The sequence below is a fragment of the Mojavia sp. genome, from assembly GCF_059505145.1.
The window spans coordinates 1-48,797 of record NZ_JCACKA010000088.1; the positions used below are offsets into that span (position 1 = coordinate 1).

At 41.8% G+C, this 48,797-nt stretch carries 40 protein-coding genes, 3 pseudogenes and 1 riboswitch; of the genes and pseudogenes, 17 read left to right on the plus strand and 26 right to left on the minus strand.

All coding sequences use genetic code 11. From position 1 onward, the window contains the following. The coding region (locus AC5JL8_RS25770) for a hypothetical protein (RefSeq protein WP_495882525.1) at nt 1-228 on the plus strand (228 nt) is incomplete at its 5' end. Between the two features lie 50 nt (nt 229-278). Here AC5JL8_RS25770 and AC5JL8_RS25775 read toward each other — a convergent pair. The 7 genes and pseudogenes from AC5JL8_RS25775 to AC5JL8_RS25805 all read right to left on the minus strand — a co-directional run bounded on the left by AC5JL8_RS25775 (nt 279) and on the right by AC5JL8_RS25805 (nt 6,659). Further along, a complete protein-coding gene (locus tag AC5JL8_RS25775; protein WP_495882526.1) occupies nt 279-770 on the minus strand; it encodes a vitamin K epoxide reductase family protein in 492 nt (163 codons plus the stop codon). Between the two features lie 309 nt (nt 771-1,079). Continuing rightward, nucleotides 1,080-1,790, minus strand: a pseudogene (locus AC5JL8_RS25780) (Uma2 family endonuclease). 71 nt (nt 1,791-1,861) lie between these two features. Further along, nucleotides 1,862-2,605, minus strand: a complete 744-nt coding sequence (locus AC5JL8_RS25785) for a cobalt-precorrin-6A reductase (protein WP_495882563.1) — start codon at nt 2,603-2,605, stop codon at nt 1,862-1,864. 43 nt (nt 2,606-2,648) lie between these two features. After that, nucleotides 2,649-3,068, minus strand: coding sequence for a DUF1636 family protein (locus tag AC5JL8_RS25790; RefSeq protein ID WP_495882527.1), 420 nt, complete (start codon nt 3,066-3,068; stop codon nt 2,649-2,651). 23 nt (nt 3,069-3,091) lie between these two features. After that, a riboswitch (cobalamin riboswitch) is annotated at nt 3,092-3,270 on the minus strand. Nucleotides 3,271-3,416: 146 nt separating this feature from the next. After that, a complete protein-coding gene (locus tag AC5JL8_RS25795; RefSeq protein ID WP_495882528.1) occupies nt 3,417-3,911 on the minus strand; it encodes a hypothetical protein in 495 nt (164 codons plus the stop codon). A 188-nt stretch (nt 3,912-4,099) separates the two neighbouring features. After that, complete coding sequence (locus AC5JL8_RS25800; protein ID WP_495882529.1) at nt 4,100-6,259, minus strand: pentapeptide repeat-containing protein; 2,160 nt, start codon at nt 6,257-6,259, stop codon at nt 4,100-4,102. Nucleotides 6,260-6,314: 55 nt separating this feature from the next. Beyond that, nucleotides 6,315-6,659, minus strand: coding sequence for a hypothetical protein (locus tag AC5JL8_RS25805; RefSeq protein ID WP_495882530.1), 345 nt, complete (start codon nt 6,657-6,659; stop codon nt 6,315-6,317). A 487-nt stretch (nt 6,660-7,146) separates the two neighbouring features. Between AC5JL8_RS25805 and AC5JL8_RS25810 the strand changes: the two genes are divergently transcribed. Beyond that, complete coding sequence (locus tag AC5JL8_RS25810; protein WP_495882531.1) at nt 7,147-7,593, plus strand: hypothetical protein; 447 nt, start codon at nt 7,147-7,149, stop codon at nt 7,591-7,593. A 109-nt stretch (nt 7,594-7,702) separates the two neighbouring features. Here the strand turns inward: AC5JL8_RS25810 and AC5JL8_RS25815 are convergent, their stop codons facing one another. The 3 genes from AC5JL8_RS25815 to AC5JL8_RS25825 all read right to left on the minus strand — a co-directional run bounded on the left by AC5JL8_RS25815 (nt 7,703) and on the right by AC5JL8_RS25825 (nt 9,465). Next, complete coding sequence (locus tag AC5JL8_RS25815; protein WP_495882532.1) at nt 7,703-8,722, minus strand: aldo/keto reductase; 1,020 nt, start codon at nt 8,720-8,722, stop codon at nt 7,703-7,705. 32 nt (nt 8,723-8,754) lie between these two features. Then, entirely contained in the window at nt 8,755-9,090 is a 336-nt protein-coding gene (gene petJ / locus AC5JL8_RS25820; RefSeq protein WP_495882533.1) for a cytochrome c6 PetJ, read from the minus strand. A 150-nt stretch (nt 9,091-9,240) separates the two neighbouring features. Continuing rightward, entirely contained in the window at nt 9,241-9,465 is a 225-nt protein-coding gene (locus AC5JL8_RS25825) for a hypothetical protein (RefSeq protein WP_495882534.1), read from the minus strand. 223 nt (nt 9,466-9,688) lie between these two features. Between AC5JL8_RS25825 and AC5JL8_RS25830 the strand changes: the two genes are divergently transcribed. Beyond that, a complete protein-coding gene (locus AC5JL8_RS25830) occupies nt 9,689-10,489 on the plus strand; it encodes a histidine kinase (RefSeq protein WP_495882564.1) in 801 nt (266 codons plus the stop codon). A 290-nt stretch (nt 10,490-10,779) separates the two neighbouring features. Here AC5JL8_RS25830 and AC5JL8_RS25835 read toward each other — a convergent pair whose 3' ends face one another. From AC5JL8_RS25835 to AC5JL8_RS25850, 4 genes are all read right to left on the minus strand, one after another. Next, nucleotides 10,780-10,959: a YqaE/Pmp3 family membrane protein gene (locus tag AC5JL8_RS25835; RefSeq protein WP_495882535.1), complete on the minus strand. Its 180-nt coding sequence runs from the start codon at nt 10,957-10,959 to the stop codon at nt 10,780-10,782. 147 nt (nt 10,960-11,106) lie between these two features. Continuing rightward, complete coding sequence (locus AC5JL8_RS25840; RefSeq protein ID WP_495882536.1) at nt 11,107-11,505, minus strand: phage holin family protein; 399 nt, start codon at nt 11,503-11,505, stop codon at nt 11,107-11,109. Nucleotides 11,506-11,788: 283 nt separating this feature from the next. After that, nucleotides 11,789-12,112, minus strand: a complete 324-nt coding sequence (locus tag AC5JL8_RS25845; RefSeq protein ID WP_495882537.1) for a 2Fe-2S iron-sulfur cluster-binding protein — start codon at nt 12,110-12,112, stop codon at nt 11,789-11,791. 162 nt (nt 12,113-12,274) lie between these two features. Next, nucleotides 12,275-14,431: a Tex family protein gene (locus AC5JL8_RS25850; RefSeq protein WP_495882538.1), complete on the minus strand. Its 2,157-nt coding sequence runs from the start codon at nt 14,429-14,431 to the stop codon at nt 12,275-12,277. 1,068 nt (nt 14,432-15,499) lie between these two features. Between AC5JL8_RS25850 and AC5JL8_RS25855 the strand changes: the two genes are divergently transcribed. Both AC5JL8_RS25855 and AC5JL8_RS25860 read left to right on the plus strand, forming a co-directional pair. Then, on the plus strand, nt 15,500-16,972 hold the full coding sequence (locus AC5JL8_RS25855) for a TldD/PmbA family protein (protein WP_495882539.1): 1,473 nt from the start codon (nt 15,500-15,502) through the stop codon (nt 16,970-16,972). A gap of 251 nt (nt 16,973-17,223) precedes the next feature. After that, nucleotides 17,224-18,564 carry a TldD/PmbA family protein gene (locus AC5JL8_RS25860; RefSeq protein ID WP_495882540.1) on the plus strand — a complete coding sequence of 447 codons (1,341 nt, stop codon included), beginning with the start codon at nt 17,224-17,226 and terminating at the stop codon, nt 18,562-18,564. 68 nt (nt 18,565-18,632) lie between these two features. Here AC5JL8_RS25860 and AC5JL8_RS25865 read toward each other — a convergent pair whose 3' ends face one another. From AC5JL8_RS25865 to AC5JL8_RS25895, 7 genes and pseudogenes are all read right to left on the minus strand, one after another. Then, the gene (locus AC5JL8_RS25865) at nt 18,633-19,076 is read right to left on the minus strand and encodes a pentapeptide repeat-containing protein (RefSeq protein WP_495882541.1); all 444 of its coding nucleotides are present in this window, start codon (nt 19,074-19,076) and stop codon (nt 18,633-18,635) included. A gap of 529 nt (nt 19,077-19,605) precedes the next feature. Beyond that, nucleotides 19,606-20,037, minus strand: a pseudogene (locus AC5JL8_RS25870) (Clp protease N-terminal domain-containing protein); the annotation flags it as partial. A gap of 138 nt (nt 20,038-20,175) precedes the next feature. After that, a pseudogene (locus AC5JL8_RS25875) lies at nt 20,176-20,430 on the minus strand (ArsR/SmtB family transcription factor); the annotation flags it as partial. Nucleotides 20,431-20,496: 66 nt separating this feature from the next. Beyond that, the gene (locus tag AC5JL8_RS25880) at nt 20,497-22,512 is read right to left on the minus strand and encodes an ATP-binding protein (RefSeq protein ID WP_495882542.1); all 2,016 of its coding nucleotides are present in this window, start codon (nt 22,510-22,512) and stop codon (nt 20,497-20,499) included. Nucleotides 22,513-22,663: 151 nt separating this feature from the next. Continuing rightward, nucleotides 22,664-23,683, minus strand: coding sequence for an aspartate carbamoyltransferase catalytic subunit (locus AC5JL8_RS25885; protein ID WP_495882543.1), 1,020 nt, complete (start codon nt 23,681-23,683; stop codon nt 22,664-22,666). A gap of 185 nt (nt 23,684-23,868) precedes the next feature. Beyond that, nucleotides 23,869-25,221: a magnesium transporter gene (gene mgtE, locus AC5JL8_RS25890; protein ID WP_495882544.1), complete on the minus strand. Its 1,353-nt coding sequence runs from the start codon at nt 25,219-25,221 to the stop codon at nt 23,869-23,871. Between the two features lie 1,477 nt (nt 25,222-26,698). After that, complete coding sequence (locus AC5JL8_RS25895; RefSeq protein ID WP_495882545.1) at nt 26,699-26,833, minus strand: hypothetical protein; 135 nt, start codon at nt 26,831-26,833, stop codon at nt 26,699-26,701. 365 nt (nt 26,834-27,198) lie between these two features. Between AC5JL8_RS25895 and AC5JL8_RS25900 the strand changes: the two genes are divergently transcribed. Continuing rightward, nucleotides 27,199-30,399: a phosphorylase b kinase regulatory subunit alpha/beta gene (locus AC5JL8_RS25900; protein WP_495882546.1), complete on the plus strand. Its 3,201-nt coding sequence runs from the start codon at nt 27,199-27,201 to the stop codon at nt 30,397-30,399. Nucleotides 30,400-30,567: 168 nt separating this feature from the next. Here AC5JL8_RS25900 and AC5JL8_RS25905 read toward each other — a convergent pair whose 3' ends face one another. Both AC5JL8_RS25905 and AC5JL8_RS25910 read right to left on the minus strand, forming a co-directional pair. Then, entirely contained in the window at nt 30,568-32,307 is a 1,740-nt protein-coding gene (locus tag AC5JL8_RS25905; RefSeq protein WP_495882547.1) for a calcium-binding protein, read from the minus strand. 822 nt (nt 32,308-33,129) lie between these two features. Beyond that, complete coding sequence (locus AC5JL8_RS25910; RefSeq protein WP_495882548.1) at nt 33,130-33,444, minus strand: YkvA family protein; 315 nt, start codon at nt 33,442-33,444, stop codon at nt 33,130-33,132. A 215-nt stretch (nt 33,445-33,659) separates the two neighbouring features. Here AC5JL8_RS25910 and AC5JL8_RS25915 point away from each other — a divergent pair, with 215 nt between their 5' ends. Next, entirely contained in the window at nt 33,660-34,415 is a 756-nt protein-coding gene (locus AC5JL8_RS25915; RefSeq protein WP_495882549.1) for a MotA/TolQ/ExbB proton channel family protein, read from the plus strand. 49 nt (nt 34,416-34,464) lie between these two features. After that, complete coding sequence (locus AC5JL8_RS25920; protein WP_495882550.1) at nt 34,465-35,184, plus strand: ExbD/TolR family protein; 720 nt, start codon at nt 34,465-34,467, stop codon at nt 35,182-35,184. Between the two features lie 259 nt (nt 35,185-35,443). On the opposite strand, the gene psb29 is transcribed toward AC5JL8_RS25920, so the two are convergent. Continuing rightward, nucleotides 35,444-36,151, minus strand: coding sequence for a photosystem II biogenesis protein Psp29 (gene psb29 / locus AC5JL8_RS25925; protein WP_495882551.1), 708 nt, complete (start codon nt 36,149-36,151; stop codon nt 35,444-35,446). A gap of 178 nt (nt 36,152-36,329) precedes the next feature. On the opposite strand from psb29, the gene AC5JL8_RS25930 reads away from it, so the two are divergent. Then, complete coding sequence (locus AC5JL8_RS25930; RefSeq protein ID WP_495882552.1) at nt 36,330-36,926, plus strand: chromophore lyase CpcT/CpeT; 597 nt, start codon at nt 36,330-36,332, stop codon at nt 36,924-36,926. 101 nt (nt 36,927-37,027) lie between these two features. On the opposite strand, the gene AC5JL8_RS25935 is transcribed toward AC5JL8_RS25930, so the two are convergent. Next, entirely contained in the window at nt 37,028-37,396 is a 369-nt protein-coding gene (locus AC5JL8_RS25935) for an STAS domain-containing protein (protein WP_495882553.1), read from the minus strand. Nucleotides 37,397-37,785: 389 nt separating this feature from the next. Further along, complete coding sequence (gene hemF / locus AC5JL8_RS25940; protein WP_495882554.1) at nt 37,786-38,838, minus strand: oxygen-dependent coproporphyrinogen oxidase; 1,053 nt, start codon at nt 38,836-38,838, stop codon at nt 37,786-37,788. A 497-nt stretch (nt 38,839-39,335) separates the two neighbouring features. Between hemF and AC5JL8_RS25945 the strand changes: the two genes are divergently transcribed. From AC5JL8_RS25945 to AC5JL8_RS25980, 8 genes are all read left to right on the plus strand, one after another. After that, nucleotides 39,336-39,860 carry an SRPBCC family protein gene (locus AC5JL8_RS25945; RefSeq protein ID WP_495882555.1) on the plus strand — a complete coding sequence of 175 codons (525 nt, stop codon included), beginning with the start codon at nt 39,336-39,338 and terminating at the stop codon, nt 39,858-39,860. Nucleotides 39,861-40,016: 156 nt separating this feature from the next. After that, nucleotides 40,017-41,087: an Mrp/NBP35 family ATP-binding protein gene (locus AC5JL8_RS25950; protein ID WP_495882556.1), complete on the plus strand. Its 1,071-nt coding sequence runs from the start codon at nt 40,017-40,019 to the stop codon at nt 41,085-41,087. Between the two features lie 101 nt (nt 41,088-41,188). Continuing rightward, complete coding sequence (gene rodA, locus AC5JL8_RS25955; RefSeq protein ID WP_495882557.1) at nt 41,189-42,505, plus strand: rod shape-determining protein RodA; 1,317 nt, start codon at nt 41,189-41,191, stop codon at nt 42,503-42,505. Nucleotides 42,506-42,614: 109 nt separating this feature from the next. After that, entirely contained in the window at nt 42,615-42,809 is a 195-nt protein-coding gene (locus AC5JL8_RS25960; protein ID WP_495882558.1) for an NAD(P)H dehydrogenase subunit NdhS, read from the plus strand. 83 nt (nt 42,810-42,892) lie between these two features. Further along, entirely contained in the window at nt 42,893-43,549 is a 657-nt protein-coding gene (locus AC5JL8_RS25965) for an HAS-barrel domain-containing protein (RefSeq protein WP_495882559.1), read from the plus strand. Nucleotides 43,550-43,694: 145 nt separating this feature from the next. Continuing rightward, nucleotides 43,695-45,830 (plus strand): cation:proton antiporter domain-containing protein, encoded by a 2,136-nt coding sequence (locus tag AC5JL8_RS25970; protein WP_495882560.1) that lies wholly within the window; start codon nt 43,695-43,697, stop codon nt 45,828-45,830. A gap of 319 nt (nt 45,831-46,149) precedes the next feature. Then, nucleotides 46,150-47,100: a UDP-glucuronic acid decarboxylase family protein gene (locus tag AC5JL8_RS25975; protein WP_495882561.1), complete on the plus strand. Its 951-nt coding sequence runs from the start codon at nt 46,150-46,152 to the stop codon at nt 47,098-47,100. A gap of 153 nt (nt 47,101-47,253) precedes the next feature. Then, nucleotides 47,254-48,645, plus strand: a complete 1,392-nt coding sequence (locus AC5JL8_RS25980) for a UDP-glucose dehydrogenase family protein (RefSeq protein WP_495882562.1) — start codon at nt 47,254-47,256, stop codon at nt 48,643-48,645. The last annotated feature ends 152 nt before the right edge of the window (nt 48,646-48,797 follow it).

Genomic DNA, 48,797 nt, shown 5'->3' on the forward strand with positions numbered 1-48,797 from the left:
AAAAAATTTTCATGCATGATGATGAAAAAGACACAAAAAGACTTGAGGAATTGGGGAGAAAACCTTACTTTTTACTCAGAACTCAATAACGCCAGTTACTACAACGGGGACAACTCCCCTACTCTGCGAGAAGCCGCTAGCCTGCGGCAATGCTCCGCGAACGCGTCTACGGGTTCGCAGTTGCTTCAAGTCTGGCGACCGAACGCACTCCTCACCGCAACGCAGTAGCTCCTCAATACTGAGTTTAGAAACTGCCTTAAAACCTTGCCCATTTAGGTTTAAGTCCTACCGGTGCTGCCGCCTGTTGCGGTGTTCTTATCGCCACGTCCGAGCAGGGTGCGGATAGCGCTGGTCACCTCAGGTAACGCGAGTACCAATGACGCTAACGAGCAAACTGTCGCAACTTGGCAGTACTCGCAAAACGCTTTGTTCTCAGCCCACTCCTCACGAGCCAGTTCTGCGGCAACAGCTGAGTCGATCACGAGCTTGATGCCCATTGCAATTGGTATGAGCGGGTTGCGCCGTGCCCGATCCAGACCACCAGCTGAAGCCAGCCAAGCAGTAAGAGCGTAATTAGCTACCATTAACGGGCCATCGGGTGAGTTGAGTCGGCTGTAAGCGTAGTCAGATGCGTCAACGCGGTCTGCGTCAAAAAACGGTACTGGCGGATCGGGTAAGTGGCTAACAATCCCGGTTTGGTAGAGTGTGACGAGTTGTCCCATCGAGCCTCCCAGCATAGACAAGCCAATAATCCATCGCCGACGGGTCATGTCTGGGTTCTTTCCTTGACGCAGTTCGTGGCTCAGTTGCTTTGGATTCATAAAAAGGTAATCCTTTATAACGTATGCGTTGATAATCAAATCAGCCGTGCATGGGGCGTTCTACCGACAGAGGATAGAATTCCGATAGGTGCAATCGCTTTGCACAAAAAATCTCTAGTTGCGTTACAGCTAGAGATTTAATCATGAATTTTGGTTCTTACAAATGTTCCTCCGCCGCAGAAAATTATTCTTCTACCGGGGGTGTGCGTTAAGGTAAATTTTTTAAGTAATTAAGATTACACTGATAATCCCATACTTTTACTGGGAGAACCGCTTCACAAATTCTGTATGTTCTGGCGAATTCAGCCCTGCTTGCAACACAGCTAGAACTTCAGGCATATCACCTGCAAGCAACGCCGACACCGCTAACCATAATCCTGGCATTACCTGACTTTTCACAATGCCCTCTGCATCTGGTTCTAGAGGCACATATTCACTTTCACTTAATCGGAACCAATCCAGGCGATTTTCCAAAATCTGCCAAACAATATACTCTTGAATTCCATTGCGCCGATAAGCTTTTTTTTTGTCATGCAAATCGTAAGCTGCACTGCTGGCGGCAATTTCTGCAACTAACTCTGGTGCGCCTTCAATGTAGTCATCCTCTGTTAAACGCCATTTTCCCCCCAGCTTTTGATCAATTAACAAGACTCCATCCGGTTGTGGTTAATTGTCTTGATCTAGCCGTATTGTTGGTTCAATGCCTAACTTTATGCCTGGAGTAGCAATTTGATAATTTCCCAACCAAATAACTATTTTTCCATGTGGTTCTGCATGACGTTCAAAACGTAAAGGTGATGCCAAGTAGACCACTCCTTCAATTAATTCAGCTTTCTTGTGTTTGGGCATAGCTTGATAGCGACGCTCAAATTCGTGGCGAGACAATCTATCCCCACTTTCCAAAGATGGAATCAAAGCTGGAGGAGTTTCGTTTGTATACGGTTGCTGTGGTTGCTGTTGTGTCACCATGTAGCGTCCCTCCAGGTAGGGTTAACACTTTCATCTTATTTAGTTTGAATTACTATTGTGTAGTTCAGCAACTAACTGTGTAACTTCTTAAGCAACCAAGCTACAGCATCTTCAACGTTGGTCACTTGTTTCCCTGATGGTGTAGCTGGACGGTTCACCATTACAACCTGTAAATCCATTTCTCGCGCTGCAATAATCTTGGCATAAGTCGCGTCACCACCACTATTTTTGCTGACTATGGTATCAATATTATGTTGAAGGAGAATTTCTCTCTCGTTATTGAGGGCAAAAGGCCCACGATCGCACAATATCAAACCCGATGGTATCAAAGTATTAGGAGCAGGAGGATCAATCATCCGCATTAAAAACCAGATTCCTTCTAGGTGAGCAAAAGCAGCGAGTTCTTGCCTACCAACAGTTAAAAATACCCGCTGTGCCTTGTTTGGCAATGCTGCGGCTGCGGCTTCAATGCTGTCAACCTCGATCCAGCGATCGCTACTCACTTTTTGCCAAGGGGGGCGGCTCAACATTAAATAAGGTATACCGACTTCAGTGGCAGCAGCAAACGCATTGAAAGATATCTGAGTAGCAAAGGGATGAGTGGCATCAATGAGTAAGTTAATTTTCATTTGACGAAGATAGCTAGCTAGTCCAGCTACACCACCAAATCCGCCAATCCTGAACTCACCCAATGGGACTGATGGTTGGCGGGTACGCCCTGCTAAAGAAGTGATCGCCTCTATTCCTGCGATTGTTGCAACTCTGGCGGCTAGTTCTGCTGCATCTCCTGTCCCACCCAAAATCAAAACGCGCATCATAGCTAAGTACTCCACCACAAAATTCGCAGTCAGCTAGTGGTTAATTTAGAGGTATGGGTGGAATCTTTGCCAAAATACCTTTTTTCAGTGCTTCCGGCCGTTCTGACCAAGGCAGGAGACCATCAGGTTTGCTGTAATATTGACTAGCACATTCTAAAACAGCAGATGCACTGTCATCAACAGCTAAATCACCGAAGAGATACGTAATTTTACCTGATGCTGCAAAGGCGACTACACAAGAACGATTACAAGCACTCATGCATTCTACTTCTTGAATTGGGAATTCATCTCGCAAATGCCAATTTTGTGCAAGGCCTTGAAGCTGTTGTAGTAGTTTTTGACCGCCACTTTCACCTAAACGTTTTCCATCTTGCCAAACGCTAGCACAGGTTTTACAAACAAATAAAGTATGGCAAGAATCACTACTAGTACTGATTGTGGAAATATTGGCTGTAGTCATCTGTACCTCGCAGATGTGTAGAACAAATTAAGCCAACTTCGGTGGGCATCCTGACTTACTCAAGTTTGGATTTTGATTACTTAGTTCGCTAATCTAAAATCTTAAACTGGTTTACAGTTGCGGGACAGCGCCGGATTTGCACCGAACTTTCCCCGTTACCTCTGGTGGCTGATCCCCACCAGAACCGCATGACTTGTTTGATCATACACTAGCTCCATTCAGGAAACAGATATTATTATCCAGAACAATCTAAGACAGAGGCTGCTAGCATTCTGCAAAACCTATAAACAATAAAAAATCCCATGCCTAAAAGACTTGGGAATCTCAGTTTTACACTATATTTACTAATTAAAATCTCAAACCTACACCACCTTGTAAGGAAAGAGCAGTACCACTGCCATCACGGTAAGCATCAAAAGCAATAATGGCGTTGCCAAAAAGAACAGTGTTGCTATTGGGTACGACGTAATCAATTCCTGGTTGCAAGGCAAAACTGATTTTATTACCTACAGGCGAAGAGTTCTCACCACTAGCCAACGCCAAACCAGCGCCTAAGTAGATATCAGTTTGCCAATTTAGGGGAACATCGTAAGAAACTGTAGGTACAATTGCTGTACTGTCAGCTATTAAAGCTTGAGCGCGGAAAGAAATCGGTGATTCTAAAAGCTTATAGCGAAACGCAATAACCCCACCAAGCTGGGGGCCGTCACTAAGCCCAACCACTGGACCTATACCAACATAACTGCCATAGGCTACTTGAGCTTGTGCTGGTTGAGTGCTCATACCAACACTCAACATCGCACCAGCCCCCAGGAGTACAACCAAAGACGGAAGATACTTCATTACCCGTTTCCTCACACCATCGTGGTTTGTAAAGGTTTCTTTTAATACCTATACCTATGTTATCCCTGTTGTTGGTGATCGGTAATAGTCAAGCAATTTTAAATGTTGGAACTACTAAACTGCAACTGCGGTGAGTCCAGCGTTGCTAGTAAGCGACTGGCTCAAATTTCCGCAAAATCTCAAATTAGCTATGGGCAACGGGGATGAATCCCTCCTTGAGTACAAATGTAAGCCAGTTGTTTCGGATCTAAGTTTTTGGCTTGAGAGAAATCAACTCCTTGCACTACCGCAGATACTGAGCCTTGGGATGGTGTTTGGACAAATTGATCTGCTGGATCTTGTTTAGTAGGTGAGAGAACCGCACCCCGAAAATTAGCGCCTGCTACATTCGCCCCTCGTAAATCTACAAGGCTTAGATCAGCATTTTCCAAATTAACATTTTCCATCTGAGCAGAGCGTAAAACTGCACCAGTGAGCCGAGTCGCACTCAAGTTAGCATTGCTGAGATTGGCACGTTCTAAATCAGCACCGGATAAGTCTGCTCCTTGCCAATCTGTTTTGATTAAATTGGCATGAGGCATTTGTGTACCGATCGCTATTACACGACCTAAACGAGCAGCGTACAAATCGGCTTCGTGCAATTTTGCATCACCTAAATCTGCTCCTGTCAAACTGGCATTCTCCAAAACTGCACCACGCAGATCGGCTCCTACTAGCTGTGTGCTGCTAAGGTTAGCGCCAATTAGACGTGTATTGGATAAGTTAGCTCTGTTTAGAGTAGAGCGGCTCAAGTCGCTACGATTCATCAAAACTCGGCTGAGGTTGGCATCAGTCAGATTGGCTTGCTTCATCTGAACCTGGCTCAAATCAGCAATCACATCATCGTAGGTATCCCAACGTCCATCCTCACCCGCGCTCCGAAAGCGACTACCCCGAAAACTGGCTTGGTTAAGATTTGCAGACTTTAACTTAATTCCAGATAAATCAACATTATCTAATACCAAGTTGAAGAGGGAATTATCACCAGAACCACTTGGCCCCAATTGAGTGCGGCTTAGGTCAATGCGGTTGCTTTGACCACTGTAAACAGCCAGAATCTTATTAATGGCTTTTTGGTTGAGTTTTAGCTTTTGTTGTACTTCCTGTGCTTGAAGTGCATTATTGTTTACAGATTCTAATTCACCTGCGAGAAACTGATTCTTATTTTTTAGTTCAGGAAGGGCTTTAACACCAACATTGGCTAAAGCTTGTTGAGTCGTATCTACTAAGGCAGGATTGGTTTCCTTGACTAGAAAATCTACAAGAAATTGAATTGCTTGCGGATCATTGAGAGTACCCATAGCCATAATTGCACTCCGCCGCTCTTCATCAGTAGCACCGGAGCTGGCGTTGAGCTGTTTTACTAATTCAAGAAATTGTTGGCTGTTTATTTGCTGAGATTTACGCTGGGTTTCTTGAGTTTGGATGTAGACTTGAGTACCTACTAAAGTTGCTAATACAGCAGCCATGCTGACTAATGCCGCTCCTATGAGGGCTAGACTAGGATTACGCCGTATTAGTGTCAAGGGATTCAGCATCCGTTTAGTTTCTGGCGCGATCGCTACTTCCTGATTTCCTTCTGGTGATTGCTCAGTGCTACTGCTCTGACTTGACTGATTTTGCTTATTACCAGCTGAGAGGAACGATGGCAAAGGGCGAGTAGCATCTATTGTGTAAGTACCTGCTAAAATATCGTGAATTGCACGTCGCCCCTGCCGTGATGGTAAACCGATGCTTTCTCCCAACACCATCAATAGAGCTAAAGCTGTGAAAATTCCTAAGTTAGGAAAGGCTAAACTGTAGCGCCAAAGAAGATAAGCTACAGATAAGGGCACAGTCAAACGACCAATTCCTTCTCGGACTACAACTGCTCCCAAACCAGGCGGTTTACCTTGCTCGCTCACAACGCGCACACCAAACCGACGCTTGGGAATTGTACTACCTGTTTTAGCTAGTAAATATAATTGCCACGACGAGATTGTCATGGGTGCGAATAAAGCTATCGTCCATAAAATATTAGTCGGCCATGCTACGTTACGAATACCATAGCTGACAGGCAAAGCTAATGGTCGGGCGATCGCTCTTTCTGTTACTACCAGCATAGGGTTGAGCGGCACTCGATTGAGATCGCTTCTAGAATTGGCATACACGCCCAAACCGAAAGGAACTAACCCACTGGTAACCACTAATGTGATTTCCACTACCCAAGCGCTAAAGCGCCTAGTTACTAAGGGCGCTGATTTGGCTTTTTCCGGGCCTTTTGACTGACTAGATTGATTATCATTTCTCCTGACAAGTGGGGTCGCCATTGCATAATTTCCTTTAACTTTATTTCTACGCCGTTCCCGGCGTGGTTAAAATAGCTTATTTTTTATGTTGGAAGCTATTAGACACAAAAAATTTGTATCCAAGATACACTAACACTGCTAACAGTGCCAGACTGATGGCAGACGCAACGAGTTTCAAGACTGCTTGCAAAATTGCAAAACCTAATAGTACCGTTACGCCTAAAAATACAAGCTTTCGTGTTCCAGACAGTCCGTTAAACCAGGTTCGCAATCGTGTTAGCTGCGAGTTTAAGCTTACAAAACCAGACTGAGATGTCTGTCTTTTCTCTTCTGGCTGCGTAATTTCTCCTGACAGAGAATTAATCTCTGCCTCAAGCTTTTGGAGGCGACGCTGCAAGTCTTCTTCAGGTTGAGGATTCATTAATTTTTTCTGCCTCAGCTTTTAAGCGGTTTTGTCTGTGATTTTAGCTAATGTCTGTGTTGCAGGGCATTTTTATATGAGACAAAATCACGTTTGTTGCTGGTAAGCTTCCGTATCATTTTGATTATTTGATTAAAATATACACACATAAAATACACAGATAAATTTTTCACACAGCTTCATGGCAGGGATTTCATCATCAATAATTTCAAATCCGGACATTCCCTAATATATTGGCGTTGCCATTGCCTGCTACATTGACTTTAGAAACGTCAGACTGCAAATTTCTGTCTATAGTTTGCTAGCAAGTGGAGTCTGTTCTTAAGTTTCTAGCATCTGTGACTTCATGCTTATTTTATATTTAGCTATATAGTTATTTACAGATAAAATATAAATTTATACCTTACATATTGGAACAAAGACGTATGATTATCGTCTCAAAACTTAGATATATGGCTCTAAAATCAGCTGGAAGCATTAAGTTGAGATGAAAATGCGTACACTATTTACGGTTATTCCCACGGCTTTAGCGATGAGCTTGGCGATTACCAATGTTAATTTGGCGAAGACGCCTCCAAGCTTAATTAATCCGAATTTTAATCCAGATCCAATGGTTTTTAATGGTAATTCTGGAGGTTCGATCCAAAGCAACTGTGGTAATATTCCTGCTGCACCCAATCAAGTTATTCGAGTTACAGAGTCATTGCCTTACTTGCGAGTAACAGTAGAAAGCCAAGGACAGCCAACGCTACTGATTGAAGGGCCTGGAGGACGCTTCTGTGTCTTGGCAGATAGTTACTCTGGAGGCAAACCAGAACTTTCTGGTTATTGGCAAGCGGGAGAATACTCACTTTATGTAGGCGAACTATCAAAAGGGAAGTTTAGCTATACCCTCTCGATTTCGCAACAAAAAAAGCCGTCGAACTCACGTTAAATTTGGGAATTAAGATGAGTTCATACCAATTTTCTTTATGTTTAGGATGACAGAAAATATATTTGTTCAACTACTTTTAAATCCCGACACTGGCTAGGCGGTAGAGATTTTACCGCCGATATTCGTCGCCACAATCGCCGATTAACTGATACAAATCTCGTGACTGTTGAGATACTGCATCTATCTGATTTAAATCTTCAGCATCTAGGGTAAAACTAAATATTTTGGCGTTATCTTCTAAATGTTCAGATATGCCAAGCCTCGCACCAACAATCACACCCCCGACAGCAGGCTTATCTAAGATATAACGCATTGCTACGTTAGAAATGCTAACTCCATGCTTATCGGCAATAGATTTGAGGGTAGAAAGCAATTCTTGAAATAATTGCCAACCGCCCCAAGCATCGACCATATTTTTATATTTTTTCAAGCTGACTGTAGCTAGGTCAAATCCTCGCGGTTCTGGTTTACCCAAATACTTTTCTGATAGCAAACCGCCACAAACTGTACCGTAAGTCAAAAGTTTGATGTCCTGCTGTTGGCAGAACTGAATCATATTTACTTCAGGACGACGGTCAACGAGCGAAAATTGTACTTGGTTAGAAACTATTTTGATGCCTGCGTCAACAATAATTTTTAGGTGTTCAGTATCAAAGTTAGTCAAAGCCAAATGCTTAATTTTGCCCTCAGTTTGCAGTTCTGCCATATATTTAAGGGCATCAAGGTAGTTTTTATCTTGATATTCCCACCAGTGAAACTGCATCAAATCTAATGATTCGACATCCATTCTTCTCAGAGAAATATTAATATTCTCCTCAACGATTTTTTTAGTCATTCTGCCAGGACGTGGAACCCACTTTGTAAAGGCTTGCACATTAGCTAACGCTTCTTTGCCACGAGTAGCAATTACTTGACGGCGAAACTCACCAATTAAATCTTCCGCGGGGCCATAGTGGTCTGCTAAATCCCAAGTAGTAAAACCTGCATCCACATATTTGAACATAGCTTGAATGGCGGCTTTGGGATCAATACCTCCGTGTCCACCAGACACTTGCCACATTCCATTTAAGATGCGGCAAATGTTTAAATCAGGAGTAAATTGTAAACGGCTTACTGTGGGTAAATTCATTTTAAATGGGTGAATTTTGGATTTTGAATTATTTAACGCCAGTCTTTTTCAGCTTGGTCTAAAACATAAGCAGCGACATCTTGAATTTGCTGTGTAGTGAACCTGTCTTTATAAGCTGGCATATTACTTTTACCGTTGATAACAATGGATGCGATCGCCTCTAAAGAATCCATACCATATTTCTTGAGCGCTTTTTTCTTCAAAGTCTTGCCTCGTCTGACAATATTACCACCATTCACATGACAACCAGCACAATGAATCTCGAATATTTGTGCCCCGTTATCTATCTCTGCTGCACTAGCAGACGGGGTAAGAATATTTATAAATATTAAAAACAAAACTAATATTATTTGTATTAATTTATTCACTTTATGTCTCCTAACTTTAGTTCATTTATTTGTCAGTAAATTATCTTACATTCATATAAAAATAAGTTTGCACTTACAAATCAAACAAAACTTATTTAATAAACTTTCTTACCTTATGCCTCCTGCCATCTGCCTTTTGCCTTACTAATACTACAAAGATTCAAAGTCTGCTATAAAACCAGAAAATCTTTGACACTCTTCTTGAAATGACTCAGCATCGCTAACATCGTCAATTTTATATCCCATAATTCGCCTGCCATCTGGCATCTTTTTAGAAGTAATGCAATCACCTTGGTATTTATCTGCTAACGCTTTAAATTCAGCCCCAGAAAGTTTCCAAGCTTCTTCAGAACAACTAATATTTACCTGCCACATAAGAAACTCTCATTTTGTACCAATAAATATTAATCATCTCACAAAGTGTAAATAGATTACACATTAACAGCTATATCAGCGAAACAGAAGGATAAAGTAAGTCCAATTGCAGTGATTTTCTATCTAAAGGAAGTACCTTACCCAAAAAGGCTGGTACATAATAGCAATAGAGGAGCGAGTCTTGAAAATTATATCCAAATTAGTTAAATACCAAGAATTGAACATGGCTAACAATATCAAAGAGAAAATTCAAGCAGACTTGCAACAAGCTAAAGAAACTGGGCAATTAAGAACTGACAGGATTCGAGAAATTGTTAAAGCCGCAGTTTCTCAGGTAGCTTCTGAGTTTAAAGCAGGTTCTACCGAACTACGTAGCATTGTTAGAGATGCTGTTTCTGCGGTAATTGAAAACGTCCAAGAAAAAGGTAGCGAAATCAAAGAAGAAGTGACAGCTTCAATTGAAGGAGCGCTGGAAGGCGTTAATAGCAAAAGACATGAAAATATTATTAAAACCCAGACAGAACTTCAAAAGCTACAGGCTCAACTAGATAGCGAAGAGGAACAACTTCAACAAGATGTGGATGTAATTTTGGCAGAAATTGAAGAGACAGATCATCAAACGTCACCTAGTAATAAAACTGTCATTGACTCTGCTATCAATTCCATCAAAGATAGTGAAGAAGCAGCCTTGCTGAAGAAACGTTATGCTCAACTGCAAGCGCAACTAGCTATTGTGCGAGCTAACTTAGCTGCACGCTACGGTGGACGTTCTGAAGAGGTAAAAAATTACCTTGATGAAGCTAAAAACTGGTATGATAAAACTCGTCCCCAAGCAGAAAATCTGGCTATACAAGTAGAACAGAAGCGATCGCAACTCGATGAAAAACTGGGTGAAGCAGGAGGTGCGATCGCTAGAAGAGAACGCCAGCTAAAACAATCTTTACGAGAGTTACTGCTAACAGCATCTGACTGGTTTAAAGACAAAGACCACAGTGATAAGCAACCGATTAATCCTAGAAGATAGTTTCTAAAGTCTCTTTCTTTCTAGGTTCTTGATACCCACAGATAAATAATTCAACTAAATTAAGACCTCTCTTTTTTTATGAGAGGTCTTAATTTTTATTATGTATTGATACGGGAAGAAGAGCAGGTTATTTTCATTCTTTTTAACGTTGTTCTACTTACCACATCAACTCTTAATGATTAGTTGATCTTGAACTAAATCTGTCGTTATATTTTCATCAAACCTAATAAAAATAGGATGGTTATTACCACCCTATTAAGTCTTGCTTAAGAGGAGTTATGGAACTAAACTTAATAGCTTCTAAGTTGCTCTTCATGTTTGGCAATAACCCAAACTGCATGAATGCTGCCAGGAAGCCAACCTAACAGTGTGAGCAAAATATTGATGAACAGTGTTGGGCCAAAACCAACTTCTAGAAAAACTCCTACCGGAGGTAACAACAGGCCAAGAAGCAAACGGGTTAATTTCATGGTTTCGATTCTAATGTTTGATTGGTTTACTTACATTTGTATGAAGGTCACCGAATTATAAAATCCACCTAAAGAATTATATTTATTCGACGACTGATATTTAGCACAGATACATAATGGAACTAGTATCTATACCCTGAATGTTATTTAGCTGGAAGGTAATTCTCCCTTGTTATTAACATCTCCACTGCCTAAAGCCAGATTTTTTTCAACAAAGTAGTTGTTAATGAAGGTGTTAGCAAAAGATAGAATCACTGGCCCAAGAAGGAAAGCAATAATTCCCCTAGCTGAAAAGCCCGGAACTAGCGCTGCTGCTAATGCGAAACAAATACCGTTAACAACTAGCGAAAATGCTCCAAAGCTTAAGAAATTAAGTGGTAAAGATAAGGTAGAAAGAATTGGTTTTACTGAACCATTGATTAAACCAATAACTAACGCTGCGATCATAGCAGCGGGAAAATTAGCAATATTAACGCCTGGAACAACTAAATCAACTATTAGCAGGCTCAAAGCTGTAGCTATTGCTGTTAACAAGGGTCCCAACATTATTTTTACCTCAGAAACAGATTCTCGAACGAGTGAACTTATTTATACTATTTTTACCTATTCAATCTGTCTGAACCTCAATAGCAGGGTAGATTCTGCTTCTACCATTTGGCTGAGAAATGAGCAAGCTGAAAAATTAGTTTTTAATTTTACTATTTCATCTTTTATTGTGAGAGCTTGAGAAGTTCTTTATAAAGAAAATCTTAAATTTTTAGGCTGCTTGATATTGCCATTTCATCACCCTGATGGAATTTGATATTGAGAGATATCAAATTCCTAAAATTTATTGCTTGTAGTAAAGCGACGATTTATATAAGACTTGTTCTTGATGGGTTTCTAAGGTGCAATCAGATACCGGGTAAGTCACACAAGTGATAACATAACTAGCTTGAATTTCCTTGGGACTAAGAAACTTTTGCTCACTTTGATCAACTTCACCACTGATAAGTTTAGCAACACAAGCAGAACATTCGCCTTGTTTACACCCAGAGGGAAGGCGGATACCAAAGTCTTCTGCTATATCGAGGATATATTGATCATCTGGTACTTCAATGGTGCGATCTAACCCGATTGCAGGATTGATGAGTCGAACTTGATAAACTACCATCTGTGATTACGGATACAAGAGTTAACTGTTGTTATTTTCTACTTTTGGGGAAGTTTCACGCGAAGTATTAAATACTCTATAGGGTATCGCTATATGAGCAAAGCCTACCTACGCAGGCTTTGTTTCTATAGTCGCCTCTTTTGCAGAGTGAAGACATTATATTTACTGTCTAAGTGATTTCATCGACAAACTAATCCGCTTCAGCTTCTCATTAATTTCTAGTACCCGTACCTTCACGACTTGCCCAACTTTAACAATTTTCTTTGGATCATCTACAAATCTGTCAGCAAGTTGGGAGATATGTACTAAGCCATCCTGATGCACACCAATATCAACAAATGCACCGAAGTTGGCGACGTTCGTGATGATACCTTCTAATTCCATTCCTACCTGCAAATCCTTAATTTCTGTAATTCCCTCTTTGAAGGTGGCATATTTAAACTCAGCACGGGGATCTCTGCCTGGTTTTTCTAGTTCGCTGAGGATGTCGCGCAGTGTGGGTTCGCCTACGCTATCGGTGACATATTTTTTCAAGTTGGTCTTTTTAAGTTTTTCGGCAATTTGTGTCACCTGATTTAATGGCACACTTAAATCGGATGCGATCGCTTCTACTAAAGAGTAACTTTCTGGATGCACTGCGGTATTATCTAAAGGATTTTCACCGTTGCGAATCCGCAGAAAACCGGCTGCTTGTTCAAACGCTTTTGGCCCCAACTTCGGTACTTTTAAGAGTTGACGACGATTTTTAAAAGCTCCGTACTGGTTCCGATAGGCAACAATGTTATTGGCAACTGTTGGTGTAATTCCCGAAACAAAGGTCAAAAGTTCCTTAGAAGCGGTGTTCAAATCCACACCTACATAGTTGACGCAGCTTTCTACAGTTTCATCCAACTTTTTCTTCAGCAACTTTTGGTCAACGTCATGCTGGTATTGTCCCACGCCAATTGATTTGGGATCGATTTTCACCAGTTCCGCTAGGGGATCTTGCAAACGGCGACCAATACTAATCGCACCGCGCACGGTAATATCTAAATCGGGAAACTCTTCCAATGCAACTTTGCTGGCAGAATATATAGATGCACCAGACTCATTTACCATTACCTTTGTCGGTTTGCGTTCTATAGCTTGTAGTACTTGCGAGACAAACTCTTCAGTCTCGCGGGAAGCTGTACCGTTACCAATAGCAATTAACTCAATTTTGTACTTTTCAATCAGATTTTTGATTGTTTGTGCAGCTTTAGTGCGTTGTTCAGCCGCTTGGTGGGGAAATACCGCCTGGTATTCTAAAAATTTCCCTGTTTGGTCGATTACTGCTACTTTACACCCAGTTCTAAACCCAGGATCTATTGCCAAGGTTGGTTTCATACCTGCAGGTGCAGATAGTAGCAACTCCCGCAAATTAGTTTCAAAGGTTTTGATGGATTCAAAATCAGCGTAGGTTTTCTTCTCAGCAATTACCTCCCCCATCAGAGAAGTTTTCATCAAGCGGTTAAATGCATCCTTCAGCATTGCTTGATAAAAATCTCGAATAGCGCGGACTTTGGTTTTAATTTCTTGGGACTCTAAATAGGAAAGTACGACATCCTCATCAAAAGCAATTTCAAAGGTTAACACTCCCTCCGCTTCACCGCGACACAAGGCCAAAATATTATGGGGTGCAATGCTTTTCACCTTAGCTTGATAGTTGCGGTACATCTCAAATTTCGTCGTTCCTTCAGGATGTTCATCTTTAATCCGAGAGATGAATACCCCCGACTCTAAAAGATAATCGCGGATATATGCACGTAGCTCTGCTGTTTCTGCCACTTCCTCCGCTAAGATGTCAGCAGCACCTTTCAGCGCCTCTTCTGAAGACTTGACTCCTTGATCTGAAATATACTTGGCTGCTTCCGCCTCTAATGAAGCCGATCCAGGACTTTTGACATTTAGCGACTTGATAAACTCTGCCAGTGGTTCTAATCCTTTTTCTCTGGCGATTGTAGCGCGAGTACGCCGCTTTGGTCGATAGGGTAAGTATAAATCCTCAAGCTCAGTTTTTTGTAAACAGGATGTGATTTTCTCATTGAGTTCATCAGTGAGTTTACCTTGTGTAGCGATCGCCTTTATAATCGTTGCTTTTCGCTCTTCCAGTTCGCTTAAGTAGGTATACCTATCGGATAGGTCGCGTAGCTGGACTTCATCCATTTCGCCGGTGCGCTCTTTACGGTAACGTGCGATAAAAGGAATTGTCGCACCCTCAGCGAAAAGTTCCAGCGCATTTTGCACCTGATAAGGTTTGAGGTCTAATTCAGTTGCCAGTAGTTGAGCAATGTTCAGCATCGGGTGACTAAGTTGAAAACGTTACTCTCAAGGTAATATGCTAAATCCTTATCCCAATGCAAGCGTAAAGTGTTAAGCTAATTTACCAGATGATTATAAAATCTTGATTTTTACTACCGTTATTCTACATAGCCCGTTGTGAGTAGTTCCAACTGGGATGTAAAATTAACTACAATGCCCAAAACAGTTTGCATCTGTTTATAGCAACGTTATAACTCTGATTTCAGAGGTTAGTTAGAATGGCTTTGTTTTTTTTAGTTCCACTTTGTACAGCTTTAATAACTGGCTATTTAGTTAAACAAACTACTGACGAAATAGCATACATCGCTGGTGTTTTTGGATGTGTCTGCTTCATTTTGAGTTTAATTTTAGCACCGTGGCAGATCCAGTCATTACTGTTAATTGTTGTGCTTTTCACTACTAATAAACTGTTGGCAAAATAATCAATGCCAATTACTAATGCTGTCAGGAAACAACTATGAAAAACCAGATGAGATTCGCTGTGCCGAATTAATGTTTTTCTGAGCGCAACTTTGACGAACTAGCTATACGTAGGTATTGATGTGTCATCTACCAAACATAGGTTAAGTATTGTTGCCAAACCTACGTATTCAGGTCAAAGACATTTGGAAACAGTTTTATTAAAATTGTTAAGGTACATCTTTTAAGCAACAGCGATTGCGCGGAGCGCAGCGCCAAAGGCGATCGCTCCCTTCAAAATTTATAGCGATTAGAAAATATCTCCTAAATAATTACCCTTCTAGGTTTTGGCTGAGGATTAGCGATCATATTCGTAGCTACGAATCTCCTTAGAGTTTGCGATCGCGCAATTTTTGAATACAAACTAGTTCATTATATTAGTAACCTATATTTTATCTCTACTTGTGCATGATGGCGATCGCTATCTAAGTTTTGTTACCACTGTTACTTAGAGTCAGGGTTTAAAATTTCCAGGTGAGGAAACCCCTACAGCCCAACTGCGGACTGCGGCTTTCACCGATTTGTTAGACTAAACACACCAGGATTTTTCAGTCAAATCTCTGAATACGCCAGCAGACGAGGCTATCCATGCTTACAAGTACGCTACTTCTCTCAAATCAACTCCCCACCCTGCAATACTCCTCCACATCGGAACGATTCGATGATACTTGGGAAGCTCCTTTGGCTACCCTTCTAGGGCTAGGACGTGCCGCTGGAGCCGACTTCATCGAATTTTATTTAGAGCGTCGCAACTATATCAGTTGCCTTGCCGAGGATGACGCTATTACCAGTATTTCACCAAGCCTAGCTACAGGTGCGGGAGTTAGAGTATTTCGCGGCAAAGCCGATTGCTACGTCAGCACCAATAACCTTTCATTTTCCGGGTTGAAAGCAGCCTTAGAAAAAGGTCTTTCTATCTTAGGATTGCAATTACCTGCACCTAACGCTTTCATCCCAGAAATCAATCTAGAATTACTGAGAGACTACGCCACAAAAAGAGGTAAAGATGGTTGGTTACCTGTGTGTAGCTCCATCAGAGAAATGGGAGAAGTCCTACTTGATGGTACTGCCCAATTGCAGAGAAAAGCCAGCCATGTGCAATCCCGCCGTGCTACCTATTTCCGGGATTGGCAAGAAGTTTTAGTCGCCGCCAGCGATGGTACTTTTGCCCGTGACATTCGCCTCACTCAGTCAGTAGGATTTAACCTTCTCTGTGCAGATGGGGCTAATCGTGCATCCATCGGTGAACGTGCTGGCAATACTAGCGATGCCAACTTCCTCAGAACCTGGGATTATCAACAAGCTGCCGAACACATAGCCGAATCCGCTGGTAAGATGCTCTACGCAGATTATGTAGAGTCAGGTACTTATCCCATTATCATGGCCAATCACTTTGGCGGGGTAATCTTCCACGAAGCTTGCGGACACCTTTTAGAAACTACTCAAATTGAACGTAATACTTCTCCCTTTGCTGATAAAAAAGGCGAGAAAATTGCCCACGAAAGCCTCACAGCTTGGGATGAAGGACGAGCCGAGAATGCCTTCGGGACAATTGACATGGATGACGAAGGTATGCCTGCTCAAAGAACCCTATTGATTGAAAAAGGCGTTCTCAAGAACTTTTTAGCAGACAGAACTGGTTCTTGGCGCACCGGACACCCCAGAACAGGCAGTGGACGCCGCCAAAATTATACCTTTGCTGCTGCTAGCCGGATGCGTAATACTTATATCGATTCCGGTGAATACAGCATTGATGATTTATTTGCCTCCATTGATAAAGGTATTTACTGCAAAAAAATGGGCGGTGGTAGTGTTGGTGCTACAGGTCAATTTAACTTTGGTGTGGATGAAGCTTACTTGATTGAAAATGGCAAAATTACCAAGCCTTTAAAAGGAGCAATTCTAATTGGTGAAGCTAAGGAAATTATGAATAAAATTTCCATGTGTTCTCAAGATTTAGAACTTGCACCAGGATTCTGTGGTTCCGTCAGTGGCAGTATCTACACCACAGTAGGACAACCACATATCAAGGTTGATTCTATTACCGTAGGCGGACGCTAACAGCTACTCCTTTCTCGCTATAAAATTACTTATTTCTTCTCTTCTTCGTGTCCTTTGCACGCCAGTTGCTTCAAGTCGGCGGAGCCGCCCAACGCACTGGCTCGTCTTTGCGGTTCGTCAGAGAAAAATTGAGGTATTCTTGCAGTGAGACAGGAGTAATAACAATTTATTAGAGCCACAGATAAAGATATTATCCATCCGCATTCATCTGCACCCATCAGCAGTTTAAAATCCAAAATCCAAAATTAACTATGCCAAATATCCAAGAAATTGCCAGTTATGCCAAGGATAATGCTGACAAGCTTGGCATTAAGAAATTTGACATTTATGGCTCAACGGTAGATGAAACTAGCGTACAAGTAGATCAAGGTGAGCCAAAACAAGTTAAAGCCTCTAATCGCTCTGGTGTTACAGTTCGGGTCTGGAATGAAGACAATACAATGGGTGTGACCAGCACCACAGATGTAGACCCCAAGGGATTAGAATTAGCTTTGAAAACTGCTTACGAAGCTAGTTTTTTTGGTGTAAAAGAAAATGTTCCCGATTTTAGTCCGGAAGCGACTATTCCTATCCCTAATATCCCTCACGATAAAGCACCCCAAGCACCTGTTGCTGAACTCATAGAAAAGTTAATAGTAGCTGAAAAAGAACTACTATCAGCACACCCAGCGATTAAAGGAGTTCCTTACAACGGCTTGGCGCAACGAGATATTGATCGATTTTATCTTAATAGTGAGGGTGCAGTTAGAACAGAATCTCACTCTTTAGCATCGGTATATCTTTACAGCAAAACTGAAGAAGAAGGGAAAAAACCGCGTAGTGCTGGCGCTTTTAGAATTAACCGCAGTTTAGATAATCTAGATATTAACGCTTGTATCCAAGAAACTGCTGAGAAAACCATCAGCCACTTGAACTATGAAAAAGTCAAGACTGGCAAATATTTAGTTGTGTTCTCACCAGAAGCTTTCTTAAGTCTCTTGGGTGCTTTTTCTAATTTGTTCAATGCTCAAAGTATTCTGGATAACCAAAGCTTATCTACTCCTGGTGATTTAGGTAAGCAAATTGCTTCCCCTCTCCTTTCAGTAGTTGATGATGCACTACATCCAGCTAACGTAGGTGCAGAAACATTTGATGGTGAAGGAACTCCTACGCGTCAGGTTTCCTTAATTGAAAAAGGTGTGTTAAGCAGCTTTCTTCACAGTGCAGGAACTGCCAAACGAATGAATACCCAGCCAACAGGGAATGCAAGTATTGGCGCAAAAGTCAGTATTAGCCCTAACTTTTATCATGTCTTCAGAGCCGCAGATCCTGAACAAGAATTAAGTTTGGAAACTGCTGAAAATGTAATTTTGATTGATGATTTACAAGCTCTCCATGCCGGAGTTAAGGCTTTGCAAGGCTCGTTTTCTTTACCCTTTGATGGTTGGTTGATTAACAAAGGTGTCAAGACGAGTATTGAATCAGCAACAGTTGCTGGCGATTTCCTAGAACTCCTCAAGTCGATTATCTGTGTAGAAAAAGAAGTAGAGTTAACACCAGGAGGAGTTTGTCCGAGAATCTGGGTTAATGAACTATCGATTACTGGGGAATAAAACTTAAGAGTTAGGAGTTATAAATTAGAGTTTTCACTTATAAACTCCTAATTCATAACTCTTGACTCTCATTCTCCACCGCCAACACCAAGATTGATATCAAATCCATCAGCACCACTGAGATTGGTTCCAATCATCACGGCACCATCTACTTGAGCGTTATGTAAATTAGCATCGCTTAAATTAGCATTAGTAAGATTAGCATTATTGAAGGTAGTACCACTGGCTAAGACATCTGTTAAATTAGCAGCCTCCAAATTAGCACCTTCTAAATCAGCACCTTCTAAATTAGCGCCTTTTAAATTAGCACCTTTTAAATTAGCATTTCTCAAATCAGCACCAATTAAGTGAGCGCCGCTGAGATTTACACCTCTTAAATCACATCCAGAACATACTCTAGTTTCTAGTAAGCGCTTTACTTGCGCTTGGTTTTCAGCAGCTTGAGTGGGAATAGAAACAGCTAAAGATAGCGTACTGAGTAAAGCGGCTGCTGTCAAAAATATCGGTTTCATATTTATTCTCTCCCAAACTTTTAGAAGTTATTGACTAAGTAGGTTGACAAAAATCCAAGCAATGATTCACTAGCCGATAGTCAAACACTATTCAAATAGGGACTTTGGGTTGCAAATTCTTGACTTTGGATATTTATATTTATTTGCACCGATCTAATTTACTTCTACAATTCCATTGTCGCAAATTTCAGAATCCTGTCCTCATACAATCGGGGGAATTCACGAATTAAGTTAGTTCTAAGTACTCCTAACTGAGTTATAACAAGGGAATTCGATACTTTGTATAACAGAAATTTTTTGGTTAGAAAGCGAAAGTTGCTATTAAAACTTAAAAGTTAAAGATTAAATATCTATCTCAGTAAAAATTAAATATCTACCTTGAGATTTTTTTTGTAAAACCAAAAGTTATAAATTTTGGAGTAAAAAGCATATAGATAGGATGTATGGCAGAGATAAATACCTCTGCACGAAGCCAAAATAGCCCATCATTCTAAGTTAAAGCTGTTCGCAGTCGTTGTTCCAGTGAAATTATATCTACGCTAAGATTTTGCAAAACTTTAATTGCTACTCCCTGTTCTATAGCTCCCGCTCCTTCGCCGAGGATACCTAATAATAGATGCTCTGTACCAATTTCGTTATGTCCTAACTGCTGAGACTCTTCTACCGATAGTTCTAAGACCCGCTTGGCTCTTGATGTGAAGGGAATATCCACAGGCGTTAATCCTTTACCTCTACCGATAATTTTTTGCACTTCAATCTGAGCGGTTTCTAAGTTCACACCTACAGAGCCGAGAAATTGTGATGCAATACTATTACCTTCAGCTAACAGTCCCAGCAACAGTTGTTCTGTTCCAAGATATTTATGTCCTAGACGACGAGATTCTCCTTGAGCCAAAGTGATGACTGTAATGGCTTTTTGAGTGAATTTTTCATAACCTCTCAGATAAAATCTTTGAGGCATAAATCCCAATAGTCTATCTAAGATGGACTCAAAAAATCTTTCAAACATAAAGCCTTCCCCCGTATAAGTATTATTGATCGGATCAAGGGAGCGATCGCCTTTAGTTCTTCCTGTGTATAAAAAAGCCAGCAAATCTTCCATAGTCTCCGCATTCGCTGAGTACCACAAAAATTGCTTCTCTTTTCGGCTATTAACTAACCCCTCAATCCGTAGCTTTTCTAAATGGTGCGATAAGGTTGAGTTCGGAATCTTTAGCTTTTCCTGAATCTCCCCTACAATCATTCCCTCTGGATAAGCTGCAAACAGCAACCGCATAATTTCCAGCCGTGGCTCCGACCCTAGTGCAGCAAAGATATCTGCATAACGAGCCGTATCTTCATGATTTACTGCCATATTTCTAGAATAATCGAAATAAATATTTTGTCAATAAGAGAATGACAAACGGGCTTCTACTCAAGGTTACTCCTCGGACAAGCTGGCGTTTAACTCATCAATATCGACTGGCTTGACCAAATGCACATCGAAGCCAGCCTCACGGGAACGCTTGCGGTCTTCTTGCTGGCCGTACCCGCTGACCGCCAAAAGTCTGATCTCACTCAACCCTGGCAACTGTCGGATGCGGCGAGCGAGTTCATAGCCATCCATCGCGGGGAGTCCAATATCGAGGACTGCGATATCTGGGAGAAAAGACCGCGCAGCTTCAAGACCTTCCGGCCCGTCGTGGGCAACTCGGATTATATGACCATAAAAACTAAGTAAGGTCGCCAGCATCTCGGCTCCATCCACATTGTCATCAACGATTAATATACGGCGTTGATTGTGTTGGGTTGGATTACAGATTGTTTCAAGCTTTTCCTCGTTATGCAAAGCTTCAGCCGCTAAGGGCAGCCAGACCGTGAATTCGCTGCCACAGCCTCTGCCCGCACTTGCTGCCGATACTCGCCCTCCATGTAGCGCCACAAGATTTTTCACGATCGCCAGCCCCAGGCCGAGACCTCCCTGTGATCTATCAAAAGATTGCTGCTCCTGGTAAAACACATCGAATACTCTGGGCAGGAGATCGGGGGGAATACCCTTGCCAGTATCGCTCACGCGCAGCAATACTTCGTCTTTGACGGACGCGGCTGCGATCGCAATGTCCCCACCTGGCTCGGTATACTTGGCGGCATTATTAAGCAAGTTGGCAATGACTTGCGCCAATCGTCTAGGATCTGCTTCAACAATTAGACCCGTGCTAGCAACCTGGATATTGAGCTTGTGGTGCTGTTGTTCAAGCAAGGGGCTGCATTGCTCGACCGCTGCCGCAATTGCCTGGGCTAATTCAAAGCGTTCCTTCTTGAGCGTGAGTTTGCCCTGCGCTAGGCGCGATACATCAAGTAGATCGTCAACCAGACCGACAAGGTGGCGCACTTGCCGCTCAATAACTGTACGTTCCTTGTCCACCTCCAAGATACCCCGCCGTCGCATCAGGTTTAAGGCGGTCACTATCGGTGCAAGTGGATTTCTCAGTTCGTGTCCGAGCATCGCCAGGAATTCGTCTTTAGCTCGGTTTGCCAACTCAGCCTCACGCTTTGCATTGACGATTTCTGTGACCTCAAAGGCAATCACAACGATGCCGTCTATCTTTCCTTGCTCATCCGCAAGCGGCTGATAAACTACCTCGAAAGAACACTCCTGAAGCGTCGGTGGCTGTCCGCGATACAACATCATCTGCGGTCTGCCGACGTATGGTATACCCGTTGTGTATGCTTGCTCTAGCAGTTCATAGATGCCCTGACCAGCAAGTTCAGGTAAAGCTACGCGGAGTGGCTTACCCATAACGGGTCTATGATCGACCAATTCTAAATAACGGTCATTAGCAAACTCATAGACGAGCTCGAGTCCTCGCAATACGGTAATACCAACGGGTGCATTTTCAAAAATTCGCGCTAGCTGATCCGCATTAGCTTGCAACTGTTTCTGGGTGAGGACTGTTTGGGTAGTCTCAATAAACGTGACTAAAACTCCGGCGACGTTACCGACATCATCTGGAACAGGACTATAAGAAAAATTGAAGTAGCAATCCTCTCGATAGCCAAAGCGCTCAATAGTAAGCTTGAAATTATCAAACCCAAATGACTTGCCTTGCCACACTTCTGCCCACATAGGGCCTATCGTGTTCCAAATTTCTATCCAGGTTTCCTGGGCACTAATCCCCATAGCTGCCGGGTGCTTATTACCTAGAATCGGACGATAAGCATCGTTATAAAACTGTGTGAATTCTTTCCCCCAAGCAATGTACATGGGCAGCCGACATTCAAGCAGGATGCGGATGGCAGTCTTTAAACTCCCAGGCCAACTCTCAACAGGGCCAACAGGAGTTTTACCCCAGTCGATAGTACGCATGAGCGCACCCATTTCTCCACCGCTGGAAAAGGTACTATGCGCGGACAGCCAATTCGTTTCGTTTCCACCTGAATTCGGTTGAATAGGCATACAGTCAACGGATACTTGAAATAGCCCTTATAGTCTTGGAGGTTTCGCACCACTAAGTCGCTCAATATATGAAGTCTAACTAATTGTTGCAATGTGAATATGGTAGATGACCTCTGGCGACTGTAACTAAGGTAATTTTTTGTAGAATTCCTTAAACTTTGCCACTACCAATCAAATACAGCAATGCCATGCGTACAGCTACACCACTAGTAACTTGGGCTTGAATGAGGCTAAATTCTGGGTCATCCATCAAATCAGAGCTAATTTCGACACCACGGTTGACTGGGCCTGGATGCAAAACTTTGACGTTAGGCTTGCAAAGTTGCAGTTTAGCGCGTGTAATGCCAAATAATTGATGATATTCTCGTAAACTGGGCAGCAAATGAGCAGTCATGCGTTCCTTTTGCAGGCGCAAAGTCATCACAAAATCTGCATCACGCAATGCAGGTTCAAGCTGCCAATGTAAAAATAACTGACGCTTGGGGATTGAGGGCTGAAATTCTCCTGCTGTCTCTTCAGAGAAATACTCGGCAAATAATTTGGGTAAGAGAGTTGGTGGCGCTGCTAAATGCACTTCTGCACCACTTGCAGTTAAACTCCAAATATTCGATCGCGCTACACGAGAATGCAGAATATCCCCAACAATCGCAATCTTTTTACCTTTTAATAATTCTATGCGGGGGCGAGTTGGGTCAATGAGAGTACAGATGGTAAATAAGTCTAGCAGTGCTTGGGAAGGATGCTCATGTTGACCATCGCCAGCATTCAGAACACACACCCTTACACCCAGACGATCCATTTCCTGAGCGATCGCATTCGGTACTCCTGCTTCCCGATGGCGAATCACCATAATATCAGTTCCCATCGCTAAATAAGTCTTTGCCGTATCGAGAATTGTTTCTCCCTTCGTCATAGAAGAAGTTGCTGCGGCAAAGTTCAGCGTATCCGCACTTAGGCGTTTAGCAGCGAGTTCAAAACTGCTACGAGTGCGGGTAGACGATTCAAAAAATAAATTCGCCACCACCTGTCCCTGCAAGGTTGGTACTTTCTTTGTCCGCCGTGATAGTACTTCTTGAAAACTGGCAGCAGTTTGCAAAACAGCATCGTATTCAACAGCAGAAAAGTCTGCGAGGGAGAGAATGTGATGGCGATTCCAGGTAGCAGTAGGCATAAATAGCTATCAATGTTTTACGTAGAGACACGACTGAGTAATCTCTAGGCCTTTTAATTTACATATGCAGAGCTAATGATACCAGCTGCCTTCTATCAAAATAGCTGACTTAAAAAAGTGCTGAGTTCTGAGTCCTGAGTTTTGAGTAAAAAATACTAGTTTTTAGATTAACTTCAGGAAGAAACTTAAGTTGGTAAATGCAAGACTTTCAAAGCCAGAGAAATTAGAGATAGGAACGTTAAAAACCCAATCGTATCTAACATTGTCGTTACTAACGGCCCACTAACTAAGGCGGGATCTAGCTTCAACCGCTTCAAACCCATTGGCAGTAAAGTGCCAAGCGTAACAGCCACAATTGTATTGGTTGCCATTACAAGCCCTGCAACTAAAGCTACCCAGCGTTCTTGAGGTTGCGCCCAAATCAACGAAAGCATAATCATGGTAATGGATAAAGCTAACGCTGTGCCTAACCCTGCAAAAAGTTCTTTACGGAGTATTTTGAGAGTGTCTTTAGGTGTAACTTCACCAACACCCAAACCCCGGATTGTTACCGTTAATGCTTGAATCCCGACAGTACCACCAGTATTAGAGAAAATCGGCATGATCACAGCTAAAACTGGCACTGCGGCAATTACAGATTGGAAAGGAGCGATCGCGCTGGCTGCGCCAATATACAATGCCATAATTCCTAATAGCCAAGGCAAGCGTTTGCGAATAGTGATTTGCGGAGAAGATAAAGCTGCTTCATCGCCACTGACACCCGCTAATTTTTGAATATCTTCTGTTGCTTCTTCCTCCAAAATATCCATTACATCATCAATTGTGATGATGCCAACCAATCGGTCTTCCCGGTCAACCACAGGGATAGCGATTAAGTCATAGCGCTTCATAATTTGAGCAACTTCTTCTTGGGAAGTTTCAGTTCTGACTTTAATGACGCGATCGCTGGCAATATCTCTAATTAAGACATCGGGAAAGGTAAACAACAATTGGCGCAGTGAAACCACTCTCACCAAAGTGCGGTTATCATCTGTGACGTATGCATAGTAAATTGTCTCTTTATCTTCGTCCTGACGGCGGATTTTGCTCAAGGCTTCGCCTACAGTTAATCCTTCTCGCAACCGCACATATTCTGTTGTCATTACACGTCCAGCTGTGCCTTCGGGATAACCAAGAATTGTTGCTGTTGCTTGCCTTTGTTCTGGACTCAATTCCTGCAATAGCCTTTTGATTACCCCAGCAGGTAATTCGTCAAATAATACTGCTCGTTCATCAGGACTCATTGCTTCTACAAGTTGCACTACTTGCACATCATGCAGAGAGTTGATCAATTCTTCCTGTACATCAGTAGGTAGATATTCAAAAACATCAATTGCTTGAGGTTTGTTGAGCAGCCGAAATGCGATCGCGCGCTGATTTTTGGGTAATTCTGTTATGTACTCGCCAACATCAACGGGTTGTAAATTATTCAAATCCCATTTGAGTTGGTTTAAGTCAGCAACCTCACCAAGTGAATTGCGAACATCTTGCATGAGCATAATACCTCCCTCCTATGGTCTCCCCCGCGCTGGGAGACTGCCTCACCAGCTTAGAGGAGGTTAATACTGCCATCTTGTGGACTATGGTCCATAAAATTCAACAACTCAATATCGATATCCAATTAGGCATCGCTAAGTTATAATCCTAACCCGGAATGGTTTTATGCGGTAGATGCAGAGTACAGTGTGCTGCAACTATCACCTTCCACACAAGTAACTAAGTCATTCCCCTGATGTTTCGTTTAATAAGAGTAGATTCTACTACTGCCACCATCTGTGTCAAGCTAATAATAGAATTTCCTAGTAAACTTTACACAGTTAAAATATTTACAACTAAAGTAGTAGAATTTATCTTTTAACGCAACACAAGTTTGTGTAATCTCACCTAAAATTAATAACCTAATTCTGCATTACTAGTAGTTTCAGTCCCACTAATTCCATAAAAGACCAGCTTCAGCTTCATGAGATGGTTATTAAGCTGTTAGATTAATTGAATTTAGACTCGGATTATCTGTTGGGTGAGTTTATAGCAACTTCTCAATACACCTTGATTGAGTATGCTATTAACAAATTTAAGGCGATTTTTAATATTTTATCCTGACAAAATATTAAGTAGTATTTTACTAGCCCTTTGAGCAAAACAACTTTTTAATCTTAGAGACAACAAGCAACAAGTTTCTCTATACTTATGCTTTAGGGGGCAAAATCAGAAAAAGCTTAAAATTGACCTCCACTGAGATGAAGTTAGTTTTCCTGGCGTTTTGATCAAATTAGCAAAGTAAATATGAATACCTAGCTAAATTATCATAATTAGCAAATATATTGCTTACGTAACAAGATAGCAATTCTTTACGTTTATTAAAACTAATCTCCTACTTTATAGCTAATTGAAACAGAAATATTACGACTATTCACAACTAGTTATGACGTAATCTCAGCAATAAAGCAGATGTCAGACCGGGTTAAATCTTTAAGTTATGCTTCAAAACTAGGAAATATTGAAAAATCATATTTTAGGTTTGTTGGCAATATTTTATTCAAAAAAAACAATCTGAGCGCATATTTACATAAGCCCTAAAGGTAAAGTTGCGTCAAAAATATGTCATTGCTTGAGAGGATGTCTGAAAACTTTTTGATGTTGTATTTGAAACTTATAGATCCCCCTAAATCCTCCTTGTAAAGGGGGACTTTGATATATTTCCCCCCTTGTAAAGGGGGGCTAGGGGGGATCAAACGAAATATTTAATACTTCTCAGACATCCTCTGATGACAGCTTACGAAGATCGCTATATTAGTTGAACGAAATCTGAAATGATTCCACCAGTCTTATCTAAAATTAAGGCTATTCAAACAGGATAAATGCAGATTTATAATCTAAGTTTTTATAGCTTAAAAAATTTAATTGGCTTGGGAGCATGGGAGGTAAATTTTTGCTTATTCCCATGCCCATACTCAACCTTACTATTGATTTTGAATTTTAACTAATACATCGCTTGAGCGAACCATCAGCGTATAGCTCTAATGGTACCAGTTCAATTTTGCCATTCACTTTAATTTGAGAGTAAACCACTTTCACTAAAGGAGCATTATTTTGGTTATAACGCAGAGACATAATTAATCCCTCCCTTCATTAGTTAGTTGTGTTAAGAGGTTTCAATACCTTTAATTTACTCAATTTTTTATTGAGTATCATTGCGTCTTTTGAGTGATCAATGATCATACTTTAGAACTATTTAAAAAAATTAAAGATATCTATAAGTAGACCTATGTAAAAATAAAGATTTGAACAAGTTTTAAATTTAACCTATGGTTCACTAGCAATCCTCTAACCAGAGGACGACGAACAAGAGATAATAAGAAACCTACACTGCCCTAAGCTGTAATATCCTCGCCGATTACAGAACAAGTTCTGGCTTGGCTGACATCTTTCAGTTCACAGCTAAAGGGTCGAGTTCCGCAAGTTGCTGAAATAAAATCATGAAAACGGCCACTGAATTGCACCCTCGCCTGGAGAACTACTACCAGCAAATTAAGACAATCATCCTTACGCGTCAGAATCCAATTACTGGTTTGCTACCTGCGAGTACAGCTATAACCGCCCACGGCGATTATACAGATGCTTGGGTGCGAGACAACGTTTATAGCATTTTGGCAGTTTGGGGTTTAGCACTTGCATACCGCAAGATTGATGAAGATAAGGGACACACTTATGAACTAGAACACAGTGTGATCAAGCTGATGCGCGGTTTGCTGTTTGCAATGATGCGACAAGCAGCTAAAGTAGAGCGATTTAAAGATACTCAGTCACCATTAGATGGTTTACACGCTAAATACAATACTGCTACTGGTGATATTGTAGTAGGCGATGATGAATGGGGACATTTGCAACTTGATGCCACATCCATATTTTTACTGATGTTGGCGCAAATGACCGCTTCAGGATTACAAATAATTTATACAATTGATGAGGTGAATTTCGTCCAAAATTTGGTTTACTACATTGGGCGAGCTTATCGTACACCAGATTACGGCATTTGGGAACGCGGTAACAAAATTAATCGTGGTAATGCCGAGTTAAATGCTAGTTCTGTAGGCATGGCAAAAGCCGCCTTAGAAGCTATCAATGGGCTGGATTTGTTTGGTGTGCGTGGGAGTCAAACATCAGTTATTCATGTTTTGCCAGATGAAATCGCCCGTGCCCGAATTACTTTAGAATCCTTATTGCCAAGAGAATCTGGGTCAAAAGAAATTGATGCCGCCCTGTTGAGTATTATTAGTTATCCTGCCTTTGCAGTAGAAGATTTACAGTTACGCGATCGCACTCTTAACGATATTATTAACAAACTCCAAGGTAAATACGGCTGTAAGCGTTTCCTCAGAGATGGACATCAAACTGTTTTAGAAGATACCCAACGTTTACATTACGAACCTTGGGAACTGAAGCAGTTTGAGCATATTGAGTGCGAATGGCCTTTATTTTTTACTTATTTAGTTCTAGATGGGTTATTTTGTGGCGATCAAGAAAAAGTTAAAAACTACCAAGAACGTTTAGAACCATTACTTGTAGAACGTGATGGTTTGCGTCTATTACCAGAACTTTATTACGTTGCAGAAGAAAACATAGAGGCAGAAAAGTTAGCACCCCAGAGTCAGCCACGTTTACCTAATGAAAATGTTCCTTTAGTATGGGCCCAAAGTTTATATTTTCTTGGGCAAATGTTAAGTGAAGGACTGCTAGCAGTTGGCGATATTGACCCATTGGGAAGACACCTGTGTGTAGGAAAAAACCGAGAAGCAATAGTACAAATTGCCTTGCTAGCAGAAGATGAAGATTTACAACAGAAACTAGAAGTTCACGGTATTGAAACGCAAACACCAAAACAACTAGAACCAATTCAGGTGAGAAAAGCCGGGGAACTTTCAGCTATTTACACTCAAATTGGACGCAACGATAAACTCGGTTTAACCGGACGGCCCGTGCGACGGTTGCGGAGTTTAACAACATCCCGAATCTTTCGGATTCGTGACCAGACAATTGTATTTTTACCTTCATTTTTAGATTCTCAGCAATTTTATTTAACCCTTGATTATCATTTCTTGTTAGATCAAATTAGGAGCGAACTCGCCTACATTCAAAAATATTGGAGCGATTTGGGTCGTCCTACCCTAACTTTAATGTTAACGCATACCATGTTAGAAATCGGTTCGGAAGCATTATTAGAATTAATGCAAGAACTTAAAGATGGTATTTGTAATGGTGTACGAGTAAAATTAGGGCGATTAAATCAACTGATGCTAACAGCTGGTATCCAAAGAATTGATTTTCTTCAGGATGAAGAATTTTCGCAACCAGCAGTTAAAAATGCGGCGCTACATTGCTATTACTTGGCATATCATCCTGCGAAAAATTGGCCCTTAGAACATACCCAAGAATTTCAAATGGAGTGCGAAACGAACTTGGGGTTGTTGCTGTCTTATTTACGTGCATCAGAGAATATTTACGAGCAAATCGAGTTATTGCAGACTTTAACTCGCTTGCAGGGACTAGAGTTTGATACGGGTTTTGGCGGCCCAAGATATCCTGTAACAGTAGACTATCTGCTCAATGAAGTATATGCCAAAGCTGGAGATTTAGGTCTTTGGGCCATTGTGCGGCGTGCGGCTGGGTTGCGTCAGATGGTTGATATCGGCTTATCGGATGTAGTTACAAGTATTTTGGTACGGGGTAAGCAAATTTCTGTAGGTAAAGCTTATAGTGAAGCATCTTTGATTGCAGTACCGATGTCTCACAATGAAATTGCTGAGAAGATTAATCATTTCTGTCGTGAGGATATACGCGATCGCGTCTTGACTCAAGAGATTTTAATCTATCTTGGTATCCTCATCAAAACAGAACCCCAACTGTTTCAAGGACTGCTAACGCTGAAAGTTGGCTATCTCATCTTGTTAATTACCAGCAAATTAGCAACGGAATTACGTGTAACTCAAGATGAAGCCTACGAATATTTAATGCAACTTTCACCCTTTGAAGTGAAAACACGCTTGCAAAAAGTATTAACCGAATATGCTGGGATGAGTAACTTATTGCGTCAGCAAGAATCACTGCACGTCAAACAAAAAGAAAGTGATATTGATTGGGTATTAGCACCACCAATTGAAGCCGAAATCGAAGTACCAGTAGGCGGATGGCGACGTTACCGACAAGCTGAGGGAGCAACAGGACGCGTACCCAAAGACTTTTTTCAACAAGTTTGGCGATTGCTGAAACATTGCAAGGGTCTAGTGATTGGCGATAAGCTAGAGCGTCGCAATCGTTTAGATAGTGAATTGATGTTGTCAGAAATGACAGCAGGAGAAAGGAATTTTGCCTTGCTAGTCGAGCATCTGTTAAATAAAATTGAGGCTCCAGAATATCGTCAAGTTAATATTGAAGCTTTGATTGAACTAGGTGCGATCGCCACTAACAACCCTAACCTGCAAATTGAAGAATATATTGTATTGGATGTATTAATTGGTCATGCTGTCAGACTAGCATGGTTAGATGCACATCCAGAGAGAGGCGATCGCTATGATGAAGATAAAGCCAGTGCGTGGCGATCGTTTTACAATAGATCACCTAGAGATTGCGCTAGTTATATCCTCAAAGCCGTTCGATTCCTAACAGAATTTGTGAAATAGTAAATTTTCAAAAGGTCATAATTATCAAAGAAATTGACATCAAAAATTGAGAATTTTCTCAAGAAATCTTCAGTAATATAAAAACTCTGCCCTTAAAAACCCCGTACTCTTCCGTAAAAAAAGAGACCAGAGTAAGGGGTGAACAGAGTTTAAAGAAACTATGGGTAATTAACCTAAAGATAGTACAATATCAAAATTGCTTGCGCTTAATGACAGCCCACTACTTAATTGTGCGAATTGCACCTTGGTAAATCCACCAGCGCTGCCATCTTGATCAAAGTACAGTGCGCCTGTACGACTGCTGTAAATAAATCGCTGATCGCTCGTCGTTGCAGCTGTACCAATGGTAAATTGACTAGTCAACAGTGAACCTATTGATAACCCACCGCCGAAACCGGTAGATGATACTTGAATGCGGTCATCAGCCGGGTTGAAGTCCCCAATAGTATCAACGCCTTCATTGTAACTATCAAAGGCAAAGATATCATTGCCACTTTCACCAGTCAGACTATCATTACCACTTCCACCAATTAAGATATCATTGCCACTCCCACCTGTCAGACTATCAATGCCACTATCTCCAAGTAGGGAATCATTACCACTTCCACCAATCACGATATCATTGCCCCCAGCGCCAAAGAGGTAATCATCATCATTGCCACCATCAAGGGTATCATTGCTAGAACTTCCAGTGATGAAATCGTTACCATCGCCACCATTGAGGGTCTTATTACCAGAATTAAAGTAAGCAGATAGATAATCATTACCTGCCCCCCCAGAAAGAGTATCATTACCAGCATTATCTGCGTAGAGTCCATCGTCACCATTGCCCCCTACAAGATTGTCATCGTAGGGTGTACCAAAAATACTTAATTCTTCGATATTGCTGTAACTAACCTGATTTGTACCAGACACGATCAAGCCTTCATTAGTGATTGGATTAAAGGTCGAGGTGATTCCCTCGGTAGCATAGTTGCTGTAATTGACAGCCAAATAATCCTTACCTGTCCCTCCATCTACTGTCTGAGTTACCAAGTCAGAGGGGGCATTAGATGGGGTGCTGATATAGTAGTAGTCATCTCCATTCCCGCCATTAAGAGTGTTAGCACCCGTAACTCGATAGGCTAATATCCTATCGATACCATCGCCTCCATTCACAACGTTATTGCCAGACGAGTCGGAAATAACATAATAATCAATACCATCATCAGGACTGCCGCCACCGTTGAGGGTGTTATTGCCAGACGAGCCGGAAATATAAAAGCTATCACCTTCAGCTCCCCCTATGAGGATGTTGTTGCCAACGCTATGGGAAGCAGAAAGGCTATTAACTCCAGAGCCACCCTCTAAGAGGTTGTTCCCAAGCGAGAAGTCAACATTTAGGGAATCATTGCCTTCCTCACCATATAAACTGTTATTTCCTTCAGAGTCGGACAGGTAGTCATCATCCTCGCCACCATAAAGTTTGTCGTTTCCTGCACCTCCATTGAGAGTATCTGACCCCAGAAGACCTTTGAGGGTGTCGTGACCATCTCCGCCGCGGAGTTCGTTACCGATACTATTGCCTGTAATGATATTACTCAGCTTATTTCCATAGCCTTTAACTGCCGTTGTCCCGATTAGGATCAGGTTCTCAAAATGATTACCCAACGTCCAATCAACAGAGGATTTAACAGTATCAATGCCACCTGAGCAATTATCCTCGCTGGCTACATCCTTAGTGCTATCAACAATATAAGTATCATTGCCTTTACCACCCTTGAGTGTGTCGTTACCAGTACCGCCATCTAGGGTGTCGTTACCCGCGTTACCGTAGAGTGCATCATTGCCTGCGTTACCGTAGAGTACATCCTTGCTTGTTAAGCCATTAAGGGTATCGTTACCTTCAGTACCATTGAAAATTGCCATAACTTGTACCTGCTTTAATAAACCTTTTCGGAAATTTTTGAATGTCAACCTACGGGTATTGCTTTTAAGCACAAAAACTTGGCCGAAAGTTGGCGCTTTCGGCATATTGTCACCTTTGAGCAACGCTAGTTTTTCACTGCGATTCAATCTGTTGGTAAGCTTGCAAGTAGCGCTCAACTAATTCACTTACCACTATCGAAAATAAATAATATGAGTAATTATATAATCCAACTTTTTGAATTTTATAAACGTGTATATACGTAAATATAATTATTTACGTATCAATTTACTTGCTTATGTGCTTAGTCTAACTTAAGCTTTTAAGTACGTATATTTACACGACCGTAGTCAATCGTATTGGAGAAATTTATATTTTTTATATTAGTATCGCCTTTAACAATAATGTAGACCTTGAGAAAACTTCTGACCTTAGCAAATACAAACTTTGTGTATATAAGTACTAAAAAATTTTGGCGCAATGTTGGATATGCAGGTAATAATTATTACATTTATTGTAATATTGCTGAGGTAGATTGAATATAGAAACGATTTTTATATTTAATAATTGTTAATTTTTACTAAAAAATACAGTAGCGATCGCTGATTTATAAATAGATAAAAATTTAGATTATTCAGTAATTTTTAGAGCTAAATATTTAATTTCCTAGAACGGAAAATAGAAATTTACAGTAAAGAGAAAAATACTGAAATTAAACGCAGCTAATTTTGACACTTGACAAAAAATATCCCCTACTTCGGAACTGCGGCGATCGCCAGCAAGCAAAAGTAGGGGGTTTGTTAAATTTTATTCGGTTTAAAAAATTACTTGACAGAGACAGCATCAACTTCGATTGTCTTGTTGGTAGAAGTAGAATCCTCTGAGGTATTGGATGCTTTGGTGTCTGCAACACCCTTACGAGCTTTCCAACCTTCAATCACCAGCCCAGACACCTCACTAACTAGTAAGGACAAAAGTAAAACATCATCAATTTGTCCCACAATGGGTATAAAGTCTGGGGCAATATCAATTGGACTAAGCAAATAAACTAGCGTTCCTAAAATTACCCACCAACGGTACTTTGGGTTCCGAAGCGAATTGCGATACCAAGTATAAAGTGATTGGATTGAGAAATTCATGTTTTAATCCTCCAGTTATCTTTAATTTTGACAAATTATCCTTTAAACTTCCGGTGGGAATAACCGCCCAAGTTAGTCTGGAAGATGCTACTCATAATCTATCGCTAAATATCTAATCTGTGTTTTGCACTTGAGTATGGTAATTGTGCATTAATCTTTAAAATAAAAATGCTTTAGAAAAGTTGTTCTAGATGCGGAGGGAGGAGACTTAAACAGTGGATATTTTAGATTTGTTTCAAAAGGGCGGGCCAGCAATGTGGCCTTTGCTGGCTCTGTCGATCTTATCTTTTAGTGTGATTTTTGAACGTCTGTGGTTCTGGCTGCGAATTTTAACTCAAGAAAAGCAAATAGTTGATCGCGTTTTAGATGCTGCTATTGATAATTGGCAAGAAGCTGCGGTAATTGCCAAACGAGCAACTAATCAGCCTATTGGACGGTTTCTCTATGCCCCGTTACGCCTGCAAAAAAACGATGCGGAAACCTTTCGATTAGCGTTGGAGGCAACAGCAGAAGACGAGTTGGCTGGAATGCGGCGAGGCGAAAAACTTTTGGAATCTGTAATTGCTCTTGCGCCACTATTAGGATTGTTGGGTACGGTTTTAGGTTTGATCCAGTCTCTGCGATCAATTCGCATCGGTGACTTGGGAACCGAATCTACAGCTGGGGTGACTACTGGTATTGGGGAATCCTTAATTAGTACTGCAACTGGATTAATAGTTGCGATCGTTAGTTTGGTATTCTACCGCTTGTTTCAAAGTTTTGTAGTCAACCAAGTCAAAGTTTTTCGCAAGGCAGGAAATGATTTAGAACTACTCTATCGCCAGTCGCCACCTGACTTTAGCAATACATCGATAATTGTGCGCGAATCAGTGAGGGAAAATTTTACTCCTCCACGTAAGCGAGGCATAAATAAGTTTTCTGGTTCACCTGAACTTCCAGATGAGCCTGATTCTTTGGAGCCTGAGCAATAGTTAAGAATTCAATCCCTGAACCAGGCATACATAAATCAAGAGTACGATAATGAAAGTTAATTTGCATACTCCAGTTGAAGAAGTCCAAATTCAACTCATTCCCTTAATAGATGTCGTTTTTTGTATCCTGACATTTTTTCTATTGGCAGCTTTGCAATTTACTCGGCAACAAGCAATTAATATTGATTTGCCCAAAGCCAGTACAGGCACAGCACCTACGTCTTCATTACAGGCTAATAGTAATATATTGCCTGTTACTATTGATGCTGTTGGTCAGACCTATGTTGAAAAACAGATCGTTAGACGAGATCAGTTGGCAGCAATTTTAAAAAGGTATATCCAAGAAAATCCTAATGGCATTTTAGTACTGAATGCATCGCGGACTGCAACTTACAACGATGTCATCGAAACATTAGACTTACTACGGCAAGTAGGAGGCGATCGCGTATCTTTAGGAATTATACCAGGCCCATCTCAAATACCCATTAACTCAAACCTGCCTGGTATACCAACTTTCCCCATTAATCCTGGTGCTAATCCTGTACCGAACACCGCACCATTGCCTGGTATCAATCCTCAAGATAATCTCAATCCAAATTTGCCTTTAAACCCTAATCCAGTTCTCCCTACAGCACCTGCTCCTGCTCAACCTCCAACAGAGCAAGGTCTTTATCCTGCCAATCCTGAGACTTCTCCTGTTGTTCCCAACGCAACAGCGCCTAAAAAACCTGTAGCGCCAGGAAAAGCTAATCCTGCTCCCAAAAGGTAATACAAAATTGCTTTTTAATGGAAGTAATTAAAGCACAGGGATTTGAAGAGGTGGGGTGAGATGAAGAAACTTTCACCCCATCAATCCGGTGAAGCCTTTAAAAATTAACGCAACTCTGTATGAGAAGGCATGGGACTACCTTCTGCCTTCTTGTACTAGACAATCCGGTAGACATAAACATAAAACCCTTCAATCAGCAGTCGATAGTCTAAGCCGATAGTATAAGCATTATCAACTATTGACTATTGACTACTTTTGACTATTCATTGGAACTGGGTGGTGCAACTGAAGTAGTTGATTGTTGTTTGCGCTGTTCGCGTTTTTTGCGATCGGCGGAGAGCATATCTGCCATAACTACTAGTGCTTGTGCTATTTTGTCCAGGTTAGATCGGTATAAATCCAAATCCTTGCTGAGTTTTTCATCAGATAGGTGCAGGCCTTTAGCAATAGTTTTCAGAGCTTCGTTGCGTTGCTTTTCGTCTTTGACTAATTCTGGATCTGACTGTTCCAATAAAGAAAATAAACCAATTGCAAACAAGCGGCTGTATTTAAAGTTAGGATTATTGGCGATCGCTTGCAGTTGTGTTTGCAAATCAGCATCCCGATCTAATTGACTGGTTTGACTGAGCCATGCAATTAAATCATTGACTGGCAAACTTTTAGCTAACGCTTGCAATCGTTCTGCATCCTGCCTGTAGCGTCGCGCTTCTTGCTCTACAGCTTGGCATAGAGCGCTAAAAATCGATTCTTTATCGCGTTCTGGTTGGTAGCCTTGCATAAAGCGGTCAAAAGTCGTGACGACGCCCAAGGCATAAATTGGATTGTAGCTAAAATCAACATTTACTGATAGCAGATGCATTTCCACCATCAACTCCTCCACTACCCGACGATAAATCGTATTTATCGGACGGGTGTGAGCAGCGTAGAAAGTTCGCTTTGTATCAGAGACAGTACGGACGTTATTCACAAAGAAAATGTTAAGGGCGACGTATCTTTATTCTCGCGCTTAAAGGCTACTTTGCCAAGTTCAGGTTTCAAGTTGTAGATAGGTGATTTACAATATTTTTGCATTTGTAAAAATTAGGAAGGCTATTTTCCTCAAGCATTAGCCCAAAATCGCTGTTTCATGAGGTACATCACAATTTATGAGCTTCTCCCCACAATTAATCGCTCTAGGTGAGTACCTGGCTGGTGAATTCGACAATCAAGAACAAGCTATGGCTGATCCTGTTTGGTATGTTCACCTGCGTTTATGGCAAAGGCCAGTGAATCTGTTTTCCGAAGACAGTATTACTCTGTTTGCGGAACAAGCAAATATCATCAATCTCAATAATCCTTACCGCCAGCGAATTATGCGGTTACAGACAGGCTTAGATTTTGATGCACACCTGCAAGTGCAATACTATATGCCTAAAGATCCCAGTGCTTTAAAAGGGGCAGGCCGCGATCCAGCTTTACTGAATAACCTAACACCCGATCAATTAGATTTACTCCCTGGCTGCTTTCTCACCGTCACTCAGCAAACATTAATTTCTAACAGCTATAAGTTTGTCGCTACCCCATTACCAAATACTAGTTGCCGATTCACTTATCTAGGCAATAGCATACAAGTTTCTTTGGGCTTTGAAGCTACTACGGCTGAATTTCATAGTTATGACAAAGGAATTGATTCAGCCACTGGAAAAGCCACTTGGGGAGCGATTTTAGGCCCTTATCGCTACACCAAGCGAGAACAATATTGAGTGCTGAGTATGGCTAAGAAAATGAAGACGTTTCAAATCCTCTTTTTCTGTTGTTTGCCGGCACTCAGGACTCCTAACTTATGACTCAACATTTTTGATTACTAGCTAGCAATGCTACGAGGCACACCCTCTAAAGCTTCCTCCTCAGTTTCAAATATTTCAAAGACTGTATCCATCATTGTGACTTCAAACACAAGCTTTGCTTCTGTATGTACATTACAGATGCGGAAACTGCCTTTGAGTTTATCAGCGTCGCGCATCCCAGCAACCAAAGAAGTCAGACCAGAACTATCAATAAAATTTACTTGACCAAGATTTACCACTACATGACGACTGAGTTTGGAAACACATTCTTGTAACTTCAGGCGAAATTGCCAAGCGGTGGTGATGTCCAGGCGTCCTGTAGGTGCCAAGATAATAACGGTATTATTATCCTGAGTTGTATAGGTTTTTTGCTCTATCTGAATCACTAAGCCTCCCTATGGCGCTCCTCTCAAGATTAACTGCTACTGTATTTAGGCTGTTAGTGGTGAGCCAAAAGACTTGCTTTTCTAGGGATACTAATCCCATCGCTAGGGTGATATCCACTGAGTTAGTAAATTAATTGACTCACCACTAACAGAATGATCCAGTGCTGATAATTGAGATTAACAAGCTACAGCTAAAAATGTCACCTTTTTTTGCTAAGTGGTTACTTTTAGTAATTTAACTCACCAAAATAGTGCTTAGTGCTTAGGTATAAATGTTGAATAAAGAAAACGAAAAAATCATGCATGGGAATGCCAAGCACCCAAGACAAAAATTTCGTGTTTTCTTCTTCCAGATTGAGTTTTAGGAGTTTACTCAACACTTACACACATTACTCTGCATTATTACTCAGTTTCCAGTTGATCCAATCTTGAGGCTTGAGGAAAGTTTCATATAAATCGGCTTCAGGAGTATTTGGTGCTGGCTGATACCCATACTCCCAACGCACCAAGGGTGGTAAGGACATGAGAATTGATTCTGTGCGTCCGTTGGTTTGCAGCCCAAAAATTGTCCCTCGGTCGTAAACCAAGTTAAATTCTACATACCTTCCCCGACGGTAGAGTTGGAAATCCCGTTGGCGATCGCCATATTCTGTATCTTTACGCCGTTCTACTATTGGCAAGTAGGCTGGCAAAAAGGCATGACCACAGTCGTTCACCAAAGCGAACAACTCTTCCCAAGTCCGTTGTGGTAGGTTTCCAACTTGGTTACTATAACTAGCTGCTTCCCCATTTGGGTCGGGGCCACGATATAAACTACCTTGCCCATCTTGATAATCTAAAAACAGGCCACCAACTCCTCTGGTTTCGCCACGATGCTTGAGGTAGAAATATTCATCACACCAACGCTTAAAGACTGGATAATATTCTGGATGGTGTTGGTCACAAGCTTCTTTTAGTGTTTGATGAAAATGAATTGCATCTTCGGCAAAGGGGTAATAAGGTGTTAAATCAGCACCACCACCAAACCACCACACTGGTCCAGCCTCAAAATAACGGTAATTCAAGTGTACGGTTGGAACGTAGGGATTCCGAGGATGTAATACTAATGAAGTACCTGTAGCATAAAATTTATGTCCTGCTGCTTCCGGGCGTTGGGCCAAAATTGAAGGTGGTAAATGGGAACCCCAAACTTCAGAAAAATTTACACCCGCTTGTTCAAATATTTTGCCATCGCGCAGAACACGCGATCGCCCTCCGCCCCCTTCTGGGCGTTCCCAACTATCTTCGTGAAACTTAGCGACACCATCCAGATCCGCTAAGGCTTGGGTAATTTCGTCTTGTAAATTTTGCATAAACTGACTGACTCTCACCTTAGCGTCAGTTGGTGGTAGAAACTTCGATGATTCTACTGCTAGAGTTGGGGTTTGCGAGTTGATCAACATAGATTCCCGAACCTAAATTACAATTTCCCAAAAGCCAGAAATTTTTGATTAAAAAATTTCTGAGCAACACGAGCCAACAATTAGGCTCAACTTGCCCAAAGTTGCTTTTTTCTTAACTTGTCAAGCATTTATATAATTGATGGGCATGACTAGAGTTATTTTCCCTCAAATGCGTATAGGCTTGTATATTGACTAAGTTTTTTTTTGAATTTCTTGATAAAAAGATTTTGGTGCCAACACCAGACTCTGGCAAATTAGTTACAAGCACTCTCAGTGTTGAGGTATCAGGGTCATGAATGGACTACTCAATAATTTGGTGTTGTATTGATGATGGTGTTCCACGAGCCGGAGGGATAAACTTCCAATCGTACTAGCATCTGCGCCGAATCGGGATTACTATATTTAGGGCAATTTTGAGAAGTTTTATTCAGACGCTAACCACAGTTGCCCATTATGCCAGAGTTACCAGCAAGTGTGTAGCTAGGAGGATTAGGCAAATGCAAGGTTGGTTATCCAAATTTATCCAACGCAAACGTCGTCGATTTTGCGCTTCTCTGGTACGGACGTATCGGGAAATTAGTTCGGCTTCTGTAGATGAACTTTGGCAACAGGTAGTTGACTTCACAGATGTTTCCTGGCATCCACTACTTAAGAGTACTAATGTCCCTTACGGATTAGTGCCTAAACCTGGATTGATTTTCCAGGCTGTAACACGCTTTTCGCCAATCCCCATCCGGATTTTTGTGGAGCGCGTCAATCCCAGAGAAATGATCAGTATCCGAGTGTTGGCAATTCCTGGCATTGAAGAACGAGTAACCTACCGAGTTGAATCAACAGTTTGTGGCACTTGTTTATCATATTCTGTGACACTACGCGGTTGGTTATCACCTCTAATATGGTCTTTGTCTCGTCCTTATGCCGATCGCGTGGCTCGTTCCTTAGTCGAGGCGGTAGAAAAAGCAGGATTGCAAGCTGTATCAAGGAAGAAAAAATCTCTCAACGACAGTTGTTTTGATTTTTAGGCAATAGATGATAGGCGATCGGCAATTAGGTAATAGTTTTTTCTATTACTTAATACAAACTTAATGGTTAATTAGCATTTAGCAAAAGTTAAGATTCTATGTAGGTAATCATGAAAATTTTTAAAATTTTATTACGGCCGCAACGGTAAAAACACTATGTACGATATAATCGACTCCCGCTCTATCCTAGAAGTGTTGCGACCAGTGCAAGACCCAGAACTCCAGAAAAGCCTGGTAGAACTGAATATGATCCGCAACGTCAAAATTGACGGTGGTAAGGTTAGTTTCACTTTAGTGTTGACCACACCCGCCTGTCCTCTGCGTGAGTTTATCGTCGAAGACTGTCAAAAGGCTGTCAAAAAGCTCCCTGGTGTTACTGATGTCAGCGTAGAGGTGACAGCAGAAACACCCCAGCAAAAAAGTTTGCCCGATCGCACTGGTGTAATTGGGGTGAAAAATATTATTGCTGTTTCCAGTGGCAAAGGTGGCGTCGGTAAAAGTACGGTAGCAGTTAATATAGCAGTTGCTCTAGCACAAACAGGAGCAAAAGTTGGTTTACTAGATGCCGATATTTATGGCCCCAACGATCCCACCATGCTGGGGCTGGCTGACGCTCAGATTAATGTCCGCTCTGGCGAAAAAGGTGAAATATTAGAACCTGCTTTTAATCACGGCGTGAAATTAGTCTCAATGGGCTTTTTGATTGACCGAGATCAGCCAGTGATTTGGCGTGGCCCAATGCTCAACGGTGTGATTCGACAGTTCCTCTATCAAGTGCAGTGGGGAGACTTGGATTATTTAATTGTAGATATGCCACCAGGGACGGGAGATGCTCAATTAACCTTAACTCAAGCAGTACCGATGGCAGGAGCAGTAATCGTGACTACACCGCAAACCGTAGCATTACTAGACTCTCGTAAGGGATTGCGGATGTTCCAGCAAATGAACGTACCAGTCTTGGGAATAGTAGAAAATATGAGCTATTTTATTCCACCAGATATGCCAGATAAGCAGTATGACATCTTTGGTTCTGGTGGTGGCGAGAAAACAGCAGCGGAGTTGGGAGTGCCATTATTAGGGCGAGTGCCTCTAGAAATTTCCACAAGAGTAGGTGGTGATAGCGGTGTGCCCATAGTTGTTGCCGAGCCAGATTCAGCTTCTGCCATAGCATTAACTGCGATCGCTCTCAATATTGCTGGTAAAGTATCAGTTGCTGCCTTGACATAAGTAATTTTCTTGTTCGTCTGGTTCCTAGGTCATCGCCTGGGAATACAGATTTATAGTAGTCAGTGAATTGAAATTTCACAGTTCAAGTCTAAACTCACACAATGTTATTAAAACGTTCGCTCCCCAAAATCCGCTGGAAGTCTTGGGTTAAACCTTGGCAGCAAGTAGACTGGTTACTGTTTTTTTTGGCTTTTGGTGTCAGTATCTTTGGCGGCGTCATGATTTTAAGCACGGAGCTGAAGCAGCCACTAACTGACTGGTGGTGGCATTGGCTCGTAGCTAGTATTGGTGCATTGATCACATTAATTTTAGCTCGCTGCCGTTACGAAAACCTGATTCAGTGGCACTGGGTCACATATGCTCTAACAAACTTCAGCCTAATCGCTGTGATGATAGCTGGTACGAGTGCCAAAGGAGCGCAGAGGTGGATTAATATTGCAGGCTTTAACGTACAACCTTCGGAATTTGCCAAAGTAGGCATGATTATCACTCTAGCAGCTTTATTACACAAGCGCACAGCTTCCACCCTGGATAGTTTTTTCAAAGCTTTGGCAATCACTGCCATTCCTTGGATTTTGGTATTTTTGCAACCAGATTTAGCAACATCAATGGTATTTGGTGCTATTTTCGTTGGGATGCTTTACTGGGCAAATGCTAACCCAGGCTGGTTGATACTACTGATTTCTCCTATAATTGCCGCTATTCTTTTTAGTATATCTTGGCCCTTATCCGAGCCGATAGTTTTATTTAAAGAAATAACTTTTGGGCCTTTAGGATTATTGTGGGCAGTCGCCATGGGTGTTGTTGGTTGGCAGACTCTCCCCTGGCGCAGATTTGGTCTTGGTGCTATAGGTGCATGGGCACTGAATATGCTGGGTGGTGAATTAGGAGTATTCGCCTGGAATCATGTGCTGAAACCGTATCAAAAAGACCGATTGAGTGTATTTATGAACCCTGAGCATGACCCCCTTGGCGCAGGATATCACCTCATTCAATCTCGCATTGCGATCGGTGCTGGCGAAATTTGGGGATGGGGTCTGTTCAAAGGGCCCATGACTCAACTGAATTTTGTGCCCGAACAGCACACAGACTTTATTTTCTCGGCAGTAGGTGAAGAATTCGGTTTTGTTGGTTGTTTGGTAGTGTTGTTTGCCTTCTGCTTAATTTGTTTCCGCCTCTTGCACGTAGCTCAAACCGCCAAAGACAATTTTGGTTCGTTGTTGGCTATTGGTGTTTTGTCTATGATTGTGTTCCAGCTAATTGTTAATGTGGGTATGACCGTTGGTTTAGCACCTGTGGCAGGAATTCCTTTACCTTGGATGAGTTACGGACGTTCTGCGATGCTGACAAACTTCATTTCTTTGGGAATAGTAGAATCGGTAGCAAATTTTCGACAGCGGCAGAAGTATTATTCATAAGTCAACAGTCAAATCTACTCTGGGCTTTGAAATAGCTCAAATCATGAGACACCCGACTACATCTGACAAGTATTAAGCTATTAACAGGAAATAAGCGAGGATAAAAATCATGATCCTGCCTGGAGCAACTGTTCGCGTCAAGAATCCTACAGATATCTATTATCGCTATGAAGGACTCGTGCAACGAGTAAGCGATGGCAAAATAGCCGTCTTGTTTGAAGGTGGGAATTGGGATAAATTAATTACCTTCCGCCTGAGCGAATTGGAACTCGTAGAAACCACAGCCAAGAAAAAAGGGAAATAGATTCTTTTCGGAGTAAAAAGTTAAGGGTGAGGAGTTTAGACAACCTGTAAACTCTTCACCATTACTCATCACTCAGCACTACTATGCGCCTTCCTCTGCCACAGTTTGCCACAGGCGATCGCCACCCCAACCATATTGCGGAGGTGATCGAAACTACTACCACCGAATTTTTGGCACAATGTTTGGAACCGGAAGACTTGAGTTTTCCGCCAATGCCACCTTTTGGTAGTTGGGTTTGTTCTAGAGATGAAGAATCGGGCAACCAAATTTATGCAGTGGTGTATCATGCCACCACTATGCCTATAGATTCTGTACACCGTGCAGTAGCCTTGGGGTTGTCCTTACAAGACTTACGAGAGGAACAACCCCAGATATTTGCCATGCTCAAAACTGAATTTCGGGCCGCGATCGTCGGATTTGAATACTCATCCCATACCAGAGAAAATAATCAAAGGGTGTATCAGTATTTACCACCACGCCCGCCACAAATTCATCAAGCTGTTTATCGCTGTGAGGCAGAAACGATCATTAAATTTACCGAAGAACTGGATTTTCTGCAGACACTACTTTCTGTCAAAGGTGCGCCAATAGAGTCTTTAGCTGCTGCTGCCATTCGAGAAGTTTACCAGTTACGTAAAGCTGACCGCAAATGGCTAATCAAAGCCGGGCGAACCCTGAGCTTGCTGCTCAAAGATGACTACGATCGCTTGCGGTTTATTTTGAGTCAGGTTCACCCATAGGTAGTTAGTTCCTAGACAATTGCCTAGATAGTATAAGTAAAGATTTTTTTAATTTTTTCTCAAGCTGGTTTTTACAGTTATATTGATCGGGCGGTTGCCCTCTAAGGTAATCGCAGCTTCACTATTGCCCTTTCAAGTCCTATCTATGGAACTCCTATCACAAGTTCTTGCAATGGAACCAACCTCCCAAGTTCTGGGCAAGGAGCCAATTGTTTCCTTTGCTATTTTGCTAGTGGTTATCTTAGTGGTTCCCATTCTGTTTGAGCGGCTCAGACTACCAGGACTAGTTGGTTTGGTTTTCTCTGGGGTAGTACTTGGCCCGTCAGGCTGGAATTTATTTCAGACAGAATCAGCAGTAATTAACCTATTAGCAGATATTGGGTTAGTTTACTTAATATTTGTAGCAGGGCTAGAAGTTGACATAGAGAAATTTCGCCGTAAAAAAAATCGCTCTTTAGGGTTTGGCAGCTTCACCTTCAGTCTGCCCTTAGTGATGGGAATTTTAATAGGGCAAATTTTGGGCTTTGGTTGGATTACATCAATATTAATTGGCTCTCTATTAGCTTCCCATACTCTTTTGGCTTATCCGATTATTAGTCGTCTAGGAGTTGTCAACAATGAAGCCGTCACTATCACAATTGGAGCCAAGCTTTTTACTGATATTGGTACTCTGCTATTATTAGCTCTTTGTATAGGTTCTACTGAAGCAGGAGTATTCAGCCTAACAAAGCTACTAACTTTGTTGGTTTGGTTAACTATTTACTCTATCGTCGTTTTAGTGGGCTTTGATTGGGTAGGTAAAGAATTTTTTCGCCGTTCTGGAGGTAATGAAGGAAACCAGTTTTTATTTGTGCTGCTGACTGTGTTTCTCGTTGCTGTAGGTGCTCAATTGATCGGGGTAGAAAAAATTATCGGAGCCTTTTTAGCTGGTTTAGCAGTCAATGAAGTTGTAGGTGAAGGGCCAGTTAAAGAAAAAGTAGTATTTGTTGGCAGTGTGCTATTTATTCCGATTTTCTTTGTTAACCTTGGCTTGCTGATAAATTTGCCCGCTTTTTTCAACAGCATTCTCAGTCTCAAGTTAACACTCTTTGTTGTATGCGGTTTGATTGCCAGCAAATTTATAGCAGCTTTATTGGCTAAACTAGTGTACCGCTATAACTGGCAGGAAATGCTAACGATGTGGTCGCTGTCAGTACCCCAGGTAGGGGTAACATTAGCAGCAACGTTAATCGGGTATCGGGCTGGGTTGCTGCCATCTGAAGTATTAAACAGCGTCGTTGTTTTAATGCTCGTGACATCAACCTTTGGGCCATTAATTACCGAACGGGTAGCAGTTGGATTAGCTGCATCAAATGCTACGGAGCCAGCCTCAACAAGCATATCTGAGCAGAAAATAGAAGAAACTAACACCGCTTTGACTATAGTTGTACCTATTTATAATCCCCATACTCAGCAGTATCTAATTGAATTGTCGGCATTGTTAGCAGGTCAGGCAAATGGCAAAATTGTACCGTTAGCGATCGCAACTGCTGCTGCTCACATGGATGCACCACAGCTAGAAGCGTCTTTGCAGCGAAGTGAGCGCTTACTGGCAAAAGCCACAACACACAGCCAAGGCTTGGGCGTAGTAGCAGAACCACTGCTCAGAATCGATGATGATTTTGCTCAGGGAATCAGCCGTTCAGCTCGTGAACAAAAAGCTAGTTTGATTGTCATGGGTTGGGGAAAACGTACAGGGTTGAGAGCGCGTTTATTTGGTAATGTCATCGATAACGTTCTTTGGGCATCTCATTGTCCTGTAGCGGTAACCCGTTTAGTAGAATCACCGAAGAAAATTCAGCGGATTTTAGTGCCAGTAGAAAATTTAATGGCACCAATATTGCAGCCTGTGCAATTTGCTCAGATGTTGGCAGAGTCCAATCAAGCCCAAGTTACTGTACTCAATGTGTGCGATCGCCGTACCAGTTCCAGCAAAATTGCTGCCAGGCGATCGCATCTCTCCTTACTAGTATCTAAATTGGCTCTGCCAAATCCACCAGAAATTCAAATCATTGCCCATGAAAATGTTGCCCAAGCAGTTTTACAGGCAGCGCGATTATATGATTTAGTCGTATTACCTTTTATACGTAATCGTACTAGTCCCGGTGGGTTAGCCATTAGTGATGTTACTACTCAGTTAGCTAAACAACTCACCTGCTCTATTGTCATGCTCGGTGAACCGCAACGCACTCAAACCGTAATTATGCCAACAGGAGTTCCCAGCACTACATCTGTTATATGAAAATACGGTTAATTAAAATCTTTAAGACCTGAAGCGTTTTTGTTTATCTTCCTCTAGAGGCATTGCTTTATATCTTTTTTTATGAATTAAGAATTTTGAAATATTTTGTGATAAAAACATTTAATATTGTTGAAGATTTGATGAATTGTAGAATTACAATCTACAATCTCCAGGCGATGTTTGTTATTTTGCTAATGGAATTGTAGAAAAATCTAGACGCAATCTAACAAATTACACCCGTAGGATTTTTTACCTAGACAGGGTAATCCCAAACACGCACAATAGCTGCTGACAATATTCTGTAAACAACCGGGAAACTATGAGAATTTTAGTGACGGGCGGTGCCGGGTTTATTGGTTCCCATCTCATCGACCGACTAATAGGTGATGGGCATGAGATCATTTGTTTGGATAATTTTTATACAGGTCACAAGCGCAATGTACTAAAATGGCTAAATCATCCATCGTTTGAACTCATCCGCCACGATATCACCGAACCTATTCGCCTAGAAGTTGATCAAATTTATCATTTAGCTTGTCCTGCTTCTCCAGTACATTACCAGTACAACCCCGTCAAAACTGTCAAAACTAATGTGATGGGGACACTGAATATGTTGGGATTGGCTAAACGTGTGAAAGCGAGATTTTTCTTAGCCTCCACCAGCGAAGTATACGGCGATCCAGAAGTTCATCCCCAAACAGAAGAGTATAGGGGTAGTGTCAATCCTATTGGGCTGCGTTCATGCTACGACGAAGGCAAACGAATTGCTGAGACTCTAGCATTTGACTATTACAGACAAAATAAAGTTGATATTCGGGTTGTGCGTATTTTCAATACTTATGGCCCACGGATGTTAGAAAACGATGGTCGGGTAGTTAGCAACTTTATAGTTCAATCCCTGCGAGGTAAGCCTTTAACAGTCTACGGTGATGGTTCGCAAACCCGTAGTTTCTGCTATGTCTCCGACTTAGTAGAAGGATTTATCAGGCTAATGAATAGCGATTATGTTGGCCCTGTGAATATAGGAAATCCTGATGAATACACTATTTTAGAATTGGCTCAGGCAGTGCAAAACCTGATCAACCCAGATGCAGAAATTCAGTTTGAACCACTGCCCTCTGATGATCCTCGCCGTCGCCGTCCCGATATTACAAAGGCAAAAACTTTATTAAATTGGGAACCTACCGTTCCTCTGCAACAGGGGTTAAAACTGACAATAGAAGATTTCCGCAATCGTATTCAAAGTGAAGTCAAGGAGTTAGTCTCCTAAGAAGTGCTAACAGTGCTTTAAACTTTGGTGCAGGCTTACCTTATTTGTAGCCCGTACTTTTGTGGCGGATTTTCCACCCATATATAAATAAATTTCGTTCTGAAAACTTCTTACCTAAAGAAGTACCCGGAAAAAAGCGAGGAGTTAAACAAAATGCGTGTTTGTGTAATTGGTACTGGCTACGTCGGTTTGGTTACAGGTGCTTGCTTGGCTCACATCGGGCATGATGTCATTTGCGTAGATAACAACGAAGAAAAAGTCAAGTTAATGAAGTCTGGGCAGTCGCCTATTTTCGAGCCAGGACTCTCGGAAATTATGCAGTCTGCCATTCATACTGGAAAAATCGAGTTTTCTACGGATATCGCTGCCGGAGTTGCTCACGGGGAAATTCTATTTATTGCTGTAGGAACACCACCTTTACCAACTGGTGAAAGTGATACACGTTACGTTGAAGCTGTAGCCCGTGGTATCGGAGCTAATCTCAATGGTGGCTATAAGGTAATCGTCAATAAATCTACAGTACCAATTGGTTCTGGTGATTGGGTACGGATGCTTGTTTTGGATGGCATCGCTGAACGTCAAAAAGCACTAGTACCGGCTGGTGGTGGAGCTATTCCTGAAAAACTACCTGAGATTACAGCTCAGTTTGATATTGTCAGCAATCCAGAATTTTTGCGCGAAGGTTCGGCGGTTTACGACACCTTTAACCCTGACCGGATTGTGCTAGGAGGTAACAGTCAAAGAGCGATCGCTTTAATGCAAGAACTGTATACTCCAATTATCGAACGCCAGTACGCTGCTGACAAATCTTTACCACCTGTGCCAGTGCTGGTAACAGACCTTAGTTCAGCAGAAATGATCAAATACGCTGCTAATGCCTTCTTAGCAACCAAAATTAGTTTTATTAACGAAGTTGCCAATATTTGCGATCGCGTTGGTGCTGATGTCACTCAGGTAGCAAAAGGTATCGGTTTAGACTCCCGTATAGGTAAGAAGTTCTTACAGGCTGGCATTGGTTGGGGTGGTTCCTGCTTCCCCAAAGATGTCGCAGCCCTCATTCACACTGCTGATGACTATGGCTATGAAGCCCAGCTTATGAAAGCTGCTGTTAGTGTTAACGAACGCCAGCGCCTGATTGCTCTAGAAAAACTTCAACAAGCACTGAAAATCCTCAAAGGCAAAACCGTGGGGCTACTCGGACTGACCTTCAAACCCGATACCGACGATTTGCGCGACGCACCAGCACTCAACCTAATTGAGCAACTCAACCGACTCGGCGCTAAAGTTAAAGCTTACGACCCGATTATTTCTCAAACAGGTATGCGTCATGGTCTTTCGGGCGTGCTAGTCGAAACCGATGCCGAACGGCTTGCCGACGCTTGTGATGCTTTGGTACTCGTGACTGAATGGCAGCAGTTTAGCCATTTGGACTACGCGAAGATGGCAAAATTGATGAATAACCCGGTGATTATCGATGGTCGCAACTTCCTTGACCCTGAAACTTTGGTAAGAGCTGGATTCCAATATGTAGGTGTTGGACGATAAAGACTGAAAAATTAAAAAAGTCAGCAGAATCTTTTTTCTTTCCAAACCTAACTAACAATAGTGCCGCCTATATCTTTCTAGGCGGCACTGTAATTTTGTTCAAGGGGCGACAATCGCCTGTAAACCAAGCCAGCTAAAGGTTTTGGGCTTAC

Bases quoted from the DNA above. Each gene is read 5' to 3' on its own strand.
- AC5JL8_RS25775 (WP_495882526.1), bottom strand. From the start codon at position 770: ATGACCCGTCGGCGATGGATTATTGGCTTGTCTATGCTGGGAGGCTCG.
- AC5JL8_RS25785 (WP_495882563.1), bottom strand. From the start codon at position 2,605: ATGCGCGTTTTGATTTTGGGTGGGACAGGAGATGCAGCAGAACTAGCC.
- AC5JL8_RS25790 (WP_495882527.1), bottom strand. From the start codon at position 3,068: ATGACTACAGCCAATATTTCCACAATCAGTACTAGTAGTGATTCTTGC.
- AC5JL8_RS25795 (WP_495882528.1), bottom strand. From the start codon at position 3,911: ATGAAGTATCTTCCGTCTTTGGTTGTACTCCTGGGGGCTGGTGCGATG.
- AC5JL8_RS25800 (WP_495882529.1), bottom strand. From the start codon at position 6,259: ATGGCGACCCCACTTGTCAGGAGAAATGATAATCAATCTAGTCAGTCA.
- AC5JL8_RS25805 (WP_495882530.1), bottom strand. From the start codon at position 6,659: ATGAATCCTCAACCTGAAGAAGACTTGCAGCGTCGCCTCCAAAAGCTT.
- AC5JL8_RS25810 (WP_495882531.1), top strand. From the start codon at position 7,147: ATGAAAATGCGTACACTATTTACGGTTATTCCCACGGCTTTAGCGATG.
- AC5JL8_RS25815 (WP_495882532.1), bottom strand. From the start codon at position 8,722: ATGAATTTACCCACAGTAAGCCGTTTACAATTTACTCCTGATTTAAAC.
- AC5JL8_RS25825 (WP_495882534.1), bottom strand. From the start codon at position 9,465: ATGTGGCAGGTAAATATTAGTTGTTCTGAAGAAGCTTGGAAACTTTCT.
- AC5JL8_RS25830 (WP_495882564.1), top strand. From the start codon at position 9,689: ATGGCTAACAATATCAAAGAGAAAATTCAAGCAGACTTGCAACAAGCT.
- AC5JL8_RS25835 (WP_495882535.1), bottom strand. From the start codon at position 10,959: ATGAAATTAACCCGTTTGCTTCTTGGCCTGTTGTTACCTCCGGTAGGA.
- AC5JL8_RS25840 (WP_495882536.1), bottom strand. From the start codon at position 11,505: ATGTTGGGACCCTTGTTAACAGCAATAGCTACAGCTTTGAGCCTGCTA.
- AC5JL8_RS25845 (WP_495882537.1), bottom strand. From the start codon at position 12,112: ATGGTAGTTTATCAAGTTCGACTCATCAATCCTGCAATCGGGTTAGAT.
- AC5JL8_RS25850 (WP_495882538.1), bottom strand. From the start codon at position 14,431: ATGCTGAACATTGCTCAACTACTGGCAACTGAATTAGACCTCAAACCT.
- AC5JL8_RS25855 (WP_495882539.1), top strand. From the start codon at position 15,500: ATGCTTACAAGTACGCTACTTCTCTCAAATCAACTCCCCACCCTGCAA.
- AC5JL8_RS25860 (WP_495882540.1), top strand. From the start codon at position 17,224: ATGCCAAATATCCAAGAAATTGCCAGTTATGCCAAGGATAATGCTGAC.
- AC5JL8_RS25865 (WP_495882541.1), bottom strand. From the start codon at position 19,076: ATGAAACCGATATTTTTGACAGCAGCCGCTTTACTCAGTACGCTATCT.
- AC5JL8_RS25880 (WP_495882542.1), bottom strand. From the start codon at position 22,512: ATGCCTATTCAACCGAATTCAGGTGGAAACGAAACGAATTGGCTGTCC.
- AC5JL8_RS25885 (WP_495882543.1), bottom strand. From the start codon at position 23,683: ATGCCTACTGCTACCTGGAATCGCCATCACATTCTCTCCCTCGCAGAC.
- mgtE (WP_495882544.1), bottom strand. From the start codon at position 25,221: ATGCTCATGCAAGATGTTCGCAATTCACTTGGTGAGGTTGCTGACTTA.
- AC5JL8_RS25895 (WP_495882545.1), bottom strand. From the start codon at position 26,833: ATGTCTCTGCGTTATAACCAAAATAATGCTCCTTTAGTGAAAGTGGTT.
- AC5JL8_RS25900 (WP_495882546.1), top strand. From the start codon at position 27,199: ATGAAAACGGCCACTGAATTGCACCCTCGCCTGGAGAACTACTACCAG.
- AC5JL8_RS25905 (WP_495882547.1), bottom strand. From the start codon at position 32,307: ATGGCAATTTTCAATGGTACTGAAGGTAACGATACCCTTAATGGCTTA.
- AC5JL8_RS25910 (WP_495882548.1), bottom strand. From the start codon at position 33,444: ATGAATTTCTCAATCCAATCACTTTATACTTGGTATCGCAATTCGCTT.
- AC5JL8_RS25920 (WP_495882550.1), top strand. From the start codon at position 34,465: ATGAAAGTTAATTTGCATACTCCAGTTGAAGAAGTCCAAATTCAACTC.
- AC5JL8_RS25930 (WP_495882552.1), top strand. From the start codon at position 36,330: ATGAGCTTCTCCCCACAATTAATCGCTCTAGGTGAGTACCTGGCTGGT.
- hemF (WP_495882554.1), bottom strand. From the start codon at position 38,838: ATGTTGATCAACTCGCAAACCCCAACTCTAGCAGTAGAATCATCGAAG.
- AC5JL8_RS25945 (WP_495882555.1), top strand. From the start codon at position 39,336: ATGCAAGGTTGGTTATCCAAATTTATCCAACGCAAACGTCGTCGATTT.
- AC5JL8_RS25950 (WP_495882556.1), top strand. From the start codon at position 40,017: ATGTACGATATAATCGACTCCCGCTCTATCCTAGAAGTGTTGCGACCA.
- rodA (WP_495882557.1), top strand. From the start codon at position 41,189: ATGTTATTAAAACGTTCGCTCCCCAAAATCCGCTGGAAGTCTTGGGTT.
- AC5JL8_RS25960 (WP_495882558.1), top strand. From the start codon at position 42,615: ATGATCCTGCCTGGAGCAACTGTTCGCGTCAAGAATCCTACAGATATC.
- AC5JL8_RS25965 (WP_495882559.1), top strand. From the start codon at position 42,893: ATGCGCCTTCCTCTGCCACAGTTTGCCACAGGCGATCGCCACCCCAAC.
- AC5JL8_RS25970 (WP_495882560.1), top strand. From the start codon at position 43,695: ATGGAACTCCTATCACAAGTTCTTGCAATGGAACCAACCTCCCAAGTT.
- AC5JL8_RS25975 (WP_495882561.1), top strand. From the start codon at position 46,150: ATGAGAATTTTAGTGACGGGCGGTGCCGGGTTTATTGGTTCCCATCTC.
- AC5JL8_RS25980 (WP_495882562.1), top strand. From the start codon at position 47,254: ATGCGTGTTTGTGTAATTGGTACTGGCTACGTCGGTTTGGTTACAGGT.